Below are 57671 nucleotides of genomic sequence, written 5' to 3' on the forward strand. Positions count from 1 at the left end.
TGCTGTTTTCGGTGAAGCTGCAGTGGTTCTCCGCGGGCGGATTTCCGGGCTGGACCGAGGACAGCGGGGGCAGTCCGCTCGAGGCGCTGAAGGCGCTGCTGCTGCCGGCGATCTCGCTGGCCGTGGTGCAGGCGGCGATCCTGGCGCGCATTACCCGCTCTTCGGTGCTGGAGGTGCTGCGCGAGGACTTCGTGCGCACGGCCCGCGCCAAGGGCCTGTCGCGCCGCGCGGCGCTCTGGGGCCACGTGCTTCGCAACGCGATGATTCCGGTGGTGACGGTGATGGGCCTGCAGTTCGCCAACCTGCTGGCCGGCACCATCGTGGTGGAGAACGTGTTCTACCTGCCGGGCCTGGGGCGGCTGATCTTCCAGTCCATCGCCAACCGCGACCTGATCGTGGTGCGCAACTGCGTGATGCTGCTGGCGGCCATGGTGATCGTGGTGAACTTCGTGGTGGACCTGCTGTATGCCGCCATCGACCCGCGCGTGAAAGCGAGCGACCTGTGATGCCCCCGTCCCCCGCCACGCCCTCCCAGCCCGTCCCGGCAGTGGGGGCCGCGCAGTCCGGCCTGCGCCGCGCGCTGCGCCACCGCAGCTTCGCCATCGGCGCGGTGCTGTCGCTGCTGCTGGTGCTGGCGGCGCTGGTGTCCTTCGTGTGGACGCCCGGCTCGCCCTATGACATGGACATGGAGGCCAAGCTGCTGCCCCCCTCGGCCGCGCATTGGCTGGGCACCGATGCGTTCGGGCGCGACGTGGCCTCGCTGCTGCTGGTGGGCGCGCGCAATTCCATCCTGGTGGGGGTGATCGCGGTGGGCATCGGCCTGTCCATCGGCACGGCGCTCGGGCTGCTGGCGGCGGCGCGGCGCGGCTGGGTGGAGGAACTCATCATGCGGATGGCGGACTTCACCTTCGCGTTCCCGGCGATTCTCTCGGCCATCATGCTCACCGCCGTGTTCGGGGCGGGCGTGGTCAATTCGATCATCGCCATCGGCATCTTCAACATTCCGACCTTCGCCCGGGTCACGCGCGCCTCGGCCAATGCCGTGTGGTCGCGCGAATTCATCCTGGCGGCGCGCGCCTGCGGCAAGGGCCCGTGGCGCATCACGCGCGAGCACGTGCTGCCCAACATCGCGGCGGTGCTGATCGTGCAGGCCACGATCCAGTTCGCGCTAGCCATCCTGGCGGAAGCCGCGCTGTCGTACCTGGGCCTGGGCACGCAGCCGCCGCAGCCGTCCTGGGGCCGCATGCTGAGCGAGGCGCAGACGCTGATGTTCCAGGCGCCGCTGCTGGCCGTGTGGCCCGGCGTGGCGATCGCGCTGGCGGTGCTGGGGCTGAACCTGCTGGGCGACGGCCTGCGCGATTTGCTGGACCCGCGCCTGTCGCGCCAGCGCTGACGCCATGGATCCCCACGCCCCGCCCGCCATGCCGCTGCTCGAAGTCTCCGACCTGCACGTGCGGCTGTACACGCACCGCGGCCCGGCCGACGCCGTGCGGGGCGTGGGCTTCACGCTCGAACGCGGCGAAACGCTGGGCCTGATCGGCGAGTCGGGCTGCGGCAAGTCGCTCACCGCCATGGCGCTGATGGGCCTGCTGCCCGACCGCGCCACCACGCGCGGCAGCATCCGATTCGACGGCACCGAGCTGCTGGGCCAGGGCGAGGCGGCGCTGTGCCGCATCCGCGGGCGCCGGATCGGCATGGTCTTCCAGGAGCCCATGACGGCGCTCAACCCGGTGCACACCATCGGCCGGCAGGTGGCCGAGCCGCTTCGGCGGCACCTGGGCCTGCCGGCTGCCGCCGCGCGCGCGCAGGCCGTGGCGCTGCTGGACCGCGTGGGCATTCCGCAAGCAGCGCAGCGCTTCGATGCGTTCCCGCACCAGTTCTCGGGCGGGCAGCGCCAGCGCATCACCATCGCGATGGCGCTGGCCTGCGGGCCGGACCTGCTGATCGCCGACGAGCCCACCACCGCGCTGGACGTGACGGTGCAGCAGCAGATCCTGGGGCTGATCGGCGAACTGGTGGCCGAGCGCGGCATGGCGCTGATCCTGATCTCGCACGACCTGGGCGTGATCGCGCAGAACGTGGACCGCATGCTGGTGATGTACGGCGGCACGGTGGTCGAGCGCGGCCCCACGGCGGCGGTGTTCTCGGCCATGGCCCACCCCTACACGCGGGGGCTGTTCGCGGCCCGCCCGCGGCTCGATGGGGCCGCGTCGGGAAGGGACGCCCAAGGCGCGCGCGTGCGCCTGCCCACCATCGCCGGCACCGTGCCGGAACTGGTGGACCTGCCGCCGGGCTGCCCCTTCGCCGGCCGCTGCGGCTTCACGGTGACGGCGTGCTACCCGGCCCTGCCGCCCGCCGTGCCGCTGGGCGACGACCATTCGGCCCACTGCATTCGCCTGGATGCGGTGGCGGCGGCGGCGCAGGAGGGCCGGGCATGACGCTGGAATTCACTATCAAAAACATAGCAACCAAGGCAATCAGTACTAGGGCGCAGGACCGATTCGACTCCAAAGAGCCCCCGTTGCTGCAGGCCACCGGCCTGGTGCGCGAATACGCCCTGCCGCGCGAGCGCCTGTGGTCGCCGCCGCCCACGGTGCGGGCGCTGGACGGGGTGAGCCTGTCCATCGCCCCCGGCCGCAGCCTGGGCGTGGTGGGCGAATCCGGCTCGGGCAAATCGACGCTGGCGCGGCTGGTGATGGCGCTCGATGCCCCCACCGCCGGCAGCGTGCACCTGCTCGGCCGCGACCTGCACGCGCTGCCCGCGGCCGAGCTGCGGGCAGCGCGGCGCGACTTCCAGATGGTGTTCCAGGACCCCTACGGCTCGCTCGATCCGCGCCAGACGGTGGCGCGCATCGTGGCCGAGCCGCTGCAGGCGCTGCCCGCCACGCCGGGCCCGTCTGGCACGGCGAAGGTGCCGCGCGCCGAGCAGCGCGAGCGGGCGGGCGAGGCGCTGGCCCAGGTGGGCCTGCGCACGAGCGACCTGGACAAGTACCCGCACGAGTTCTCGGGCGGCCAGCGCCAGCGCATCGCCATCGCGCGCGCGATCGTCACGCGGCCGCGGCTGGTGGTGGCCGACGAGCCGGTGAGCGCGCTCGACGTCTCGGTGCAGGCGCAGGTGCTGAACCTGCTGCAGGACCTGCAGGAGCGCTTCGGCATCACCTACCTGCTCATCAGCCACGACCTGGCCGTGGTCCACCACCTGTGCGACGAGGTGGTGGTGCTCTACCAGGGCCGCATCGTGGAGCGCGGCACGCCCCAGGCGCTGTTCACCCAGGCCGAGCACCCCTACACCCGCGCGCTGGTGGCCGCCGTGCCATCGATCGAGCCAGGGCGGGCGCGTGCGCTGGCGGCGCGGCGCCCCCCGGCCGGGCCCGGGGTGTAGTAAAAAGCCTGTTGGCCGCCGAGGGCGCGCGCCGCTGGCCGATCCACCCCGCCGATCCGATGCCGCCGCCCGCCCCTCGCCTTCCGTCCTGCCCCTGGTCTGTTCCTATCCGGAGAATCCGCCCATGCTGAACCGCCGCACCGTCCTCGCCACCGGCGCCCTGGCCACCGTGCCGCTCGCCGCGCCTCTGCAGGCGCTGGCCCAGGGCAAGAAGGACGCCGTCACCCTCGCCATGACGCTGGAGCCCCCGGGGCTGGACCCGACGGCCGGCGCGGCCTCGTCCATCGGCGAGATCACGCTGTACAACGTGTTCGAGCCGCTCACCAAGATCAACGCGGACGGCAGCGTCTCGCCGCTGCTGGCCGAAAGCTGGGAGGTCTCGCCCGACCTCAAGACCTACACCTTCAAGCTGCGCGGGAACGTCAAGTTCCACAACGGCGCGCCGTTCAACGCGGCGGCCGTCAAGTTCTCGTTCGAGCGCGCGGCGGGCGACAAGAGCACCAACAAGGACAAGCGCACCTTCGTCAACCTCACCACGCAGGTGGTGGACGACCTCACGGTGGTGGTGATCAACAAGGACATCGATCCCGACCTGCTCTTCCTGCTGGGCCAGGCCACCGCCGTCATCGTGGAGCCGGGCAGCGCCGACACCAACGCCACCAAGCCCGTCGGCACGGGGCCGTACCGGCTCGAATCGTGGAGCAAGGGCGCCTCGGTCACGCTGGCGCGCTGGGACGGCTACCGGACGGCGAACGCGATGCACATCCGCCGCGCGACCTTCCGCTTCATCTCGGACCCGGCCGCGCAGGTGGCGGCCCTGATGGCGGGCGACGTGGACGCGTTCCCGCGCGTCACGCCGCGCAGCGTGGCGCAGTTCAAGGCCAACCCGCGCTTTCAGGTAATCGTGAGCGGCTCGCGCGCCAAGACCATCCTGGCCATCAACCAGCAGAAAAAGCCGCTGGACGACGTGCGGGTGCGCCGCGCCATCGCGGCTGCCATCGACCGCAAGGCGGTGATCCAGGGCGCCGGCGATGGCCTGGGCGTGCCCATCGGTAGCCACTACGTGCCGGGCGCCTTCGGCTACCTGGACACCACCGGCATCAACCCCTTCGACCCGGAAAAGGCGAAGAAGCTGCTGGCCGAGGCCGGCGTGAAGACGCCGCTGGAGCTGACCATGACGCTGCCGCCCACGCCCTACGCGCGCCAGGGCGGCGAGGTCATCGCGGCGCAGCTGGCCAAGGTGGGCATCGTCGCCAAGCTGCAGAACGTGGAGTGGGCGCAGTGGCTGAGCGGCACCTACGGCAACAAGAACTACGACCTCACCCTCATCTCGCACGTGGAGCCGTTCGACCTGGGCAACTTCGCCAAGGCCGACTACTACTGGGGCTACAACTCGCCCCAATTCAACGCGCTGTACGAGCAGATCAAGAACGCCGCCCGCCCCGCCGACCGGGCGCGCCTGCTGGGTGATGCGCAGCGCCTGCTGGCCGAGGATGCCGTGCATGCCTTCCTGTACCAGCCGCAATGGGTCACGGTGGCCAACAAGAACCTGCGCGGGCTGTGGAAGGACATGCCGATCTTCGTGAACGACCTGTCGGCGATGTCCTGGGCCTGAGCGTGAACGAGCCCGCCATGCACCATGCCGCGACCGAGTTGCACGACCTGCCCGCCCACGCCCTGATCGACGCCTACCGCAGCCGCCGCCTGTCCCCGGTGGAGGTCACGCAGTCGGTGCTGGACCACATCGCCCGGTGGGAGCCCCACCTGTGCGCCACCTACCTGCTGCGCCCCGAAGCGGCCCTGGCGCAGGCCCGCGCGAGCGAGGCCCGCTGGCTGCGCGGCGCCCCGCAGGGCCTGCTGGACGGCGTGCCCGCCACCATCAAGGAAAACATCGCCACCGCGGGCGACCCCACGCCGCTGGGCACGGCCGCCACGGTGCTGGTGCCCGCCCCGTCCGATGCCCCGCCCGCCGCGCGGATGCGCGAAGCCGGCGCGGTGATCGTGGCCAAGACCACCATGCCCGACTACGGCATGCTGTCGTCCGGGCTGTCGAGCTTCCATGCGCTGGCGCGCAACCCGTGGGACCGGTCCAAGGGCCCGGGCGGCTCCAGCGCGGGCGGGGGCGCGGCCGCAGCGGCGGGCTACGGGCCGCTGCACATCGGCACCGACATCGGCGGCTCGCTGCGCCTGCCGGCCAGCTGGTGCGGCATCTTCAGTTTGAAGCCCAGCCTGGGCCGCATTCCCATCGATCCGCCTTACACCGGCCGCGCCGCCGGCCCGATGACGCGCACCGTCGCCGACGCCGCGCTGATGATGCAGGTGCTGAGCCAGCCCGATGGGCGCGACAGCATGGGCCTGCCGTTCCAGCCCATCGCCTGGAGCGATGCCGCGCGCGGGCCCGAGCGGCTGCGCGGGCTGCGCCTGGGGCTGCTGCTGGATGCCGGCTGCGGCCTGCCGGTGGACCCCGAGGTGCGCGCCGCCATCGAGCAGGCCGCGCGCTGGTTCGAGGCGGCCGGTGCCCGCGTGGAGCCCATGGCGCCCTTCATGACGCCGGGCATGCTCGATGGCATGGACCATTTCTGGCGCATGCGCTCGTACACCGACCTGCAGACCCTGCCCGAAGACCGGCGCGCCCGCGTGCTGCCCTACATTCGCGCCTGGGCCGACAGCGCGGCCGGCCTGTCGGGCACGGCGGTGTTCCACGCCAGCCAGCAGTTCCACGCCACGCGCGTGGCCACGGTGCAGGCGTGCAGCGCGTTCGACTACGTGCTCTCGCCCGTCGCGCCCCTGCCCGCCTTCGCGGCCGAGCTGCCCTCGCCCACCGACGACCCGCTGCGCCCGCTGGAGCACATCGGCTTCACCGTGCCGTTCAACATGTCCGAGCAGCCCGCCGCCTCGGTGAACTGCGGGTACACGGCCGCGGGCCTGCCGATCGGCCTGCAGATCGCCGGGCCGCGCTTCGACGACCTGGGCGTGCTGCAGGTCGCCCATGCCTTCGAGCAGATCCGCGCGCCGCAGCGGCCCTGGCCGCAGCCACCCGGCGCGTGAAGGGCGCGCTCCGTGCGCCCGTGACCGCCCCCCGTTCCAACCCCTGCCCGTTTTCCTCTCCCTCGTTCCACCGACACCACGGCCTTATCTGCAATGGACACCTTTCTTCTGGCGATCCTCATCGCCACCGGCACCTACGCCCTCAATGCCCGGCAGCAACGCCGGCGCATCGGCCTGCTGGCACGCCACTTGGCCAACTACCAGATCGAAAAGCTCATGGAAAACCTCACCGAGGGCTACCTGCGCGCCCTGGGCGAGAGCGAGCCGCAGCGGCGCGACCAGATCTGGAGCCTGCTGACCACCACCGAATCGCAGCTGACCGAGCAGTTCAACCGCTTCACGGCCGAGTTCTCGCGCCTGGACCCGTCGCTGACCCGCGTGAGCCGCATCGCGATCGGCCTGCCGTTCGCCCACCAGCTGTTTCCATCGGCCGCCTTCGACATGCGCAAGGCCCTGCTGGTGCATGCCCAGGGCATCGACCGCGCGGTGCGCAACGAAGCCGGCCGCGATGAGCGCGACAAGGCCTTCACGCTGTCGGCCGAGCTGTTCCTGATGCAGCACACCTGCCACTGGTTCTGCAAATCGAAGACCGTCGCCTCGGCCCGCATGGTGGCGCGCCACCAGACGCCGTACGACCAGCTCGTGGCCTCGGTGTCGCCGGAGACGCGCAAGGCGTACCTGGCGCTGGTCAACGGCTGACCGCCCTCATCGTCCCCACCCAGCCCCCACCCCGCCATCGCCCATGCCGACCGCGCCCGCCGCACCGCCCCCTGCCGCCCTGGCGCCGCGCGCGGCCTGGGGCATGCTGCTGGCGCTGGTGTCGGGCTTCGCGCTGAGCCAGGCGTTTCGCACCATCACGGCGATCATCGCCACGGGGCTGCGGGCGGAGTTCGGGCTGTCGGCCGCGGCGCTGGGCGCCTTCGCCGGGGCCTTCGCGTTCGCCTTCGGCACCATGCAGCTCTTCATGGGCATCGGGATCGACCTGTACGGCGTGCGGCGCACGCTGCTGGCGGCGTTTCCGCTGGCCATCGCGGGCGCGCTGCTGTCGGCGCTGGCGCCGGGCTACGGACTGGTGCTGCTCGGGCAGGCGCTGATCGGCGTGGGTTGCGCGCCGGCCTTCCTGGTGTGCACCGTGTTCATCGCGCGGCATTTTCCGGCCCAGCGGTTCGCGGTGGTCTCGGGCGTCGCCATGGGCGTCGGCGGCCTGGGCATGCTGTTCACGGGCACGCCGCTGGCTTGGCTGGTGCAGCACGCGTCGTGGCGCTGGGGGTTCGGCGTGCTGGCGGGCCTGGCCGCGCTGGCGTGGCTGCTGATCTTCTGGAAGGTGCACGAGCCCGCGCGGCCGCACGCGGACGGTGCCCCGCGCGAATCGGTGGGCGCCGCCGTGCGCGGCTTCGCGGCGCTGTTCCTGCTGCCGCACACGGCGGGCATCGTGCTGCTGGCGCTCAACACCTATGCGTCGTTCCTGGCATTGCGCGGACTGTGGCTGGGGCCGCTGCTGATCGAGCGGCACGGCTTTTCGCTGGTGCAAAGCGGCAACGTGGCCGTGGTGGTGTCGCTGGTGTCGCTCTTCAGCCCCGCGCTGTTCGGGCGGCTGGACCCAGGCCCCGCGCGGCGCCGGCGCTGGATTGCCGGCTTCACCATCGCGCTGGCGGGGCTGTTCGTGGCCATCGGGTTGCTGCACCAGGCGTGGTTGGACGTGGGCGGCGCCATCGGCGTAGGGCTGCTGTCGGGCTACATGGTGCTGCAGTACGCCGACGTGCGCTCGGCCTACCCCGCCGCGATGACCGGCCGCGCCATGGCCGTGTTCACCATGGCGATGTTCCTCGGCGTGGCGCTGATGCAGTGGCTGACCGGCGTGGCGGCCGCGCTGGCCCTGGCGCAAGGGACCGATCCCTACATGGTGGTGATGCTCACCATCGCAGCGCTGTTGATGGCCGGCGTGCTGGCCTTCCTGCAGCTCCCCGCGCCTGAGCCCGTGCCTGAGCCCGTGCCGCGGAGCGGCGGCGATGGGACATACGAGCCGAATCGGCCTTCAGAGCAATAAACACTAGGGAGGATTGCTATTTATTCAATAGCAACCGACAAAGAGTTGACCCTGGAGCCGTCGCCCCGGCCCCGGCCCCGGCCCCGGCCCCGGCCACGGCACGGCACGGCACGGCACGGCAAAACCTACCGGATGCGCCATTCGCCGTCCACCAGCGCCCGGGCCCGCCGGTCGATGGAGTCATTCACTTTGGCCTCCGCCTTTTTAGACTCCCGCATGGCTTTCGCTTCGCGGATGATGCCCTTCTCCGCCTTATCGAACTGCGCCATGGCCAGTTTGGTCGCGGCTTCCTGCTTGGCTTTTACCTTCACGTCGTGCATGGAAATGTAGGCCCGCAGCGGCGCCCACATGTGCGTTAGACGAGGATCGAGCAGGTCTCTTTCGTGGAGAAGCTCTTCGCGCGACATGTTCAGACCGGGATTGCGAAGAGCGCCCTGCAGCATGTCAAGCGCCGCGAGCGGGTCTTGCGTGTGCATGATCTTGTGCTCCAGCATTTTGGAGAACCCGGTTTTGACGTCGCCCAACACGGCCGGGCCGTCATGCACCTGCGTCACGCCATCGACATCCACGGCCTTGAGGGTGTGTTCGCTCAAAAACTGGTCGAAGCTGCTTCGAAACCCGGCAGACGCGATGGCCTCGGCCACGATCTGATCCAGAAGGCCGCTGTCCTCCCGTGTCAGCGATCGGCCGAACATCACCGCGTCGTATGACAGCCCTGCCCTCCACTTGTCAAAGCGCGCGGTCAGGTCGGGGTCGATGCGCTTGAGCTCACGCCGGAGTTCAGCCCCGTGGTTCCGTGATGGCCCAGCCTGCCCGGTCGCGGGCGTCATCGGTGGCCGCGTCCTCGCGGCGGACGCCTGCGCCGCTTGCCGTGCGGCCTGGGGGTGGCGGATTTGCTGCAATTGGCCGCGCAAATGATTGGGCACCTTGATGACGCAGCTGGCGGGCAGCCGGGCCAGGGACTGGGGCAGGGTCTGCAGTTTTGTGTCCTCCAAGTCCAGGGACTGCAGGTTGGCAAGGTCTCCCACGCTGTCGGGCAAGCGCTCCAGCTTGGTGTTCCCTTTCAATACCAATGTCTGGAGCCCCTGCATGTCGCCGATGTTTTCCGGCAGTTCCCGGATGTACGACGAGTGCGACACGCTCAAGTGCGTCAAGTGGCGCAACTCGGTGATGCTGTCTGGCAGGCTCGAATATTCCCCGCACCCCAACTCGAGCGTGCGCAGGCTTTGCATGCGCCCCAAGTCCAAGGGAAGTTCTTTCAAGGAATTCCCGGTCAATTGCAGGGTGTGCAAGTTGGGGAGGGCCGTCAGCGACGCCGGAAGCCTCTCCATCTCTTGGTTGGTGGCCAGCTTCAGATGGCGCAACTGGCGAAGCTCACCCAGGCTTTCAGGCAGCGAGGTCAGCCCGGTGTTGGTCAACAACAGCTCTTGCAGGCCTTGCAACCGGCCGATCGCATCGGGCAACGTCTTGGCAGGAAGGCCCCATTCCACCACGAGCCTGGAGCTGTCTCCCGTGGCCACGCGGCGCATCGCGTCGGCCACCCGTCGCAAGACATCCTGCGACGTGTCTCTGTCTTCAATGTCGTCGTAGAAGTCAACGTACCTGTTCGATTGCTCTGCCAACGGCAGGCTGCGCTCGAGCCAGTCGTCGATATCGCGCACCACGCTGCTGGCCAGGGCAGCCGACGAGGTACCCGCCGCTGCGGCCGGATGCAGCGGCGAACGCGGCGGTGAACTGGAAGCACGCCCAACCACAGAGCTTCGGGGCGCCATGGTGTTTTCCGCCGGGGCATTTTCACGACGCCGCGCGGTCAGCGGGCTGCCAGAGCCTTCGGCTGCATGGGGGGAACCGCGTGGCGGCGTGTTCTCGGCAGGTGCACGTTCCGTTGGACCGGTTCGGGGACGGGAATGGAAAAGGCGATGGATGGTGTTGAACATGGAGGTGCGCCGAAGGCTTGGCGGCTTTGGAGTTCCAGCGCACCTCAGGCTACTTTCCGTCCAGCGCAATCGCTGCGCAAAACCCGAAAAGGTCGCAGCGCCGCGCGAACCGACTTCCCGCCGTGATGCCAACACGGGGCGTTGATGGCGCGCCGACGCCCTGTCGCCAGGATCGGCACACCGGAGGGAAGCCCGCATCCGCGCACCGCGTCAGGGGGGACTTCAAGCCCAATCGGCCTCCAGCGCAATCGGCACTAGGGCATACCGCTATTAATTCAATAGCAAACTACAACGAGCTGGCGCTGGAGCCATCGCCCCGGTAAAGCCAGGGGACGTCGAGCAGCCGCTCGCCCAGCAGCCGCAGCGAGGCATCGCGCACCCAGCGCACCGGGCCGGTGGCGTGGAAGATCCGCCCGTTGCGCGTGGAGCGGGCCTGCACCCGGGCGTTGCGCTGCCAGCGGTTCAAGGCGTAGCGGCGCAGGCGCAGGGGCACGTCGAGGTCGTGCATGGACAGGGCGCGCTGCAGTTCGGCGGCGTCCTCGATGGCCATGCCGGCGCCCTGCGCGAGGTAAGGCCGCATGGGGTGCGCGGCATCGCCCAGCAGGGCCACCCGGCCGCACGCCATGGCGTCGGCGCTGCGCACGGGCGGGCGGTCGCACAGCGGCCACAGGCGCCAGCCGCCACCGGCATCGGCCACCCCGCGCACCGCCTGCTGCAGCGCGGGGCAGGCGCCGCGCAATGCCGATTCCAGCCCGGCGGCGTTCACCGCATGGTCCCAGCTTTCCAGGTCGTCCGGTGCCGGTCCTTGCACGATCACCACCAGGTTCTGCAGCTCGCCCCGGCGCACCGGGTACTGCACGGCATGCAGGCGCGGGCCCAGCCAGGCGGTGACCTGGCGGGTGCGCAGCACGTCGGGCAACGCGTGCTGCGGCACCAGCGCGCGGTAGGCCAGGTGCCCTGTCACGCGCGGGCGCACGTCGCCCAGCAGCCCGGTGCGCGTGCGGCTCCACAGGCCATCGGCACCCACGAGCGCATCGCCCTCCACCTCCTTGCCACGGCTGGTGCGCACGGTGACGACGCCTTCGGCATCGGAGAAATGGTCGATCGCGTGGGCCAGCGAGATTTGCGTGTCGGTGTACTTGGTGACGGCGGCGAGCAGCAGCCCGTGCAGGTCGGCGCGGTGGATGGTGGCGTAGGCCGCGCCGTAGCGCGCCACCGCTGTCGGGCCGAGCGGCAGCACGGCCAGCTCGGCGCCGCTCAACGCGCTGCGCACCTGCAGACGATCGGGGAACGCGGCCACCGATTGCAGCCGGTGTTGCAGGCCCCAGGCCTGCAGCCGGCGCACGACGTTGGGGCCGAGCTGCACGCCCGCGCCCACTTCGCTGAACGCCTCGGCCCGCTCGTACAGGCGCACGTCCCACCCCGCCCGCGAAGCGCCCAGCGCCGCCGCGAGCCCGCCGATGCCGCCACCGGCGACCAACACCTGTTGTTTCTGCATGCGGGCGATTGTGCCCGCCGGCTGCGCGCGCCGGATGGATCAGATCAAGGAACGCTGTCCCATCCCCGGTCGCTCAAAGCGCGGGCCGCACCGCCCGCTCCAGCACCGTGGCCGGCGCCGGCCGCCCGAACAGGTAGCCCTGGAACGCATGGCAGCCATGGCGCTGCAGGAACTGCAGCTGGCCCGTGGTTTCAACGCCCTCCGCCACCACGTCCAGGTCCAGGCTTTGCGCCAGAGCGAGGATGGTGCGCACGATGGCGGCATCGTTGGGGTCGCTCAGCACATCGCGCACGAAGCCCTGGTCGATCTTGAGCTGGTCGATGGGCAGGCGCTTCAAGTAGCTGAGCGACGAGTAGCCCGTGCCGAAGTCGTCCAGCGAAAAGCCCACGCCATGCGCGCGCAGCTTTTCCATGCGGGCGATCACGTCCTCCACGTCGGTGAGCAGCAGGCTCTCCGTCAGCTCGATCTTGAACAGGCGCGGCTGCGCCCCGCTGTCGCGCAGGGCCTGCAGCACCTGATCGACGAAATCGGGCTGGCGGAACTGGCGCACGCTCACGTTCACCGACAGCACCAGGTGCGCCGTGGCCGCGCTGCGGGCCCAGGCCACGAGCTGCCGGCAGCCGCGCTCCAGCACCCACTGCCCCAGCGGCACGATGAGGCCGCTTTGCTCGGCCACCGGGATGAACTCGCCCGGCGACACGATGCCGCGGTGCGGGTGCTGCCAGCGCACCAGCGCCTCGGCGCCCAGCATCTGCCCGCGCCGGTCCACGATGGGCTGGTAGTGCAGCATCAGTTCGCCCGCCTGCAGCCCACGGCGCAATTCGGCCTCCAGCGCGGCCCGCGCGCTGACGGCGGTCTGCATGCCGGGATCGAAAAAGCGCACGGCGTTGCGGCCGGCGGCCTTGGCCTGGTACATGGCCATGTCGGCGTGCTTGAGCAGGTCGTCCACCGTGCCGGCCGATTCGCCGAAGAGCGTGAGCCCGATGCTGGGCGTGCTGTGGTGGCTGATGCCATCGAGCAGGTACGGCAATCCCAGCGCCGCGCCGATCTTGCGCGCCAGTTGCGAGGCATCGGCGCTGGCGGACCAGGCTTCGGCAGGCAGCCCTTCGGCCAGCACCACGAACTCGTCGCCGCCGAAGCGCGACACGGTGTCGCTCTGGCGCACGCAGCCCTGCAGGCGCTGGGCGACCTGCACGAGCAGGCGGTCGCCCATGTCGTGGCCCAGGGTGTCGTTCAGGTCTTTGAAGTTATCGAGGTCGATGAACAGCAGCACGCCGTGCCGCCCCGTGCGGCCGACGGACAGCGTGGCGCGGTACAGCCGGTCGATCAGCAGGCGCCGGTTGGGCAGGCCGGTGAGCACGTCGAAGAACGCCAGCCGCTCGATCTCGGCCTCGACCTGCTTGCGGTCGGTGATGCTGCGGCCGACACCCCGGTAGCCCTGGAACACGCCCGCTTCGTCGAACACCGGCACGCCGCTGATCGACACCCAGTAGGCCGTGCCGTCCGATGCCAGCCGGTGCAGCTCGAGCTCCCGGAAGGGCTCGCGCGCATCGAGCAGCCGGCGGTGGGCCACCCAGTCTTCCTCGGTCATGTTGAGGGCGCCGAGATCCCAGCGGGTGCGCCCCACGACTTCGCCGGGCTCCATGCCCACCGGATTGCGGCCACCGACGAAATGGATGAAACGGTAGGAGGTGTCCTGCTCCCAATACCAGTCGGAGGAAAGGTCGCTCAGGCTGCGGAAACGGGCTTCGCTCACCCGCAGCTCGGCCTGGGTGCGCACATGGTCGGTCACGTCGGTGAAGGTGCGCACCATGCCGCCGTCGGGCAGCAACGTGGTGTGCACCTCCAGCGTGCGGCCGCTGCGCGTGCGGCGCCAATAGACCGAGGGCGAAGGAAGACCCCCGCCGCTTTGCACATAGGCCCGCGCCTGCCGATCGACCAGTTCGGCGCTTTCGCCGAAATCGCCCCGCTCGTTCTGCAGCTGCTTGAGCTCCATCAGCGTGGGCCGGGCTTCGAACAAGGCGCGCGGCAACTCCAGCAGCTCCAGCACCCGGTCGTTGAAGACGGTGATGCGGCCGTCCGCGCCCACGGTGTAGAGGCCCTGGCTCATGCTGGCCAGCGTGGTCTGCAGCAAGGCGCGATGCGATTGCTGCTCGTCCGGCCAAGGCAGCGCGGGCGCGGCGGCGGGCGCCGGGCTGGTGGCGGCGTGCCCCAGCAGCGCCCCCAGCCGACGGGCCAGCTCCGGCAGATGGGCCGTGCCTTCGGTGCGCAGAACGTAGTCGCCCGGCCCCAGCCGCAGCGCACGCGCAGCCAGTGCCTCATGCGCCGGGTCCAGGCACAGCATCACGGGCTGGCACCGCACCTGGGCCAGCCAGTCCGGCAGCGCCGTCGCACGGCTGTCCAGGCACAGCACCAACGCCTGGCAAGTGCCCGGCGCGACAAAAGGCGCGACCAACGGCGGGGGCATTGCGGCCGCGCCCTGCGCGATGCGCCCCACGCCACCGCTGCCGTCATCGAACTCGGCGGGCAGCACCTCCCAATCGGCACGGTGGCCGGCCAGCCATTGCATGGCCTCCCAGGCCGGCGCTGCGCCGGTGCCGACCCACCCGATGCGGGGCCGCGCAGCGTTGGCTTGCAGCGGCAGCGTGAGAGGCATGGCCGCCAGCATCGGCGCATCGGCCGGATGCGCCGCCCTGGTGCCCTCCGCTTCCGGTGTGCCCGCAGTGTGGACTGCGGGGGGAGCGGCGGGCAAGGCGCTCATACCATTCCGGCTTCTGCTGCGGCAGGCAAGGTGCCCGGTAGCTGTTGGTCGCGTTCGAACTGGGCCATCGGGCTCGGACGGCCGAACAGGTAGCCCTGAAAGCCCTCGCAGCCATGCAGCTTGAGGAAGGACAACTGCCCCGTGGTTTCCACCCCTTCGGCGACCACCTGCAGGTCCAGGCTCTTGGCCAGCGCGAGGATGGTGCGCACGATGGCGGCGTCGTTGGGGTCGGTGAGCACGTCGCGCACGAAGCCCTGGTCGATCTTGACCTGGTCCAGCGGCAGGCGCTTCAAGTAGCTGAGCGACGAGTAGCCCGTGCCGAAGTCGTCGAGCGAAAAGCCCACGCCCTGCTTTTTCAGCTGGGCCATGCGCTGGATCGCGTCCTCGATGTCGCCCAGCAGCAGGCTTTCGGTCAGCTCCAGCTTGAGCCGCTGGGGGTTGGCGCCCGTGCGATGCAGAGTTTCCAGCACCTCGGCCGCGAAGGCCGGCTGCCGGAACTGCCGGGCACTCACGTTGACGGCGATGGTCAGCCGCGCGGTGTCGGGGTGTTCGGCCCAGCGCACCAGTTGCTCGCATGCCGATTCGAGCACGAAGCGCCCCAGCGGCAGGATCAGCCCGGTCTGCTCGGCCAGCGGAATGAAATCGCCCGGGCTGATCATGCCGCGCTCAGGGTGGCGCCAACGCACCAGGGCCTCGGCGCCGCACAGTTGCGCGCGGTGGTCCACGATGGGCTGGTAGTGCACGGTGAGTTCGTGGCGGGCCAGGCCCTGGCGCAGGTCGGCTTCCAGGTGCGAACGGGCATGCACCTGGGCCTGCATCTCGGGGTCGAAGAAGCGCTGCGTGTTGCGGCCTTCCGCCTTGGCCTGGTACATGGCCAGGTCGGCGCGCTTGAGCAGCTCGTCCACGCTGCGCGGCTGGTCGCCGAAGAGCGTGATGCCGATGCTGGGCGTGCTGTAGTGCTGCTGCGTGCCGAGCATGAAAGGCTGGTTGAGCTGCAGCAGCAATTTGTCGGCCACATGCTCGGCCTGGGTGGCCGCCTCGGTCAGGCCGGCGTCGAGGTTTTCCAGCATCACCACGAATTCGTCCCCGCCGAAGCGCGCCACCGTGTCGGTGGCCCGCACGCACGACACCAGGCGCGTGGCCACCTGCGCCAGCAACTGGTCGCCCATGTCGTGGCCGAGCGTGTCGTTCAGGTCCTTGAAGTTGTCCAGGTCGATGAACAGCAGCGCGCCCAGCTGGCCGTTGCGCTGACAGACGGCGCTGGCGCGCTGCAGGCGGTCCAGCAGCAAACGGCGGTTGGGCAGGCCGGTGAGCGCATCGAAGAAGGCCAGCAGCTCGATCTGCTGCTCGGCCTTCTTGCGGTCGGTGATGTCGCGGCACACGCCCAGCAGCCCGGTGACGTGGCCGTGCAGGTCGCGGATGGGGGTCTTGATGGTTTCGAAATAGCCCTCGTAGCCGTCTTCCCGGAACGTGAGGGTTTCCTCATACACCAGCGGCTGCCAGGCGGCCATGGCGCGCTGGTCGAGCTGGCGCACCCGCTGGGCCTCGACGGCGGGCATGAGATCGTCGTCCGACAGACCGATGATGTCGCGCTCGCGCCGCCCGATGAAACGCTCGAAAACGGGGTTGCACGACAGGTAGCAGCCATTCGCATCCTTGAGGAAAACCACGTCGGGGATCGCGCTCACCAGGCTGGCCAGGCGGGTGCGCTGCTGCGTGAGTTCCAGCGCCATGCGCTTTTGCTCGGTCAGGTCGAATGCGAACACCACCACGGCCACCGTGCGGCCATCGGCGGCGACTTCCGGCACCAGCGTGGTGTGCCAGAACTGGGCGCCGTGGGTTTTGGGAATGCGGTGCTCGAACACCACCGTCTCGCCCTGCAGCGCCCGGTCGAAATGCGGCTGGATCGGGGCCATCAGGTCGGCGGGCAGCACGTCCACGAGGAACTGGCCTTCGAGTTCCTCGACCGGACGGCGCAGCCAGTGCGCCTGCGAGGGATTCACGTACACGATGCGCAGATCGCGGTCCAGCCGCGAGACGCCGCCCGGCAGGTGGCTGAGCAGGCTCGCCAGCTGCACCTCGTGCGCGCGGCTCAGGTCCTGGGCCTCCCGCTGTTCGGTGACATCGGTCAGCACCCCATCCCAGATCACGCGGCCCTTGTCCAGCGGCCGGGGGGTGGAGCTCATCCGCATCCAGCGCAACTGGCCGTTGGCCACGCGCATGCGCGCCACCGAGTCGCCGACGCCCATGGTGCGGTAGGACGCCTCGTCCGAGGCGGCGCAGGCCAGGCGATCCTCGGGGTCCATCTGCTCGAAGAACAGGGTGGCATCGTTCACCACCGCCTGGGCCGAAATGCCGTTCAAGCGCTCGATCGCATCGCCCATGTGCACGAAATGCCACCGGCCGTCCGCTTCGCGCACGCGCTGGTACAGCACGCTGTCGGGCAGGTTGCGGCCCAGCAGCTGCAGGCGGCGTTCGCTTTCCAGCAGCCGGGCCTCGGCCTCCCGCGCCCGGGCGAACGGCATGCGGATGCCGGCGATGAACACCGCCTGGAACATCAGCGCATACCCCAGCACCCGCAGGGCGTGCGCGAACGTGTCGACGAAAACCGGGTGCAGCGAGTACAGCAGCATGGCGAATTCCGCCAGCGCCAGGGCCGCCGCTGCGCAGGCCATGATGCGTCGGCGTCCCCGGCCACGCTCCTTGCCGGCGCTGTCGTCCGCCCGGAGCATCAACCACGCGGCAATCGCCATGGCACCGCCGAGCAACGCGTCCGCCCCCATGGCAAAGCGCTCGCCATGCGCCAGGCCGAACTGCGCGGGCAATCCGCTGGAGGCGGACCATACGAGCACCAGCGACACGCCGGCCGAGGCCACGGCCCAGGCCCGGCCAGGCCCGTGGAACGACACCCGCAAGGCGAACAGCAGCAGGGTCAGGGCCTCGACCCCATGGGCCAGCAAGCCGAAATAGGAAGAGACGTTCGCCCGCGTGACGGACGCCATGCTTTCCATCTGGTGCAGCAGGACGGCGTGAAGGAAATTGCAGACTGCCGCGGTGGCTAGCCCGGCCACCAGCACGTTGGCGCGGCCCTGCTGCGTATCGTCGAGCATGTGCAGCGACACCACCACGGCCAGCAGGCCGATGAGTACCACCACCATGTCGAGAAAAGGCTCGAGGCCGTGCAGGCCCTGCAAGCCCGAACCCAGCAGTTGCACCACCGGCACCAGCAGCAATGCCAACACCGCCACCACCAGCATCAACGTGACCGCCGGCGCCTCCGACAGAAGCGTCCGCGCAATGGCTGCGGTGACCGAGCGGCGGGGAGGGGGCGTCATGGTGGCGGCAAGTTACCTGAACATATCGTCACAAGTGTATCGGGCCTGCCGCCCCATGGTGTGGCTCCTGTCGTTCAGGCAGTCAACAATTGCCGCAGCACATACGGAAGGATGCCCCCGGCGCGGTAGTAATCCACCTCGATCGGCGTGTCGATGCGCAGCGTGACGGTGACTTGCTGGCGCGATCCGTCGGCCCGGCGGATCGTCAGCACCGCATCGCTTTGCGGCGTGAGCTCCGAATCCGGCACCACATCGATCGTCTCGTTGCCGGTCAGGCCCAGCGACTCCCAGGAATCGCCCGCCTTGAACTGCAATGGCAGCACCCCCATGCCCACCAGGTTGGAACGGTGGATGCGTTCGAAGCTCTTGGCCACCACGGCCTTGATGCCCAGCAATTGCGTGCCCTTGGCCGCCCAGTCGCGGCTGGAGCCGGTGCCGTATTCCTCGCCCGCAAAGATCACGGTGGGGGTCTTCTCGGCGATATATTTCATGGCCGCGTCGAAGATGAACATCTTCGTGCCCTGAAGCTCTCCCTCGTTCTGGAACAGCGTGACGCCCCCCTCCTCGCGCGAGCCGTCCGCGGTGGGTGGAATCATCAGGTTCTTGATGCGCACGTTGGCGAAGGTGCCACGCATCATCACGTCATGGTTGCCACGGCGCGCGCCATAGCTGTTGAAGTCCTGCTTCATCACGCCGTTGTGCAGCAGCCATTGCCCCGCGGGCGAGGTTTCCTTGATGGAGCCGGCGGGCGAGATGTGGTCGGTGGTGATCGAGTCGCCGAACAGCGCCATGATGCGCGCGCCCACGACCGACTCCGACGCCTTCGACCCATCGGCGCCCACCGCCCGCTCCTGGGCCTCCAACGTGAACTTCGCGAAGAACGGCGGCTCGGCAATGTAGGTGCTGGCGGGCCAGTCATAGGTGTCGCCCTTCACGCCCTTGATGTTGTTCCACAGCGCGCCCGGATCGGTCTTGACCTTGCCGTAGTTGTCGCGGAAGGCCTTGCCGTTCATGGCGAAGCGCATCAGCGCGTGGATTTCGTCGCTGGTGGGCCAGATGTCGCCCAGGTACACGTCGCGCCCGCCCTTGCCTTTGCCCACGGGCTCGGTCATGAGGTCGCGCAGCACGGTGCCGGCGATGGCATACGCCACCACCAGCGGTGGGCTGGCCAGGAAGTTGGCCTTGATGTTGGGATGGATGCGCGCTTCGAAATTGCGGTTGCCCGACAGCACGGCGGCGCACACCAGGTCGTTGCTGGTGATCGCCTCGTTCAACTCGGGCGCCAGGTCGCCCGCATTGCCGATGCAGGTCGTGCAACCGTACCCCGCCAGCGCGAACCCGAGCTTTTCCAGGTACGGCATCAGCCCGGTTTCGGTGAGGTACTCGGTGACGATCCGCGAGCCCGGCGCGAGCGAGGTCTTGATGTGCGGCTGCACCTTCAAGCCGGCTTCCACCGCCTTCTTGGCCAGCAGGCCGGCCGCCAACAGAACGCTCGGGTTGGAGGTGTTGGTGCAACTGGTGATGGCGGCAATCAGCACATCGCCATTGCCGATGGTCGGGTCCGCCCCCTTGGCCGGCAGACGCACGGCGGCATCGGCGTGCGTGACCGCCAGCGGCGGCTTGTTGTGCTCCATCTCGACCAGGAAACGGGGGCCGCCGGCCGGCGCGGGCTTCTCCGCAGGCACGGCCTCGCTCACGCCCTCGTCGCCCCGGTGGATGTGGTGCCGCGTATGCAACAGCTCTGCAGGGCGGTTGAAACCGTTCTGTGCCGCAGGCTTGCTGAAGAGCGATACGAAGTCGCTGCTCACGTTGCCCAGCTCGATCCGGTCCTGGGGCCGCTTCGGCCCCGCCAGGCTGGGGGTCACATCGCCCAGGTGCAGGCGCACGATCTGGGAGTAATCGATCTCGCCCGCGCGGGGCACTCCGAACAGGCCTTGGGCACGGAAATACGCCTCGAACGATTCGATCTCGCTGTCCGTGCGGCCGGTGCCCTTGAAGTAATCGATCGTCTTTTCATCGACCGGGAAAAAACCCATCGTCGCGCCGTACTCGGGCGCCATGTTGCCGATGGTGGCGCGGTCGGGCAACGACAGCGTGCGCGTGCCCTCGCCGAAGAACTCCACGAACTTGCCCACCACCTTGTGCTGGCGCAGGATCTCGGTCACCGTCAGCACCAGATCGGTGGCGGTCACACCTTCACGCAACTGGCCGGTCAGCTCGAAGCCCACCACGTCCGGGGTCAGGAAATACACCGGCTGGCCCAGCATCGCCGCTTCGGCCTCGATGCCGCCCACGCCCCAGCCCACCACGCCGATGCCGTTGATCATGGTCGTGTGGCTGTCCGTCCCCACCAGCGTGTCGGGGTAGTACACGCCATCCGCCCTCTTGTGCACCCCACGCGCCAGGTATTCCAGATTGACCTGGTGGACGATGCCGAACCCGGGCGGCACCACGCCGAAGGTGTCGAATGCCTGCATGCCCCACTTCATGAATTCGTAACGCTCGCGGTTGCGCTGGAATTCCAGCTTCATGTTCAGGTCCAGCGCCTTTTTCGTGCCGTAGTGGTCCACCATGATGGAGTGGTCCACCACCAGGTCCACGGGCACCAGCGGCTCGATCTTCTTGGGCTTCTTGCCCAGGCGCTGGGCCACGCTGCGCATGGCGGCCAGATCGGCCAGCAAGGGCACGCCCGTGAAATCCTGCAGCACCACACGCGACACGACGAACGGAATCTCGTCCTTGCGATCGGCCACCGGCTGCCAGCGCGACAACTGCTCTACATGTTCCTCTGTGACTTTGCGGCCATCGCAGTTGCGCAGTACCGATTCCAGAACGATCCGAATCGAAACCGGTAGGCGCTGGATCGACGGGTATTGCTTGGCCAGTGCCGGGAGCGAATAGAACTTGCCGCTTTTACCGGATCGGGTCGTGAAATTCTTCAGGGTGGATGCGAAAGCGTGGCGGGAAACCGGGGGTGACATCGAGGCCATGTAGTGCTACTCCTGTGGGGACGAGAGCACCTATTCTGGCAGTCCCACATATCGATGCAATCGTGGGGTAATCGTCCGTGGAACGATTCAAGGACAAACGCCGAAATTTCAGAAGCAAAGAGCGGTCAGGAAGCCTGCTGTCCTACGCGATGGGAATGCAGACCTGGGTAGTGAACACCTCATATTGGTTACTGTACGGCATCCAAAAAATACCACTCTGTGGAATTTTGTATTTTATTTGGCCATTGCCATTGAAATTAATGCGAGGTATGGCTGGCCTTTACTTGGCTATCGAACTCTCAACCATTGGGATTCGTACGGTGAGTATTGGCCAAAGCCGTCCAAGCCATTGCCTCGGAGGCAAGAAAGCAGGCGCAGGAAAGCGGCATTCCCTCGGACCCGACCGACTCGGTGAGGTATTCAAAAGCCCATAGAAAAAACCCGCCGAAGCGGGCTCTTTCCATGGGCTTTTTGCCCTGCTGCGCCGATCCGCCACGCCGAAAATACCTGCGCGCGGCCTGGACCGGGCTTCAACTCAAATGGCGAATTGCTCGCGGTCCTGGTTCTGAATCCACTTGGGTGCCTTACCGCGGCCCGTCCAGGTCTGTCCGGTTGCAGGGTCACGGTATTTGGGAGCCACTTTGACCCCGGCACTGGCACTGCGGGCGCGGCCGGTGGGAAATACGTCCTGAGCGGTCAAACCATACTCCGCCACCAGATTGCGAACCTGATTGATGGCATCGGACAGTTCGCGGCGACGCGCTTCGCCGATTTGCTGCTCAAGTTCTTCACGCTGTTTCAGCAGGTCTTTGTAGCTAGTGCTCATGATGGTGTGCGGAGATTAATAACGAAGGCCGCATTATAGGTATCTTTCAATATCGTGCAGAGAAAGCACAGGTGATTCACCACTTTAATGAACTGCCGATTTCCTCCATTTCGGGGAACTCTGCCAGCTCAGCCATATCGAAGCGCGCTTCTCGATTTGCCTGGGCGGGGTCGCGCAACCCCTGCCATTACCGGCGCGGCCAGGCCAGCCGCGACAATGCAGGTTTACCAACTTCGGAACGGCAATGGCGCTCTACTGCATCGGGGATATTCAAGGCTGCGACACGGCATTGCAGCGCCTGCTGGATCACATCGGCTTCTCCCCCAGCCGCGACACGGTTTATCTTTTGGGCGACTTGGTGAACCGGGGGCCCGACTCCGCCGCCGTGCTGCGCCGCTGCATGCGGGAAGGAGACAGCCTGCGCAGCCTGCTGGGCAACCACGATCTGCATCTGCTGGCGGCGGCCCATGGTGCCCGCAAGCCCTCTCGCCGCGACACGCTGGAATCCGTGCTGCAGGCACCCGACCGGGACGCCTTGCTGGACTGGCTAAGGCACCAGCCGCTGGCCCGCCAGCACGTGCATGCCGCAGAGCCCCTGCTGATGGTGCACGCGGGGGTATTGCCGTCGTGGTCGGCCCAGGAGGTGCTGGCGCATGCCGATGAGGTGCATGCCGTGCTGCGCGGGGCAGACATGCCCGCATTTCTTCATGCCATGTACGGCAACACGCCTGACCGCTGGAGTCCCGTGCTGACCGGAAATACCCGCTTGCGCGTGATCGTCAATGCGCTGACCCGATTGCGCTTTTGCACGCCCGAGGGCGCCATGGATTTCGAGAGCAGCGAGAATGCCGGCGCAGCTCCAGCGGGCCTGGTCCCGTGGTTCGAGGCGCCCAATCGACAGACGCAGGACAGGCTGGTGGCATTCGGCCACTGGTCCACCCTGGGCTGGATGAACCGTTCCAACCTGCTGTCACTGGACACGGGTTGCGTCTGGGGCGGCTGCCTCAGCGCCGTCCGGTTCGGCAGCACGCTGGCAGACCGTGAACACTGCCATGTCGAGTGCGACGAAGCGCAAAAGCCCGGGGCATGAAAAGCGCAAGGGGCTTGGGACGCGACACGAAGTGCCCCGTCGAAGCGTTGCCACCCACGGTTTACAGCGAACGGCCTGCCGAAACAATGCCGTCACGTCTTACTCACAAATCCACTGACCGAAACTCCGGCCCGCGGGCCGGCATCGTGCTTTACTGCGAAGAGGTTTCGGCTTCGGTTTCGGGTTGCACGGCCTTGAACAGGGCAGCCACTTTGCGCTTGGGCTTGATATTGGCCGAAATGCCGCTGCGTGCAGGCTGGGCCTTGGCGGCAGACTCCCAATGGGGCGCGGCCTCGGCGGCAGGTGCCTCGTACGGCTTGTCGAAGAAAGGGTCGCGGGGCGCCGAAGGGGCACGGTAGCTGCTGCGCGCACTGCCGCCACGGGGATCGTGCGCCTCGCCGCCCCGTTCCCGCCGTCCGCCGCCGCCTTCGCGCTGGCCGTCCTCGCGCCATGCGCGCTGGCCATCGTTGATGCGACCGCGGGGGCGGTCTTCTTCGTATTCCAGGGCTTCGAGCTCGATCTTCTTCTTGATGAGCTTTTCGATGTCGGCAACCAGGCGCGTATCGCTGCTGGACACCAGAGTGACGGCCAGCCCCGAGGCCCCCGCACGGCCCGTACGGCCGATGCGGTGCACGTAATCCTCGGCATTGAACGGCACGTCGAAATTGAACACGGCCGGCACATCCTTGATGTCCAGCCCGCGGGCAGCGACATCGGTACACACCAGCAAATCGACTTCGCCTTGCTTGAAGGCATCGAGCGCCTTCAGCCGTTCATCCTGGCTCTTGTCGCCGTGCAGTGCGGTGGTCTTGAGACCTTCGCGCTCCAGGCTACGGGCCAGCCGGGCACAACCGAGCTTGCTGTTCACGAAGATGAAGGCCTGCTTCAGGCCCCGCGTCTTGAGGACATGGTGGATGGCGCGGCGCTTGTCGTCGTCGTTGGCGCTATAGAAACGCTGCTCCACGGTGGACGCCGTCTCGTTGGGGCGCGCCACTTCGATCGTGATCGGGTCTTGCAGGTAGCTGCCTGCCAGGCGCTTGATCTCGGGGGAGAACGTGGCGCTGAACAGCAGCGTGGTGCGCTGCTTGGGCAGATAGGACAGGATGCGCTGCAGATCAGGCAGGAAACCGATGTCCAGCATGCGGTCGGCCTCGTCGAGCACCACGTACTCGACCTGGTTCAGCACCGCATTCTTGGCTTCGATGTGATCGAGCAGCCGACCTGGGGTAGCCACGAGCACTTCGACGCCCCTTTTCAGCTCCAGCGTCTGCGGCTTCATGTCCATGCCGCCGAACACCACGGTACTGCGCAACTTGGTGTACTTGGCGTACATCGCGACCTGCTGCGCGACCTGGTCGGCCAGTTCGCGCGTGGGCAGCAGCACCAAGGCCCGCACGGGGTGGCGTGCCGGCGAGGTGGAGCTGTTTTCGTGCTTGAGCAGCCGCTGGAGCAACGGCAGCGAGAAGGCGGCCGTTTTGCCGGTGCCTGTCTGGGCTGCTCCCATCACGTCCTTGCCAGTCAGGACGACCGGGATGGCCTGTTCCTGAATGGGAGTCATCGACTCGTAGCCCATTTCGGCCACGGCGCGTGCCAGCGGTTCAGCCAGCGATAAATTGGAGAAAGAACTTGTCATTTAGCCCGCTATTGTCGCACCAGGGGCTGAATGGGGTGTTTTTTCGGGTAGGCATTCGTGTGCCAATGGCGCCACGCTATTCAATTCATAGCGTGATGCGCTGGCTGCACAAGCGCTAATGCCACATCACACCTTGAGGGGTGAATGCCGCAACTGCGGCATTCACACTACAAGCTGCGCGCCGAGAACGTGTCGCACGCCTTCACGGTGCCGTTTTCCAGGCCCGCGTGGAACCACCGCTGGCGCTGGGCGCTGGTGCCATGGGTGAAGCTGTCAGGCACGACGGCGCCGCCGCCGGCGCGCTGCAGGGCATCGTCGCCGATCTTGGCCGCGGCATTCATGGCCTCTTCCACATCGCCCTGCTCCAGGATCTGTCGGGCATTCTGGGCATGGTGGGCCCATACGCCAGCGAAGCAGTCGGCCTGCAGTTCCAGGCGCACGGAAAGCTGGTTGTACTGCACTTGGCTGACACGGCCGCGCATCTGGTCCACCTTCGCGCTGATGCCCAGAAGGTTCTGCACATGGTGGCCCACTTCATGGGCGATCACGTAGGCCTGGGCGAAATCCCCGGGCGCTCCCAGGCGGTTCTTCAAGGTTTCGTAGAACCCCAGGTCGATATACACCTTTCGGTCGCCAGGGCAGTAAAACGGACCCATCGCCGCCTGACCGGTGCCGCAGGCGGTGGGCGTCGAACCACGGAACAGGACGAGCTTCGGGTCCTGGTAGGCGTTTCCACCCTGGCTGAAAATGCCGGTCCATACGTCCTCGGTATCGGCCAGCACGGTGGCCACGAAGCGCGCCATCTTGTCGTCAGCCGGCGGACGGTGTGCCGGCGCCTGCTGAACCTGGGCGGGAGCGCCTGCGCCGCCGCTCAGCAGGCCCAGAATCGTCATGGGATTGATCCCGAAAATCCAGCCACCCAGCAACGCCACCACGATGGTGCCGATACCGATGCTGCGGCCGCCGAACACCGGCATGCCTCCACCGCCGCCGCCATCGCGCCGGTCCTCGACGTTGTCCGACTCGCGGTTGCCTTCCCATTTCATACGGTTCTCCTGCGCGGCCCTGCGGACGCAATGCGCCGGATATTACGCCCGCAGCGCGCGCCCGAAGGGCCGCCCGTCCCGGCCGGTTGCGAAGGCATCAAGGCTGCGGCTCGTTCAACGAAGGCGTGTCCACCGAGGCATAAGTGGCCGCTGATGGTGTCTGCAGGCCCCGGGCCGTCCAGTGGGCTTGCCGCTCGGAGGCCTGCTGCACCTGGCCCTGCACCACCCAGCCCAGTGCGACGAGTTGCGCCACGATCACAGCGCTCCCGATCATGAGGGGCCACGGGCGCAGCGTCGGGGCGGAAAACGCAGGGGGATGGAAATCGTCGTGCATGGAAGTCTCTTGTCGGGGTCGGAATGGGGTCGATGCGAGGCAGCGCCTTGGGGAGGGTCACCGTGTGCACCAGTGCACGCTGGCGGCCGTGGGCTCGGCGTCTTCGAAATATTCAGACAGTTCCTGCACCAAGGCTTGCAGTGCACAGCCCGGCAGGGCGCGCGCCCGCTCGATCTGCTGCAACGCGTAGGCGCGGTCGCCGAGCATCATGGCGGCGCTGATGCAGTGGCCGCGGGCCGCCATCTGGAGCAAGAAGGCATCGAGCGTTTCGGCGGGCCAGTAACAGCGGTGCATGCTGCCTGCGGAAGCCTCGTGCAGCGCATGCGAAAGGCCCGTGCGTTCGGCCTGGAAAGACGATACGGCGTATTGGGTGGCAGGCATGGTGGACTCCTCAGGCAGCGTTCTGCGTGGTATTTACAGCATTCAACCGAATGCAACACAGAAGTGCCTGAATCGTAAAAACCTGTTGCCACCCCGGTTCACGGTAAAAAAGCCGTGGCGCTGTAGGACTCCGCCGTCCAAACCGACGCGGATCAGGCCTTGGGCAAGGTCACGCCGATTTGCCCCTGGTATTTGCCGCCGCGGTCTTTGTAACTCACGTCACAAACCTCGTCGCTTTCAAAGAACAGCACCTGGGCGCATCCTTCGCCGGCATAGATGCGCGCCGGCAGTGGGGTCGTGTTGCTAAATTCCAAGGTCACATAGCCTTCCCACTCCGGCTCGAACGGCGTGACGTTCACGATGATCCCGCAGCGGGCATAGGTGCTCTTGCCCAGGCAGATGGTCAGCACGTTGCGGGGAATGCGAAAGTACTCCACCGTGCGCGCCAGGGCAAAACTGTTGGGCGGGATGATGCAGCTGTCGCCTTCGAAATCGACGAAGCTCTTTTCGTCGAAGTTCTTCGGGTCCACCACGGTGCTGTGGATGTTCGTGAATACCTTGAATTCCGGCGCGCAGCGGATGTCGTAGCCGTAGCTGCTGGTGCCGTAGCTGATGATCTTGCGGCCATCGGCCTCTCGGACCTGCCCCGGCTCGAAAGGCTGGATCATCCCCGTCTGCTCCGCCATGCGGCGAATCCACTTGTCGCTTTTGATGCTCATTGCTCTGCTCCTGCTGGGCCGCCATTGTAGAGAGGGTGCGTGCGGCCGGGCACTATATTTTTCATAGCTGCTCGCGCTTATCCATCATGCGCCGGAGGCCTTTTTGGCTTCGGAAACCACCGTGCGCTCGATGACCCGGTCGTCCCCCAACACGATCATGGCAAACAGCAGTTCGTCCAGATGCGCCGCCTGCGCGGTCTTGCGAGCCAGCAACGGCGTCGCACGCGGGTTCAGCACCACAAAATCCGCCTCGCAGCCCGGCTGCAGGTTGCCGACGACGCCCGCCAGGCCCAGCGCTTGTGCCGCGCCGGCCGTGTGCTGCCACCACAGCGCCTGCGGCGACAGCGACAGGCCGGGCTTGGTCTGGCCTTCCCGCCCCACGTAGTAGGCCGCGAGCATGGTGTGGAACGGGCTGAAGCTCGTGCCGCCCCCGACATCGCTCGCCAGGCCGTAACGAAAGCCGACCCGGTCGGCCCCGGCGTAGTCGAAAAAGCCGCTGCCCAGAAAAAGATTGCTGGTGGGGCTGACCGCCGCCACCGCGCCGGTGTCGCGCATGAGGGCGCGGTCGGCATCGTCGAAGTGGATGCAGTGGGCGTACACGGCCCGCTCGCGCATCAGCCCGAAATCGTCGTACACCGCCAGGTAGCTGCGGGCCGCGGGAAACAGCTCGCGGGCCCAGCGGATTTCGTCCAGGTTCTCGGCCACGTGCGACTGAATCCACACCTGCGGGTATTGCGCGGCCAACTCGCCCGCGCCGCGCAACTGGGCCTCGGTGCAACTGGGCGCGAACCGCGGCGTGATGGCATAGCCCAGCCGGTCCTGGCCGTGCCAGCGGCGGATCAGCGATTCGGTGTCGCACAGGGACTGCTCGGTCCGGTCGCGCACGCCATCGGGCGAATGGCGGTCCTGCAGCACCTTGCCGGCGATCAGGCGCAGCCCGCGCGCCCGGGCCTCGCCCATCAGCGCGTCCACCGATGCCGGGTGCGAAGTGGCGAACGCGAGCGCCGTGGTCACGCCGTTGCGCAGCAGTTCGTCCAGGAACACGGTGGCGACATCGGCGGCATAGGCCGGATCGGCAAAGCGCGATTCGTGGGGAAAGGTGTAGTTTTCCAGCCAGGGCAGCAGGCCGTCGGCGGGCGAGCCGATCACGTCGGTCTGCGGAAAATGCACATGCATGTCGATGAACCCCGGCGCGATGATGCGGCCGGGCCAGTGCAACACCGGCCACTGCGCGTATTCCGGCGCCAGGACGCTCCAGGCACCAGCGGCCTGCACGCGCTGGCGCCCCTGGGCATCGGGGCCGACGGCGAGCAGGCCGTCCTCTTCATACAGGGCCGAATGGTCGTCGGCGAAACGCAGCAGGCCGGAGCGATAGATTTGCATGGCGGCAGCTTAACGCGGGGCAAAGCGCCTTTGATGCGCCCCCATGCATGGGGCCCATACCGGCGGCGCTACACCGCCACCCGGTCCGCATGCGGCAAGGCCTCGCGCGCGCCCGCCGACGAAGGGTTGGGGAACCGGCCCAGTTGCCCCGCGATGTGCTGGGCATGGAGCAAAAGCCGCTCGATGGCGGACACGTAGAACAGCGCACCCTGTGTCAGCGCGCCGATGGCGAACAGGCCGGGCTGGCCCAGCACCTGAAGGCTCTGCGCATCGATCGCGATGCCGCCCAGTTCGTGCTGGCGAACCAAGCCGCGGTCGATCAGGCTCTCGATGAGCGGCGAATCGATGCGCGCGAGGTTGCCGGCCACGCCGGTCGCATCCAGAATGCCGTCGAGCGCCAGCGTTCCTCCGGCCAGTTCTACCTGGAATCCCGGCCGGCCCTCCGCCAGCCGGGTGGCCCGGTAGCCGGGATGCACGCTCAGCCGGCCCGCCTGGAGCAGCGCCTGGATCTTGCGCGCGTTGTCCAGCGGCATCGGGTGCCGATAGCTCATCCACAGGCCTTGGTACTTGCGGAAGAAGCGGCGCTTTTGGTCCGGGCGCAGCGCGGCCCAGCAGCGGTCGATGTCCTCCTTGGTAGCGTCCAGCTGCAGCTGCCAGTCCCGCACGGCGTGCGCCGCCTCGATCTCCCGGCCGATCCGAACCAGGGGGTCGCGGATCGTCATGAGGCCGGGGTATTCGTGTCCGCACGGATGGCTCTCGCGAAACCAGCGCAAAAAGCCGCGCAGCGTGTCGCCCGCATAGCGTTGCTCCGGGCGCACCGGGGCCGTGGTGGGCAGGGCGCCGCGCACCAGGGGCAGCTGGCCGGAATGGGAAAACATGTGGATGCGCTTCACACCGAGCCGGCCCAGCAGCAGCGCCATGTCGATGCCCGTGAGCTTGGTGCCCAGAATGCCGATGCTTGCGTTGTGCGGCAGTTCGGCCTTGATCGCTCCCAGGTCGTGATAAGGGTTGGCGTGGTAGTGCGCCACGCCCGGAAACGGCGACCGCTTTTTCAGATGCCCCAGTGCCAGCACGACCTGGTCCACATGCCAGGCATGCTGGGCCGTGGCCACGTGAAAGCCGCTGGCCCCGCGGTCGATGTCGGTCACCGCCTGCGCCACGCGCACCAGCTTCACGCCGCGCGCGGCGAACGCGCTCTCGGCCTGGGCGGCGACGTCCTGCAGGTAGGCCCCCATGAGCGAGCGCCGCACGTAGCCGCCCGGCACCTCGGCCTGCCCTGCGCACACCTGCTGCAGCCAGCGGTCGAACCCGTCCGACTGGCCGGCGCTTGCGCTCAGCAGGGACGAAGCCATGTTGAGGATGAACTCGCCGTCGTTGGTGTCCCGCCCATACGGCAGTCCCGGGCCGAACCCGCCGGACTCGTCGAACAGCAGCACCTCGGAAATCCCGGCCTGGCCGCCCATGCGGCTCAGCGCTTGCGTGACGAGGGTGCCGCTGCAGCCGCCCCCGATGATGGCAATCCTGGCCATGGTCATGTCTCCTTCGAGGGGGCAATGCGCCACCGCATCAAGCCGCTCCCCCGGCCAGGGCCAGGTCCGCTGCGCGATCCTGTGCGGTGGGACCGGCATGCGCATGCCCATGCGCGCCATGCCGTGCGAAATGCTGGCGCAGCAGCATGTCGGCGCGCAGCGATGCGGGAGCGGTCTGCAGCAGCGCCACCAGCTCGACCAGGGAGGCCGGGGCGCCTTCCAGGTAGCGGCGGATCGAGTGCCCGTCGTGCAGGCGCACGGGGTCTTCCCGCAGCACCACCCCCGCCAGCCGCAGCAGGAGCTTCTTTTGCTCGCCCTTGCGCAAAATCCAGTGGGCATTGCCGTAGCGGAACGCCTCGTCGTCGCGGTGCGGGATGAGCGGCGCCAGGCTCCAAAGCCCGCTGCCGCTGCCGCACAGGTAATCCGGCGTGGTCGTGCCGGCCACGCTGCGCACATCGTTGAGCGCCGTGACGTCCACGATGGGCGTGCCGAGGACGGACAGGTTCACGTCGCAGGCCGAGGCGAACGACAGGGCGACGGAGCGGTTGAAGATCTCCTCCTGCTCCTGCACCGAATAGCCCAGCCGCTGCAGGTCTGTCCGCGCGGCGTTGTCGATCTGCTGGATGGTCGCGATGCCGGAGCTGTGCGCCAGGAAATGCAGCCGTGCCAGGTCTTCGATGCCCTGGAAGGACAGCCGGCCCGCCGCCCGCCCGTCGCGGTTCATTGGCATGCCGGCCGCATCGCGCTCCACCAGCCCGCTCGCGTTCCAGGCCAGCGCACGCGGCTGCGCGACCAGCCGGGGCAGCACGACGCGCTCGTAGATGAGGCGGGACGAGTGGCTGACCACCTGCGCATGCGCCTTCGTGTTGAGCGTGAAGCGGTTGTGCAGCATGCTGGATTCGATCAGCACCGTGCCATCGGCATCGATGCCGGAATGCGCGATGCCGAGCACCTCGGCCGTGGCCTGCGTGCGCTCCAGGAACCGGGCGAACGTGGCGGTGAGACCGGTGGACAGCTTCAAGCCCTCCGGATAGTGGGTGGTGGGCGTGCTCGGAAGGACGATCCAGGCCCCGCGGGCGATGGCGCCTTGCACCGCCGCCACGTCCATGTCGGCAGGCACGTCCAGGCCGCCGCTGCGCGGGGCGTCCGGGTACACCCGGATACCGGCGTTCTTGGGCTCGGCCTCCGAGGCGGCCCGCAGGGCCACTGCCCGCTCGTGGATGGCCTCGAACAGCACGGCCATGGCAGCGCTGTAGCCCGGTTCGCCGCGAATGGCGGTGTGGGCGATGTCGGTGCGGCCCTCGGTGTAGCGACAGGGAATGGAGGTGAGGAATTCGAGGAACCGCAAATCCTGCCCCTTGAACTGCGCAGGGCGCACCTGATAGGCGTGCGGCGGCAGACCCGCCTCGGTGGCCATGGCCTGCAGTGCCGCATCCCACCGCCCGCCAGGGCGCTGCCGCTCGGCCAGCAACTCGCGCACGAAGTTCAGCGCCTGCAGCGGATAGACATGCCGGAACGCCGCGGCGCCTTCACGGGGATAGCGGTCCCGCTCTTCCACGAAAAAGCGAGCGTAAAGCCCATGGTCGCGCAGGGCCGCGAGTGCGAGATCGGCGGCGCCCTGTGCCTGCGGATCGGCCGGCAGAAGGGCCGCGGCGGCCTCCAGTGCGTCCAGGAACCGAGACTCCCGCGCGGCGTAGGCAGGCTTGAGCAGTGACAGCGCAGCCAGCACCGCCTCGGCCATCGCCCGGGGCCGGTCCAATGGCACCGTGGCCGCGAGCGGCTGCAGCCGTGCGATCGCGGCCTGAAGCACGGCGACGTCCGGGTGGGGCATGTCCAGCGCCACGCGCGTTTCCTCGGCGGTCAGCACGGTGGCGCCCAGGGCCTGCAGTTGCTCGCGCACATAGCGCACCTGTTCCGCCGTGGTGCCGCGGCGCCAGCCACCCGCCACCTCGGGATCGGGCACGTTCAGGGCATCCTCCAGGCCCACCCGCACGCCGTCGAGACCCAGGGCCACCGCCAGGCGCGGCAGCAGCACGATCATCGGGCCCGGCACGAGGGCGGACACCTTGGCGCCGGGGCATTCCGCGCGGATGCGCGCCACCACCGGCCGCAGCCGCGCCACCGCCTGGGCGAGGGCCTGCTCGAAGGCCTCGGCAGAGCCATCGGCCAGCAGGCGCAGGATGTCCTTGCGCTCCTGCACGGGGAGCAGGGAATCGTCCCGCACGCCGCCCTGGGGCAGGCGACGGTGCTGGTCCACTCCCACCACCAGCATGAACAGCAGGGGCGCGGCCACCGAACGCAGGCCGGCCTGGTAGGGGCCCAGCGCGCCATCGAGGATCGCGCCGTTGAACACCTCGACCTCGGGCCGCACGCCCCACTGCCGGCAGTGCGCGATCTGCGCCGCCAGGAAGGCCGGAGGATTCTCATAGCCGCCGCCCGCCTGGAAGATCACCGGCCCGGGGCTGAACGAGCCCATCTCCGGCGCCCGCTGCTGTGCGCCGTAGGCCCGCAGATGCACCCGGCGCACGGGGCTTTCGAAATCGGCAGCGCCGCCGCGCACGCTGGTGGACAGGTTGAGGATGGCGGAGGGCGCCACTTGGTGCAGGCGGGGCACGATCGCCGCGTATTGCGACTCGACGATATGGTTGGCCTGCCGCCCCAGGCGCACCGGCACGGCCACCCCGGGCACATGGACCGGCTGCTGGCCGCTGCAGTCACGCGTGTGAAGGTGCACGATGGCGGCCCCCTCGCGCACGGCCGCCACGCTGTGAGCGACGATGGCGTCGGGCGCGATGGGCAGGTGGGGCGATGCCGTTCTGCCGGGGTTCCAGTGGCCTGCGCCGGGGTCGGTCCAGCCACGCTCGCGCAAGGTGTCGAGCAACTGCGGCGCCTCGGCCCGCAGCGCCGCCACCAATGCGGGCGGCAGGTAGGTCTCGACCGTGTCAGCGTGCCACGCCAGGTCGCCTTGGCCCGCCACGACGCCCCAGCCCTGTGACGTGAGTGTCAGCACCAGTTCGCGTGCGGTCCTCGCCGATGCGATGCGGCGCAGGGCTGCGCCCGGCAGGTGCCGGCGGTCATCCGAATCGCCCAGTCGGCGCACCGGCTGCACGCCCTCGCCCGCCAGACCGTCCGGCAACGGGGCTTGCAGGCTGTCGCTCAGGCCCAGGCCACCGGCGGGAACGGCCTCCCAGCCATCGGCCGCCAGCCGGTCGGCCAGCCCCGCGCCCTGGGCGTCTGCGGCTTCGATCGCCCGTGCGGGCAGGAATTTCGGCTCATGGGCCAAGGCTTGCTGTGGAACGGCACCCACTGGCGCAGCCGTGATGAATATTCGCATCGACCTACCCCTTCATTTTTTCTTTGCATGCCGGGATCGCAACGGTGTGCGGCGGCCCATGGCATCGCGCGCCTAGGGAAGGTCTGCAAAACCTCCCCGCCTGATCCTCCCCCAGCGCCAAGCATTCAAGACAATGGCGCCATGGATCAATACACCCTGGGCCTGGACCCACTGCCCAAGAAGACCCGCAAGGAGATCTTCCTCGAAGAGATGAACCAGGTTGTGCCCTGGGCAACGCTGGTGGCCCTCATTGCTCCGTTCGCCCGGGGCGCGCACCAGGCCCTGGGTGGCCGCCCTCCATTCCCCATCGAAACCATGCTGCGCATCCACTGCCTGCAGCTGTGGTGGAACCTGAGCGATCCGGCCATGGAAGAAGAACTGCACGAGCGGCCCCTGTACCGCCGCTTCGCCGGCCTCGATGGTGCAGCGCGCATGCCCGATGAGACCACCATCTTGCGTTTCCGCCATCTGTTGGAGAAGCACCAACTGGCTCCGCAGGTGCTGGCTGCCATCAACACCGGTCTGGCCCAGCAGGGCCTGATGCTCAAGACAGGCACCATCGTGGACGCCACCATCATTGCAGCGCCCAGTTCGACCAAGAACAAAGAGGGTGAGCGAGACCCCGAGATGCATCAGACCAAGAAAGGCAACCAGTGGCACTTCGGCATGAAGGCGCACATTGGCGTGGATGCCGACTCGGGACTGGTGCACACCGTCATCGGCACAGCCGCCAACGTCAACGACGTGACGCAGGCAGCAGGCCTGCTGAATGGCAAAGAAAAGCATGCCTGGGGCGATGCAGGCTACCAGGGCGTGGACAAGCGCCAGGAGATGCAAGGGAGCAAAGCCAAGGCCAAGATCAAGTGGCACGTGGCCATGCGCCCGGGCAAACGCAAGGCACTTGATCCCGAGCGGGAACTTCACAAGCTGCTGGACAAAGCCGAGCGCCTGAAGGCCAGCGTGCGAGCCAAGGTCGAACACCCGTTCCGCGTGATCAAGCAGCAGTTCGGCTACGCCAAGGTGCGCTACCGAGGTCTGGAAAAGAACACGGCGCGCCTCATGATGCTGTTTGCGCTGGGCAATCTGTGGATGGCCAGGAAGCGGATCCTGGCGCTGCAGGGATAGGTGCGTCTGCGGGGTGCCGAGGTGGCGCCGCAAGGGCTGAAACGGGCCTGTAAACCGTGCCAATCGGGCCTAAGCAGCGGATTGCGCAGGAATCAGGCGGACCTTCCGTTCAACATCAGGCTGTGCCGGGCTGACGAATGGGGTTTTGCAGACCTTCCCTAGCTGGCACGTCGGTGGAATTACAGCAATGCCCGGGACGTGCGGAAACTATCCTTTCGGGTAGTTGCCAGACCGTTGCAGATGCCCCGTAAAGCGTTGAGAGGCCGGCGCTATGCCGATGCAGATGCCTGCGATGCCGCCTGCCGGGCGCAGGCCGTGCGCAGCGCCGCCACGAACAGCGATTGCTCTTCGTAGCGCGCGCCCTCGGTCCGCTGGAACAGCGTGATCGGCGGCAGCGTCCAGCCGAAGCGATGGGCGACGATGCCCACGCCCGCGATGCGGGCCAGTTCCTCGGCGATGTCGGCGGGCACGATGGACACCGCTTTTTCGTTGGCCGCGATCAGCTCGCCGATGAGCTTGGACGACAGGCTTTCGACGAACGGCGCGGGCGGCGCAACGCCGGCGCGCAGGAAGAAATCGGTGATCTGCTCGCGCATGGGTGTCTGGCGGGCGCCCAGAATCCACTCCAGCCGGGCCAGCTCCTGCCAGGCCAGGGGCTGGCGCCCCAGCCGGGCGGCGAGGCGGCGGTGGGTGATGAGGCGGGGCTCCTGGTGGTAGAGCACTTCGTGCTCCAGGCCCTGCATGTCGAGCACGGCCGACGCGCGGCCGATCACGCAGTCCAGTTCGTGCTGGCGCAGGCGCTCCAGCAGGCGGTCGCTGGTGCCTTCGTGGATGGTCACCGTGACCTGCAGGCCCTGCGGCCGCGTCTGGCCGATGGCGGCGGCCAGCAGCCGCCCGGACACGAAGGGGATCACGCCCACCTGCAGGTGCGCCGCGCGGCCCAGGCCCACGGCCTCGATGTCGCGCACCCAATGGCCCAGGTCTTCCAGCATCGCCCGGGCCCGGGCGATGACCAGCTCGCCCAGTGCCGTGGGCGCCATGCCGCGCGCGGAGCGGTGGAACAGCGCGCCGCCGAACATGGACTCCAGCTCGGCCAGCGCGTGCGTGACGGCGGGCTGGCTGGTCGCCATGCGGTGCGACACACGGGTCAGCGAGCCGTGCTCGGCAATCATGCGCAGCAGCACCAGGTGGCGCATCTTGAGCCGCGACGCGAGCCGGGCCTCCATGTCGGCAGGGGTCATCGAACGCTCCCATAGCCATATCCATTGGCTTATGGGGCAATACTAAATGAGAAAGATTGCCTCATGCGGCTCCCCCACAATCGCAGCCCATGCGGCGGTGGCCCTGCGGGGCCGGACGCCTTTCGATCAAAAAAATGGGGGGAGAAGCGCGCAATGGAAACGATCTACTGGGTGGTGGGCATCGGGGCCGTGGTGGCCGGGTTCGTGCAGGGGCTGTCGGGGTTCGCGTTCGGCATGGTGGCCATGTCGTTCTGGGCCTGGACGCTGGAGCCGCGCCTGGCGGCGGCGCTGGCCGTGTTCGGGGCGCTCACCGGGCAGATCGTCGCGGCGGTGTCGGTGCGCCGCGGCTTCGACGTGCGCACGCTGGCGCCGTTCGTGCTGGGCGGGCTGCTGGGCATCCCCCTGGGCGTGGCGCTGCTGCCGCGCCTGGACATGGTGTGGTTCAAGACGCTGCTGGGCGCCCTGCTGGTGCTGTGGTGCCCGACCATGCTGATGGCCAGGCGCCTGCCGCGCATCCGCTCGGGCGGCCGCGTGGCCGATGGCGTCGTGGGGCTGGCCGGCGGCGTGATGGGCGGCATCGGCGGATTCACCGGCACGCTGCCCACGCTGTGGTGCACCCTGCGCGGCTACGAGAAGGACCAGCAGCGCGCCGTGATCCAGAACTTCAACCTGTCGATGCTGCTGGTCACCATGGCCACGTACCTGGGCACCGGCATGGTCACGCGGGACATGCTGCCGTTCTTCGCCATCGTGGCGCCGGCGATGCTCGTGCCCACGCTGCTCGGCACGCGGCTGTACATCGGACTGAGCGACGTGGCCTTCCGGCAGATCGTGCTGGGCCTGCTCACCGCGTCGGGCGTGGCCCTTCTGGCCTCGTCGCTGCCACAGCTGGTGGCGCGCCACCTGTAGCGGCAAAAGCGAGAGGGCTTCGAAAGGCCCTCCTCCCCCGCCCGGATCAGCGCTGCACGCCCTCGACCAGCCAGTTCATCTGCAGGATCTGCACATCGCCAAGGGTCTGGCCCGCGGCGATGACCTCGCGGCCGGTGTTGTCGCGCACGGGGGTCGCCCCCGCGCGGAACGGGTGAAAGCGCCCCTTGGCAATGTCGTCCTGCCGCGCCAGCACCTCGGCCTTCACGGCAGGCGGCACCTTGCTGCCGAAGCCCTCCACTCGGATCATGCCCTCGCGCACGCCGCCCCAGAGGTTGCCGCTCTTCCACGTGCCCTGCGCCACGGCACGCACGCGGTCGGTGTAGTAGCCGCCCCACTGGTGCGTGACCGCGAGGATCTGCGCGTCCGGCCCCTTGCGGCGCATGTCGGAGTGGTAGCCGATCGCGAGCTTGCCGCGCTCCTGGGCCGCCGCCATCACCGCCGTGGAGCCGGTGTGGAAGGCCACCACGTCCGCGTTCTGGTTGAACAGCGCCATGGCCGCATCGCGCTCCTTGGGCGGGTCGAACCACACGTCCAGCCACACCAGCTTGACCGTCGCCTGGGGATTGACCGAGCGCAGGCCCAGCGTGAATGCATTGATGCCCTGCAGCACCTCGGGGATGGGAAAGCCGGCCACGTAGCCGGCCACGTTGGTGCGCGTCATGCGCCCGGCGGCGACCCCGGCCAGGTAGCGGCCCTCGTAGTAGCGGGCGTTGGCCGTGGCCACGTTCGGCGCGGTCTGGTAGCCGGTGATGGATTCGAACTTCACGCCGGGATAGTCCCGCGCCACCCGCAGCGTGGGCTCCATGTAGCCGAAGCTGGGCGTGAAGATGATCTGGTGGCCCGTGGCGGCCAGGTCGCGGATGACGCGCTCGGCGTCCGCGCCTTCGGCCACGTTCTCGACGAACGTGGTGCGCACGCGGTCGCCCAGGGCGGCCTCGACGGCCTTGCGGCCCTCGTCGTGCTGGCGCGTCCAGCCCGCTTCGGTGATGGGCGAGACATAGACGAAGCCGGCCTTCACCACGGCCGGCGGGGCGGCCTGGGCAGGCGGAGCGGCCAGGGAAACGGCGGGGGAAAGCCAACAGCAAGCGGCCACGAGCGTGGCAGCGAGGTTTTTGTACATGGTGGTCCTCTACATGGTCCCGGGGATGGAAACGCGAAAGGCGGCCGGGACAGCCGCCTTTCGGGGAGCGCGATTGTAGTCAGCCGGCCCGCTCCGCGTGCCGGCAGGGCCATGCAGGCGGGTGCCGCTGCGCGCCCATGGTCGGTGGCGTGCGTGGCTGCCTTTCATCGATTTGAATGAAAAGTGCCGCCAGAGCAATCAACACTATGGCACATAGCTATTCTTTTAATAGCAATCCATTCCACCGGCTTCACCCAAAGCCTGCCGCCAGCACCTCGCGCGCCTCGCGCACGAAGTCCGACTCCCCCGACCGGGGCGGCAACAGGTAGAAACCCGCCTGCGGCAAAGCCGGCAGGCCGTGGGGCGCCGGCAGCACCCGCACGCCAGGGCACAGCGCCGAGGCATTGAGACAGGCCACGCCCAGGCCCGCCGCCAGCGCCGACTGCAGCCCCGCCACGCCGGACGCCAGCAGCGCGATGCGGTACGGCACCCGGCGGCGCTCCAGCAGCGACACGGTGAACTGGTGCAGCGCGCAGCTGTCGGGCAGCGCGAGCAGGCGCAGCGGCTCGCCCCGCACGCGCGTGGCGCCGGGGGCGGCCATCCAGTGCAGGGCCTCCTGGCGCAGCAGCGACGCCTTCGCCGCGGGGGCCTTGGCGGCAGGCCGTGCACGGGCCGCGCCGGCCGTTGTGCGCGCGGCGGGCAAGGCCATGGTCAGCCCCACGTCGAATTCGCCGCCGGCATAGCCGGCTTCGACCTGCCCGCTTTTCTGCACCGTGACCTGCAGCCGCACCTGCGGGTACTGCGCCTCCACGCGCGCCAGCAGGCCCGCCAGATCGGCCGGGCGGAAGTAATCGGTGACCCCGAGCCGCAGCGTGCCCTGCAGCGCCACGCCGTGCAGATCGCGCCAGGCCGCTTCGCTGAGCGCGAGCAGCTGGCGCGCATGGCCCAGCAGCCGCTCACCCGCCGCGGTGGGCTGCACGCCAGCCTTGGAGCGCAGCAGCAGCGACTGGCCGGCCTGCTCTTCGAGCTTGCGCAATTGCTCGCTGACGGCGGACTGCGACAAAAACACCCGCGGCGCGCCGGCTGTGAGGCTGCCCGCGTCGATCACGGCGGCGAAGGTGCGGAGCTGGTCGAGGGGAAAGGCGTGCATGGTCCAGAAGATCCAATGGCAAAACCGATGGATGGTATCCATGAATCCCGCTTTTCAGGAAGGCGGATGCAGCGAAAAATCACGGCATCCCTTCAACGAGCACCCGCACCATGCCCCACATCGCCATCCACCTGTCCGGCCCCGCCGATGCCGCCCTGGCCCGCCGGGCGACCGCCGCCGTCGCCGAGATCACCCAGAACGTGCTGGGCAAGGCCCTGCCCGTGATCGCCACCACGGTGCAGTTCATCGCGGCCGACCAGTGGTTCATCGGCGGCGTCTCGCTGGCCGATTTGGGCCAGGCCGCCTTCCACCTGGACATCAGCATCACCGACGAGACCAACACCAAGGCCGAGAAGGCGCGCTACCTGCGCGAGATCCATGCCGCGTTCGCCGCGCTGGTGCCGAACCTGCACGAGGTGAGCTACATCCACCTGATCGATGCCCGCGCGGCCGCCTACGGCTACGGCGGACGCAGCCAGGAATGGCGGCACCAGCAGGCCGGCGTGTAGCGAGCGGCCCGGCGCAGGTCCTGTCACGCCCTGCGGCGCTGTCAACGCATCGGGATGACGAACACCCGGCGGCGCGCCTCGCAGCCCGGACCGTCGTAGGGCGTGCTGTCGCGCGCCCAGCCCGGCCCTGGCGACGCCTGGGCGCAGACGCGCTTGCCGTCCACCTTGCTGCGCCAGAAGTACCACGGCGCGGGCGCGGCCCAGGCGGTGCCGGCAAGGCACGCTGCCGCCATCAGCGATGCGGCGCAACGCAGGGCGAACGCGCCGGGCTGGCGGGGACGATGGAGCAGCAAGGGCATGGAATGAGGGGGCGATCGATGGGCGGGTGCCGGGCTGGAACGCTACAGGTGCATTGTGATGGCCTTGCGTGAAGCGCCGTCCCACACGTGCCAAAGGCCCCGCTCAACGGGCCACGCAAGGGGCCGGCTCAAGCCCAGGGCGCCGAGACGATCCACCCCTCCAGCGGGTCCAGCCCCGGCGGCAGGCCGTACAGCGCATCGCCCTGCCGGTGGCGCTGCTCCGCCCAGGCGGCCTGCACCAGGCACAGCACGGCGTCCAGGCGGTCGCCGCTGGCGTCGTCCACCAGCGCATCGCGCTGCGCGTGCGTGAGCTTGAGCCGCAGCCCCAGCCGGGTGGCGCCGTTCTCCAGCGCCGTGACCAGGTCCTTGCGGGCGATGAGGCGGTCGGGCGTCTGCTTGGCGCGGTCGTCGCTCTTGTAGCTGCGCCGGGCCAGGATCTCGCGCGCCAGCAGGCCGGGGTAGGCCTCCAGCGCCACGCGGGCCGGGTCGCCCGCATGCAGGCCGGGCAGGTGCACGCCGGCATCCAGCAGCAGCGGCACGCCCGCGTGCAGCATGTAGGCGACGGGCGGGTTGACCCACTTCATCGAAGGGCTGGAGCCTGCCGGCCCGTCGGCGGCCCGGTGGGCGAACTTGGCCCCCGCCGGGCGCGCATCGCAGAACGCCGCGAAGGTGTCGCGGATCTGCGCGCGGCTCAGGCCCCGATAGTGCTGCATGCTCGCGTGCCAGGTGAGCGGCCAGCCCAGGTGCGCCAGCAGCTCGCGCGGCAGCCCGAACGGCAGGTCGAAGCCGCCCACCCACGTGCGCGGCTCGGCCAGCCAGCGGCCGAAGCCCGCCAAAGTGTCGAAGGTTTCCAGCCCCGACAGCACCACGCGCGAGCCGGCCAGTTGCCCGCTGGCGACCACGATGGGTTTGCGCCGGCTGGGGCTGCTGGAGAAATCGCAGCCGATCAGCATCGGCAGCGGCGGCACAGCGCTGGCAACCGGCTCCATGCCCTACCCCAGCGCCAAGGCGGTGACGCCCGCCGCGATCAGCACCGCGCCGGCGATGCGTGCGGCCCGGTCGCCCTCGCCCAGCAGGTGGCCGCCGATGAGCGCGGCGAACAGCATCGACACCTCGCGCGCCGGCGCCACGTGCGACAGCGGGGCCTCCTGCATGGCGTACAGCACCAGCACATAGGCCACCGGGCTCACCGCCGCCACCAGCAGGGCGAAGCGCCACTGCATGCGCCAGAGCACGCGCGCGGCCGGCAGATCGCGCAGCACCACGGGCGCGAGCACCGCCACCCGCACGAAGTTGCCCATGTAATCCACGAGGATGGGCGACATGCGCAGCACCTTCACCGCGTAGCCGTCCACCACCGTGTAGCTGGCGATGAACGCGCCGGTGAGCACGCCGTAGCGGATGCCCGCATGCACCCGCTGCCGCGCGGCCGGGTCGTGCGCGGCGCGCAGGAGCGCGGGGCCGCCGGCGATGAGGAACACCCCGCCCACCACGCCCGCGATGCCCAGGCCCCCCAGCAGCGATATCTGCTCGCCCAGGAACGTGATCGCGACGAGCGATGACATCAACGGCCCCGAGCCGCGCGCGAGCGGATACACCACCGTGAGGTCGGCCTTCCGGTAGCCGCGCAGCAAGATCACGTAGTACGCCACGTGCAGCAGGCCGCTGGCCACGACGAAGCCCCATTCCCTGGCGCCCCATTCGGGCACGGCATCGCGCCCGAGCCACCAGCCCAGCGGCGCCCACCCCAGCATCATCAGCACCGAGGTGAAGAAGGCAAAGCGCGAATCGCCGCCCGCTTTCTTGGCCGCGATGTTCCAGCACGCATGGATGAGGCCGGCCAGCAGGATGAGCGCGAAGGCGTTGAAGGTCACGGCGCTGAAAAAGGGGAAAGGAAGCCTGAATGCAGAAGGCCGCAGCGCATGGCGCCTGCGGCCTCGGGGGACGGGTGGGTGACAGGGGGGAGGCAGGCCGCCTAGGCGCGGCCGATGATGGACGCCGTGGCCATCAGTTCTTCCAGCAGCGCGAACGACACGCGGCCCGACACCGAATACGGGTCCAGCTCGGGCTTTTCGGAGTATTTGAGCAAGATGGAATGGTTGATGCGGGTCAGGTTGACCTGGCCCATGGTCCAGCCGCCGAAGCGGCGTTCGTGGATCTCCTCGAAGTGCAGCAGTTCCACGTTCTTGTGCCGCGGGTCCTTCTGGATGTGGCCGTAGAGGTCGCTCACCGCGGAGCGGCCGCCCTCGATCGCCTGCAGGAACACGCCCCCGCCGTAGCAGAGCACGCCCGTGATGCCGCAGGTGGGGTTGTGCTGGCGCGACTGGGCGAGGATGGCTTCGATGGCGTCGGGCGAGGGGTCCACGGCGCGGCTGGCGTAAAGCAGTCGGACGAGCATGTCAGTTCCTTCCGGGAATGAGCGAGAGGAATTCGCGGCGCAGGGCCGGGTCCTTGAGGAAGACGCCGCGCATGACGGAGTTGAGCATCTTGCTGTCCATCTCGCGCACGCCGCGCCAGGACATGCAGAAGTGGCTGGCCTCCATCACGATGGCCAGGCCGTCGGGCTGGGTCTTTTCCATGATGAGGTCGGCCAGCTGCACCACGGCCTCTTCCTGGATCTGCGGGCGGCCCATGACCCAGTCCACCAGCCGTGCGTACTTCGACAGGCCGATGACGTTGGTGTGCTCGTTGGGCAGCACGCCGATCCAGATCTTGCCCATCACGGGGCAGAAGTGGTGGCTGCAGGCGCTGCGCACGGTGATCGGGCCGACGATCATCAGCTCGTTCAGGTGCTCGGCGTTGGGAAACTCGGTGATGGGCGGCTGCTGCGCGTAGCGGCCCTTGAAGACCTCGTTGAGGTACATCTTGGCCACGCGCCGCGCGGTGTTCTGGGTGTTGTGGTCGGTGGCCGTGTCGATGACCAGGCTGTCGAGCACGCCCTGCATCTTGGATTCGACCTCGTCGAGCAGCAACTCCAGTTCGCCGGGCTCGATGAACTCGGCGATGTTGTCGTTCGCATTGAAGCGCTTGCGTGCCGCGGCCAGCCGTTCGCGGATTTTGACGGAAACGGGCGTGCCCTCTTCGGGCGGCGCGTCGTTCGATTCGGCGGCGAGTTGTCTGAACATGGGCGGCATCGTACCAGCGAATGCCCGCCCCGGCTTGCCGAGTGTTTTTGGCCCCCAGCGCATATTCCTCTAGGGCGTTAAGCTATTAAAATAATAGCAAACAACCCAAGCCGAGCCGGCTCAGTAGCGGTTGCCGGTCACCCAGAGCGCGGCGCGCATGAGGGCGAATGCGATGCGGTCCAGCGCGCGCTGGCGCCAGGGGCGCTCGGCGTAGGCGCGCGGGTCCATGCGCTGGCCGGCGTGCTCCATGGCGTGCACCAGACGTTCGCGCAGGTCGGCGGCGAAGCCCGCGTCCTCGATCACCACGTTGGCCTCGCGCGCCAGCAGCAGCGACAGCGGATCGAGGTTGGACGAGCCCACGGTGGCCCAGGGGTGGTCGCCCAGCGCATCGACCACCGCCACCTTGGCGTGCAGGAAGCTGGGCGAATACTCGTGGATCTCCACGCCGGCCTTGAGCAGCGCGCCGTACACGGGACGGGCCGCGTGGTACTGCATGAAGTATTCGTAGCGCCCCTGCAGCAGCAGGCGCACGCGCACGCCGCGGCGCGCGGCCAGCACCAGCGCGCGGCGCAGCTTGCCGCCGGGCACGAAGTAGGCGTTGGCGATGATGATCTCGTGCCGCGCGTTGGCGATGGCGCGGCGGTAGGCGCGCTCGATGCGGCTGCGGTTGCGCAGGTTGTCGCGCAGCACCAGCGCGGCCCGCATGCCGGGGCCCGCATCCGCCGCGCGCTCCTGCTCCCGCCGGGCCTGTGCAGCCGCGCGCAGATCGCGCAGGGCATCGGCCAGGCGATGGCGGCGCGCGTCGCGCATGGCCTTGAGCCGCCACCACACGTGCTGCATGGCGTCGTCGGCCTGCGCCACCAGCCGGCCCTCGGCGCGCACCGCGAAATCGAAGCGCGGGGCTTCCAGCACGCCGTGGTTGGGGTCGTGCAGGTCGTCCAGCACGTTGATGCCGCCGCAAAACAGCACGCAGCCGTCCACGACGCACAGCTTGCGGTGCAGCCGGCGCCAGCGGTGCGGCAGCAAGAGGCCCAGCGTGCCGACCGGCGAATACACCTGCATCTGCACGCCCGCGGCCTGGAACCGATCGGGCCACGGGCCGGGCAGCGAGCCGGTGCCCACGCCGTCCACCACCAGGTGCACGCGCACGCCGCGTTCGGCGGCGCGCACCAGCGCCTGGGCAATGCCGGCGCCGGTGCCGGTGCAGTCGAAGATGTAGGTCTCGAACTGGATGTCGGACGTGGCGGCGTCCATGTCGGCCACGAGGGCCGCGAACAGTTCCTCGGACCCCTGCAGCAGGCGGACGCGGTGGTCCGCGCCCAGCGCGGCGGCATGCGACATGGCTTTAGCGCACCCCGCGGCTCACAGGCGGAACTCGGCGATGAGCGGCAGGTGGTCCGACATGCGCCACCAGATGCGCCCGCGCGGCACGTGCAGGCCGAGCGGCGTGAGCCCGCGCACGTACACGTGGTCGAGCTGCACCATGGGCAGGCGCGCCGGGTAGGTGAAGGTGCGGGGCGCCTCCTCGTACTCGTACAGCCCGCAGGCCGCCAGCGCGCGCTTGACCTGCAGGCCCCAGTCGTTGAAATCGCCGGCCACCACCAGCGGCTCGTGCGGCGGCACCTCGCGGGCGATGAAGCGCTGCAGCTGCGCCACCTGGCGCACGCGGCTGCCGGGGATCAGGCCCAGGTGCACCACGATGGCATGCACGCGGCGGCCGTGGATCTCGACCTCGACATGCAGCAGGCCGCGCTGCTCGAAGCGGTGGTCGGAGATGTCCTCGTGCCGGTGCCCGATCACCGGCCAGCGCGACAGCAGCGCATTGCCGTGCTCGCCGTGGCGGGTGACGGCGTTGGTGCGGTACACCGCCTCGTAGCCCTCGGGCGCCAGGAACTCGGCCTGGGGCATGTCGGGCCAGCGCTGGAAGTACTGCTGCTCGCGGCGGTGCATCTTGCGCACCTCCTGCAGGCAGACGATGTCGGCGTCGAGCTGCTCGACGGCATGGCCCAGGTTGTGGATCTCCAGGCGGCGGGCCGGGCCCAGGCCCTGTACCCCTTTGTGGATGTTGTAGGTGGCAACGCGCAGGATGTCGGAGGGGTCCATGGCGCGATTGTGTCGCAGGCGCGCGTCGTTCCGGTGTCAGCCTGCGGGAAGGGGCTTTTTTCCACCCTCGGGCCCGCGCCGCGCGCCCTACACTGTGTTCTTTGCTCACCGGAACGCGCGTCGCACCGCCATGGCCACCGCCAAAGAACCAGATCCTACGGAATCCCAGGCGCTGGTGATCGACAGCAACGCGACGTCGCGCAGCATCCTGGTGGCGCAACTGCGCGAATACGGCATCCACCGCGTGGTGCAGTGCAGCCGGGTGCAGGACGCGCGCAGCCGGCTGGAGCACACCGTGTTCGACTACGTGCTGTGCGAGCAGTATTTCGCCGAGTCCGGGCAGTCCGGCCAGACGCTGCTGGACGACCTGCGGCGCGCCCAGATGCTGCCGTTTTCCACCGTGTTCTTCATGGTCACCGCCGAGGCCTCCTACGCCGCGGTGGCCGAGGCGGCCGAGTCCGCGCTGGACGGCTACCTGCTCAAGCCCTTCACGCCCAGCGCGCTGTTCGAGCGGCTGGGCCTGGCCCGCCTGCGCAAGACGCACCTGCGCCCCATCTTCGACGCCATCGGGCGGGAGGACTTCGAGGCCGCCGCCCAGCTGTGCGTGGAGCGCTTCGAGGCGCGCAAGCCCTACTGGCTGTATGCCGCGCGCATCGGCACCGAGCTGCTGCTGCGCCTGGCGCGGCACGACGAGGCCCGCACCCTGTTCGAGGCGGTGATCGAGGCGCGCGCCCTGCCCTGGGCCAAACTGGGGGTGGCGCGGGCGCAGATCGAATCCGGCCAGGCGCCGCGGGCCATCACCACCTTGCAGGGGCTGATCGGGGAAGACGCCTCGTTCGCCGACGCGTATGACGTGCTGGGGCGCGCGCAGGTCGAGATGGGCCACTTCGAAGATGCCATGGCCACCTACCGCACGGCCAGCAGCCTCACGCCCGACTCGGTGGTGCGGCTGCAAAAGCTCGGCATGATGGCCCACTACATGGGCGACCGCGAGACCGCGGCCAAGGCCCTGTCGCGCGCGGCGGTGCTGGGCATCGACTCCAAGCTGTTCGACTACCAGTCGCTGGTGCTGCTGGCGTTTTCGCATTTCGCGGGCAACGACCGCAAGGGCCTGGAGCGCTGCATGGCCGACTTCGCGCGCATCCTGGAGCGCCACGGCGACAGCCGGCGCGTGCAGCGCTTCAGCGAAATCGTCGCCGTGCTGCAGCAGATACAGCAGCGCCAGTTCGCCCAGGCCGTGGCGGGGGTGCGCTCCATGGCGCGCGAGATCGGCATGGGCGACTTCGACTACGAGGCCGCCTGCAATCTGAGCAGCCTGCTGGCCGTGCTGGCGGCCACCTCCATCGACCTGCACGAAGGCCCCGCGTGGGTCACCGCCATCGGCATGCGCTACGCCAACACGCGCGGGCTGTGCGAGCTGATGGCCAATGCCTGCCAGGTCCACGACGAATATGCGGACATCGTGCGCGGCTGCCTGCCCCAGATCAACAAAACCGCCGAGAACGCGGTGGCGCTGAGCCTGTCGGGCGACCCTGGCGGCGCGGTGGCGCAATTGATCGATTCCGCCGGCACCACGCTCAACACCAAGCTGCTGGACATGGCGCAGCAGATGCTGGCCCGGCATGCGGGCCGCATCGAAGACGCAGCGGCGCGGCAGGAGGCCATCGACGCCCTGCGCGTGCGCTGCGGCACGACCACGCCGCGTGCCGTGCTGGGGCAGGCCACCGAAAGAAAACCAGGCGAGCTGGTGCTGCGCACATCCAGCGCCGCGAGCGCGCCACCGGGCCCCGGGCCATCGGCTGCGCCCACTTCTCCTGCTTCGCCATTCAGCGAACCGGCCGACCTCGCGGCGGTGCTGCGACTTCGGCCGATGTAGCGCCAGGCCAGCTCGCCGGCCCGGCGGGCGGCGTGAACCGCGGTAGCATCAGGCAGGCCTCGGCGTTGGAGGGCGAAAAGCAGGCCAGCGCCGCATCGCGCCACGGCAGCCACCGCCACGCCACATGCTCGCGCGGGCTCAGCACCACCGGCGTTCCCGCCGGCACGCACAGGCCGAACAGCCGCTCGCGGTTGCGCACCACGCCGGGCGCATAGCGGTGCAGCCACTGCGGCCAGATGTCATAGACGTTCTCCAGCGCCCAGTCGGCCAGCACGCAGCCGGGCGCGCGGGCATCGATGCCGGTTTCCTCGCGCACTTCGCGCGCTGCCGCGTCTTCGAACGGCTCCTCGGGCCAGTCCTTGCTGCCGGTGACCGATTGCCAGTGATCGCCACCGCCCGCGCGTTGGATCAGCAGCACATCGAGCGCCGGGGTGTGGATCACCACCAGCACGGACTCCGGGATCTTGAAGCCTTGCAATGGGCGTCACGCCGCCGCGGCGAGCAGCGCCTGCAGATCCTGCCGCGGCGCATCCCCCAGCGCCCCGGCCGCGCACTGCTGCAACCAGTGCGGCGAGATGCGGCAAAGCATGGCCCGTCCGGCCGGCTCGCCCACCGTGGCCACGGGCACCACGGCATCGACCAGCGGCGCCGCACCGGCGGCGGCCCCCACGCCCACCGGCTGCAGCGTGCGGCGGTCCAGTTCGAGGATGGCGCCGAGCGCATCCACGCGCAGCGCAAACTCCTGCATGCGGCCATCATCCAGCGCCGCGCGCACCACCACGATCTGCCGGTTCGGGTCGCCACCGCGCAGCGCCGGCGCGGGCGCCACGCCCTGCGGCCCGGCGATCACGCTGCGCAGGTCCACCACCGGGCACACGCGGTGCCCGATCTGCGCCAGGCCGAGGAACGGCGCGCGCAGGCCGCCCGCGTGCAGCACGGTCACATCGGGCGCGGCCTCGACCACCGAGGCGGCCTCCAGCCCGAACCACTGCGCGCCCATGCGGAACGAGGCCAGTTGCAGGCCCTGCGCCGCATCGGCGCGCGCACCGGGCACCGTGGCCAGGGCAGGCGCCAGCGCCGCAGCGGCATGGTGCTCGCACACATGGCGCAGCACGGTGCAGCCCAGGCCGTGGTCGTAGCCGTCCTGCGCGCGGAACTCGCGGTAGCCCTGGCCGCGCGCGAATCCCGTGGCGTACAGGTCGCGGCCGAGCACCGCCATGCGCGGCTCGGTGCGGCCGGCGGCCCATGCGGGCAGCGCCGCATGGGCCGCCTGGGCCGCATCGGCTGCGTTGTCCGTGGCGCAGACCACCGCGCGCTGCGCATCGACGAACGCCAGCACATCGCGCCCGCCAGCGCCCACCGCGCAGTCGGCGAGGATGGACGACAGCTGCTCGGCCGCATCCCAGACGATGGCGATGCCGCCCAGCAGCGGAGCCGGGGCGCTGCGGCCGTTGCCTTCACCGCTGCGTTCGCCCCGCTCGCCGCGCACCGCAGCGGCATAGACGAAGGTCGGGCCCTGGCCGTAGAACCGGCTCGGCCCGTAGCGGCTCACCGCATAGCCCTGGCTGCCCTGCAGGCGCAGGCAGCGCCCCACCCATTCCTCATCCAGTTGCACGCCCACCTGCTGCGCCTGGCCGGGCTGCGAGACGGCCACCACGCGGCCCTCGCGGTCGAACAGCACCAGGCAGGCGTACACGGTGTACAGGCGGTTGATCTCCTGCAGCACGGCAGTGGCTTTTTCGCAGCCCGGCGTGCCGGCCTCCAGCGTGCGCGCGAACTGCGGCGTCAGCGCCCACCAGCGGCAATCGTTGGCCCGCTCGTACAGGTTGCGGTCCAGGATCTGCATGGCCAGCGACGCACGGCCCTGGGCGTCGCTCAGCAGCGAACGCATGACCACGCCATACAAGTCCTGCAGGGCGCTCGCGAAGGCCAGGGCCGTCTTGCGGGCGGTGGCGCCGATCTCGGACAGCAAGGTCTTGGCGAACTGCAGCTCGCGCGGCGCGGCCGCATCGCCGCCGAGCTGGTGCAGGTCCAGCAGGCCGTTCCACACCGAGCGTTCGAGCGCCGACTGGATGGTGGCCGAGCGCCCCGGAATGTCTCGCAGCTCTTGCGACAGCACATCGGCGTGGCCTGCCAATTCGACGGGAAAGGCGTCTGCATCGCCCTGCTCGGCCTCGTCGAAGGCCACCTCCAGCGGCAGCAGCGCCACGCCGCGCCAGCCCGGCCCGGCATAGCCCTGGAACCCTTGCGTGTCCCGCACGGCCATCAGGTAACGCCGGCTCGCGTGGTGGATCGGCTGCACGCCCGCCGCCGCAGCCTGCGGCAGCCGCCAGCCGGCCGGCAGCTGCAGCGGGTCGCTGGACACCAGCACGCGGCCCTCGGCGTCCGTGAGCGCCAGCACCGCGTCGCCACCCTGCACCGAATCGAAGATGGCCGGCATTTCATCGGCCAGCTTGAACTGCAGGCACAGCACGCCCACGGCGTGGCCCTGGACCTCCACGCGGCGGGCATACATCAGGGTTTTGGCCTCCTGGCCACTGAAGCCGTGCACCGCGTAATGCTCGGCGTAGGCCGCATGGCTTTGCAGCACCGATTGCAGAAAGGCGCTGTCGGCCTGCCGGTGCCCGTGCGACGCGAGCGGCTCCACCGCATGCAGTTGGGCGCAGGGCCGGCCGGCGGTGTCGAACAGGAAGATGTTGCCGTACACCGTGTACTTGTCGGCGTACTCGCGCAGGCGCGGCTCGATGCCGGGGCGGGTGTCGGGATCGGGGTGGCCCAGAAATTCGGCCACGCCCACGTCGGTGGCGAAAAAGCCGATGTCGGCCGTGCGCTCGAAGAGGTTGCGCACCAGCACGTCGATGCACACCTGGGCGCGCGACACCAGATCATCGAGCCGGTTCTTGAGGGCCTCGCCGGCCAGGCCGCGCATCAGGTCGGCCGACAGGGCCGCAAAGTCCCGGCGGGCTTGCGCCAGATCGTGCCCCGAAGACGCCTTGGAGGACAGCAACGACAGGGATGACAGCAGGGACAGGTGGTCCCACGCGTTCTCGACCAGTCTCAACTCCTGGCGCTGATGCTGCGCCGCCGGCATATAGCGCAACCATTGCTCGGGGTTGGCCAGAAAGGGAGACGCGTGAGACACAGGGAATCCTTTTGCCTGGGCGATGGCCCAGATTGTGATGCATGTACGGCTGAGCCCGCATGCCGCATGCATGGGGGTTTGCCCTCTGCGGCCACAGGCAGGCCTGCGCGACAGGGCCGGAGATATCAGCACGATGCGTGCCACATGCCGGCAGCCCGGTCCTTGCCGTTGCATCACTCACCCCGGCGCCACGCCTGCGGTGGCGCGCCGCCCCGGGTGACTCAGCTTCCCGAAGGTTTGCGTGCCGTGGCCACGGGTGGCGGCATGTCCTTGGCCTGCAGCGCGCGCACCTGCGTGACGAGCTGGTTGTGCGCATCAAGGAAGGCTGCGGCGATCACCTTGCCTTCGTTGGTATTGCTCCACCCTGCGCCGGCCGCGCCGCCGAGCTTGCCGAACACCAGGCCGCCCACGCCCAGGTCGGTGGAGCGTGCCGCGCCCGTGGAGGCCGCCACCTGCTCGGTGGTTTCGTTGTCGGACAGCAGCAACGCGGTCTGCGCCTCCTTGAACTTGACTTGCTCGACCAGGCCGGCCAGGCCCGCGATGTCGCGCAGCACCGGAATCATGGCGATGACGCCGGACAGCCCCCGGCCCGCGTCCTGTTCGCTGAACGTCAGGCTGGGTGTGAGCGTGTACTGCGCCTCGTAGCCCCGGCCTTTTTGCACGGTGGAATTCTTGCGCAGCACGCCTGCGTCCTTCAACTCCTGCTCCTGCACGGTGCCGCGCAGGCCGGCCGCGCGGTCCACCACGCGAAAGCAGCCGCTTTGCTGTGCCAGCAGCTTGACCAGCGGCACGGGCGAGGCCGGCAACTGGTAGCCCGAACCCATGATGTAGCCGTTCGGGTTCTCAGCCAGCGCCAGCGTGGCCACGGGCGCATCGCAGCGCACCAGTTCGCGCGCGGCGTTGCGCGCCCCTTCCGGGCCGGCCGAGCCGGTCACGACCGACCCGCCCTGCCCCAGCTCGGTCTTCTTCTCGCCACAGCCGGCCAGCGCGGCCACCAGCGCCAGCGGAACCACGGCCAGCCAAATCACTTTGCGGTTTTGCATCCACGCGTCCTTGCATGAAAAAAGCGGCAGGAACATGGTGCTCCTGCCGCTTCGGGGGTCTATCGCTTCAACGGTCCCGAGGGAGCGGCGTGGCGCGGATCAGGCCGCCTTGGCCGCGTCGGGGTTGCGCAGGCGTATGTGCAGCTCGCGCAGCTGCTTTTCGTCCACGGGGCTCGGGGCCTGCGTCAGCAGGCACTGCGCGCGCTGGGTCTTGGGGAAGGCGATCACGTCGCGGATCGACTCGGCACCCGTCATCAGCGTGACGATGCGGTCCAGGCCGAAGGCCAGGCCGCCGTGCGGTGGCGCGCCGTATTGGAGGGCGTCCAGCAGGAAACCGAACTTCTGCTGCGCTTCCTCGGGCGTGATCTTGAGGGCGTCGAACACCTTCTGCTGCACGTCGGCGCGGTGGATACGGACGGAGCCGCCGCCCATTTCCCAGCCGTTGAGCACCATGTCGTAGCCCTTGGAGATGCACTTTTCGGGCGCAGTGACCATCCAGTCCTCATGGCCGTCCTTCGGCGCCGTGAAGGGGTGGTGCACGGCGGTGTAGCGCTGGGAGTCTTCGTCGAACTCGAACATCGGGAAGTCCACCACCCACAGCGGCGCCCAGCGGTCCTCGAACAGGCCGTTCTTCTTGCCAAACTCGCTGTGGCCGATCTTGATGCGCAGCGCGCCGATGGCGTCGTTGACGACCTTCTCCTTGTCGGCACCGAAGAACAGCAGGTCGCCGTCCTGCGCGCCGGTGCGCTTCAAGATCTCGGCGATGGCCGCGTCATGGATGTTCTTGACGATGGGCGACTGCAGGCCCGGCCACCGCGAGGGCCCTTGCAGGTCCGGCCCCTTGGCCAGCTCGTTGACCTTGATGTAGGCCAGGCCCTTGGCGCCGTAGATCTTCACGAACTCGGTGTAGCCGTCGATCTCGCCGCGCGAGAGGCCGCCGGTTTCGCGCGCGCCGCCGGGCACGCGCAGGGCCACCACGCGGCCGCCCTTCATGTTGGCGGCGCCCGAGAACACCTTGAAGTCCACGTCCTTCATGACCTCGGTCAGCTCGGTGAATTCGAGCTTCACGCGCAGGTCGGGCTTGTCGGAGCCGAAGCGGTAGGCGGCGTCCTGGTACGTCATGACCGGGAACTCGCCCAGGTCCACGCCCAGCGTGTTCTGGAACACCGTCTTGATCATGCCCTGGAACATGTCGCGGATGTCCTGCTCTTCCATGAACGACGTTTCGATATCGATCTGGGTGAACTCGGGCTGGCGGTCGGCGCGCAGGTCTTCGTCGCGAAAGCACTTGGTGATCTGGTAGTAGCGGTCGAAGCCGGCCACCATCAGCAGTTGCTTGAACAGCTGGGGCGACTGCGGCAGCGCGAAGAACTGGCCGTCGTGCACGCGGCTGGGCACCAGGTAGTCGCGCGCGCCTTCGGGCGTGCTCTTGGTGAGCATGGGGGTTTCGATATCGACGAAGCCGTTGGCGTCGAGGAACTTGCGCACTTCCATCGACACGCGGTAGCGCAGCATCAGGTTGTTCTGCATGTACGGGCGGCGCAGGTCCAGCACGCGGTGCGTGAGGCGCGTGGTTTCCGACAGGTTCTCTTCGTCGATCTGGAAGGGGGGCGTGACGGAGGGGTTGAGCACGTTGAGCTCATGGCACAGCACCTCGATCTTGCCGCTCTTGAGGCCTTCGTTGGTCGTGCCCTCGGGGCGGGCGCGCACCAGGCCCTTGACCTGCACGCAGAACTCGTTGCGCACGCCTTCGGCCGTCTTGAACATCTCGGCGCGGTCGGGATCGCACACCACCTGCACGTAGCCTTCGCGGTCGCGCAGGTCGATGAAGATCACGCCGCCATGGTCGCGGCGGCGGTTCACCCAGCCCGCGAGGGTGACGGTTTGGCCCAGGAGGGCTTCGGTGACGAGACCGCAGTAGTGGGAACGCATGGCCATTGGAGAGTCTTCCTGCGCCCTCGTGGAGCGCGACAAGGTTTCCGCACGCCCGCGGCACGCGGGCATGCGACGAGGTGTTATCGGGAATCGGGCGGCGTGAGGTCCGGGGGTGCGACCACCCCCATGGAGACGATGTACTTGAGGGCTGCATCGACGCTCATTTCGAGTTCGATGCAGTCGCTCTTGCGCAAGATCACGAAGTAGCCGCCCGTCGGGTTGGGGGTGGTGGGCACATAGACGCTCACGTATTCATCGCGCAGGTAGGCCGCCACCTCGCCGCTCGGCGTGCCGGTGATGAACGCCACCGTCCACACGCCTTCTCGCGGCCATTGCACCAGCACGGCGGTGCGAAAGGCGTTGCCGCCTTCGGAAAAGAGCGTGTCCGACACCTGCTTGACGCTGGAGTAGATCGACCGCACCACCGGGATGCGGCTCACCAGGGCATCGCCCCATTCCACCAGCTTGCGCCCGGCGAAATTGCTGGTGAGCGCGCCCACGGCCAGCAGGATGCCCAGCGTGAGCAGCACCCCGAAGCCGGGAATGTGAAAGCCCAGCAGCTTGTCGGGCTGCCAGGCGCCCGGCAGGATCTGCAGGGTCTGGTCGAGCGTGCTCACGATCCAGTTCAGCACCCAGGCCGTGATGACGCCGGGAACAATGACCAGGAGGCCCGTGAACAGCCATTTGCGCAAAGCGGACATCAGGGGCCGTTCAGTTCTTCTTGGTCTCGGAGCTGCTGGCGGCCGGCGCGGGGGCTGGCGCGGGAGCCGCCGCTTCCTTCTTGGGGGCACTGTCGCCACCGGAGGATGCGGCAGCGGGCGCTGCGCCATCGGAGGCCGCCGCTTCGGGCTTGGCGCTGGCGGCGCCGGTATTGCCGCCGCGGAAATCGGTCACGTACCAGCCGGAGCCCTTGAGCTGGAAACCGGCTGCGGTCACCTGCTTGGAGAAGGCCTCGGCCCCGCAGGCCGGGCACACCGTGAGCGGCGCGTCGGACATTTTTTGCAGCACATCCTTGGCGTGGCCGCAGGAACCGCATTTATAGGCATAGATAGGCATCTTGAGCGTGTGCGATGGAAAGTGCAAAACCTTCAATTATAGGCACCGCACCCAAGCCCCCTTTACGCCTGCTCCGCCCCCACGACCGGGTGGTGCGAAGCGCGCACGTTGCGCAGCGCCTGTGGCGCCAGCGAACCGATCAGCATGCCCGCCGTGGCGGCCAGCACGCCGGCCAATTGCGCCGGAAACACGGCGCCAGCCGGCGTCGCCAGGAACAGCAGCCAGGAGGACAGGCCGGCGGCGATGGCCAGGATGGCGCCCTGGGTCGTCGCGCGCTTCCAGTACAGGCCGAAGACCAGCGGCACGAAGGCACCCACCAGCGGCACCTGGTAGGCGCCCGACACCAGTTCGTAGATCGACGTGCCCTGCATGTGGATCGAATAGGCCAGCACCAGGGCGCTGAACACCAGCGTGCTGATGCGCATGGTGCGCAGGCGGTCGCGGTCGGTGCCGTTCGGGCGGAACTGGCGCCAGATGTTTTCGGTGAACGTGACACTGGGCGCCAGCAGCGTGGCAGAAGCCGTGGACTTGAGGGCCGACAGCAACGCACCAAAGAAGAACACCTGCATGATGAACGGCATCTTCTGCAGCACCAGGGTGGGGAGCACCTTCTGCGGATCGTCCTTGAGCAGGGCAGCCGTTTCGGTGGGCATGATGATCAGCGCGCTGGCCACCAGGAACATGGGCACGAAGGCGAACAGGATGTAGCAGATGCCGCCGATCACCGGGCCGCGCGTGGCCGCCTGGATGTTGTTGGCCGACATGACGCGCTGAAACACGTCCTGCTGCGGAATGGAGCCGAACATCATGGTGATGCCCGCCGCGATGAAGAACAGAATGTCGTGCAGCTTGGGCTCGGGCAGGAAGCGGAACAGGTCGCGGCTGCTGGCCAGCTCGATCACCTTGTCTGCCCCGCCTGCCATGTTGCCGGCGAAGACCGCGATGATCGTGAGCCCCACCACCAGGATGATCATCTGGATGAAGTCCGTCACCGCCACCGACCACATGCCGCCGAACAGCGTGTAGGCCAGGATGGAGACCACGCCGATGGTCATGCCCACCGGAATGCTGATGGCATCGCCGGACAGCAGGTTGAACACCAGGCCCAGCGCTGTCACCTGCGCCGACACCCAGCCCAGGTAGCTCAGCATGATGATGAGCGAGCACACGATCTCGACCGCGCGGCCATACCGCTCGCGGTAGTAGTCGCTGATGGTCAGCAGCGTCATGCGGTACAGCCGTGCGGCGAAGAACAGCCCCACGAGGATCAGGCAGAAGCCCGCGCCGAACGGGTCTTCCACCACGTTGCCCAGCCCGCCCTCGATGAACTTGGCCGGAATGCCCAGCACCGTCTCGGAGCCGAACCACGTGGCGAACGTGGTCGTCACGATCATGTACAGCGGCAGGTGCCGCCCGGCGATGGCGAAATCCGCCGAGTTCTTCACCCGCCGCGCTGCCAGCAGGCCGATGGCGATGGTGATCAGCAGATAGACAATGACCAGGGTCAACAGCACGGCATGCTCCTCGTATGTCGCGTAGGGAGGGGTAAGGGGAAAAGGGAGGGGTCGGAAAAAGGCTAGAAGAGCCGCACGCGGATCAGCAGCTGCATCGCCAGCAGCCCCAATACAAAACCCATGCCACCGTAGATCAGGCTCTGCAGCAGCCGGTTGGTGCGCTTTTGCGCAGCCAGCAATTCCAGCAGCTCGCGGCGGTTGTCGTGCGGACGCTCGCGCAGGTAGCCGTGCAGCAGGCGCGGCAGTTCGGGCAGCATCTTGGCAAAGCGGGGCGCCTCGGCCCGCAGCTCGCGCCACAGCCGCTGCGGGCCCATCTGGTCGAGCATCCATTTTTCGAGGAACGGCTTGGCGGTGCTCCACAGATCCAGGTCGGGGTCGAGCTGGCGGCCCAGGCCCTCGATGTTGAGCAGCGTCTTTTGCAGCAGCACCAGTTGCGGCTGGATCTCCACATGGAAGCGCCGCGAGGTCTGGAACAGCCGCATCAGCACCATGCCGAGCGAGATTTCCTTGAGCGGGCGGTCGAAGTACGGCTCGCACACGGTGCGGATGGCCGCCTCCAGCTCGTTCACGCGTGTGTGGGCCGGCACCCAGCCGCTTTCGATGTGCAGTTCGGCCACGCGCTTGTAGTCGCGGCGGAAGAACGCCGTGAAGTTCTGCGCGAGGTATTCCTTGTCGAACTCGGTCAGCGTGCCGACGATGCCGAAGTCCAGCGAGATGTAGCGCCCGAAGGTCTCGGGCTCCAGGCTCACCTGGATGTTGCCCGGGTGCATGTCGGCGTGAAAGAAGCCGTCGCGGAACACCTGCGTGAAGAAGATCGTGACCCCGTCGCGCGCCAGCTTGGGAATGTCCACGCCCGCGGCCCGAAGGCGCTCGATCTGGTTGATCGGCACGCCCTTCATGCGCTCCATCACCAGCACCTCGGCGTGGCAGAAGTCCCAGAGGATCTCGGGGATCAGCACGAGCTCGAGCCCCTGCATGTTGCGGCGCAGCTGCGCGGCATTGGCGGCCTCGCGCACCAGGTCCAGCTCGTCGTGCAGGTAGTTGTCGAACTCGGCCACCACCTGGCGGGGCTTGAGCCGCTTGCCGTCGGCCGACAGGCTCTCCACCCACCCGGCCATCAGGCGCATGAGGCCCAGGTCGTTCTCGATCACGGGCAGCATGCCCGGGCGCAGCACCTTGACGGCCACCTCGCGCTCCACGCCCTTGCGGTCGCGCACGACCGCGAAGTGCACCTGGGCGATGGACGCGCTGGCGATCGGCACCCGGTCGAAGGACACGAACACCTCGGCCAGCGGACGGCGGAAGGCGCGCTCGATGGTGGCCACCGCCACGTCGGGATCGAAGGGCGGCACGCGGTCCTGCAGGTGCGCCAGCTCGTCGGCGATGTCGGGCGGCATCAGGTCGCGCCGGGTGGACAGCACCTGGCCGAACTTCACGAAGATCGGGCCCAGCCGCTCCAGCGCCTCGCGCAGGCGCTGTCCGCGCGGGGCGTCCAGGTTGCGCCCGATCGACACGATGCGCGCCACCAGGCGCAGCCAGGGCTTCTGGAAGCTCGTCAGGACCAGCTCGTCCAGCCCGTAGCGCAGCACCACCCAGACGATGGTGATGCCGCGAAGGAAACGACTCATGGTGCGGGGCGGTCAGTACCGCCGGCGCCGCCGGCAGACGAAGCCCGGCGTGCGCCGACGAACTGGCGCAGCGCCTGCGCGGCGCGGCGGGCCGCCGAGCCGATGGCATGGGCCGGCGCATCGCCGATCACGCGGGCCAGGTCTTCCTCGACGTCCCAGCGCACGTGGTCCACCAGCCAGTTGATGTCGGCGGCCAGTTGCACGTCGCCTTCGATGCGGATGCCGGGCTTGTCACCGCGCAGCGCGGTCTGGGCCAGCGACAGGGGGGAGGCCTCGATCACCTCCAGGCGCAGGTCCGGCATCTGGCCCTCGGGCGCCAGGTCCAGCAGCCCGGCCGGGGTGATCTGCAGGGCCATGGAATAGGCCCGCCACTGCACGCGGGCCACGCGCCCCTTTTGGCGCACGAGGCGGTCCATGGCCTCGGGCTCCTGCATGAGCACATGGTTGAGGAACAGCACCAGGCGGTGCTGCACCTCGTGCACCAGCCACTGCGGTGGCTGCGGGCCTGCGGCGATGCGCTCGAAAAGCCCATCCAGGAATGAAAAAGGGGACTGTGTTGCCATAGTCCCCGATTATTCCCCGAACTGGGCGCGGCGCCGAAG

At 68.6% G+C, this 57671-nt stretch carries 46 protein-coding genes (1 of these 46 cut by a window edge); 13 read left to right on the forward strand and 33 right to left on the reverse strand.

Features of this window, described 5'->3' with window-relative positions:
* The 8 genes from M5C98_RS18180 to M5C98_RS18215 all read left to right on the forward strand — a co-directional run.
* Nucleotides 1-506, forward strand: partial view of an ABC transporter permease gene (locus M5C98_RS18180; RefSeq protein WP_272548856.1) — the 3' portion only. The gene continues 457 nt to the left of window position 1, outside the view; the window shows 506 of its 963 coding nt (coding positions 458-963); the start codon falls outside the window, past its left edge; its stop codon occupies nucleotides 504-506.
* A complete protein-coding gene (locus tag M5C98_RS18185) occupies nucleotides 506-1393 on the forward strand; it encodes an ABC transporter permease (protein ID WP_272548857.1) in 888 nt (295 codons plus the stop codon). The genes M5C98_RS18180 and M5C98_RS18185 overlap by 1 nt, the downstream gene beginning before the upstream one ends.
* A 28-nt stretch (nucleotides 1394-1421) precedes the next feature.
* Nucleotides 1422-2438: an ABC transporter ATP-binding protein gene (locus M5C98_RS18190; RefSeq protein WP_272553331.1), complete on the forward strand. Its 1017-nt coding sequence runs from the start codon at nucleotides 1422-1424 to the stop codon at nucleotides 2436-2438.
* The gene (locus M5C98_RS18195; RefSeq protein ID WP_272548858.1) at nucleotides 2435-3382 is read left to right on the forward strand and encodes an ATP-binding cassette domain-containing protein; all 948 of its coding nucleotides are present in this window, start codon (nucleotides 2435-2437) and stop codon (nucleotides 3380-3382) included. The genes M5C98_RS18190 and M5C98_RS18195 overlap by 4 nt, the downstream gene beginning before the upstream one ends.
* 124 nt (nucleotides 3383-3506) lie before the next feature.
* Complete coding sequence (locus M5C98_RS18200) at nucleotides 3507-4997, forward strand: ABC transporter substrate-binding protein (protein WP_272548859.1); 1491 nt, start codon at nucleotides 3507-3509, stop codon at nucleotides 4995-4997.
* A 17-nt stretch (nucleotides 4998-5014) separates the two neighbouring features.
* Nucleotides 5015-6430 (forward strand): amidase, encoded by a 1416-nt coding sequence (locus M5C98_RS18205; protein ID WP_272548860.1) that lies wholly within the window; start codon nucleotides 5015-5017, stop codon nucleotides 6428-6430.
* Between the two features lie 93 nt (nucleotides 6431-6523).
* On the forward strand, nucleotides 6524-7129 hold the full coding sequence (locus tag M5C98_RS18210; protein ID WP_272548861.1) for a hypothetical protein: 606 nt from the start codon (nucleotides 6524-6526) through the stop codon (nucleotides 7127-7129).
* 43 nt (nucleotides 7130-7172) lie between these two features.
* The gene (locus M5C98_RS18215; RefSeq protein ID WP_272548862.1) at nucleotides 7173-8477 is read left to right on the forward strand and encodes an MFS transporter; all 1305 of its coding nucleotides are present in this window, start codon (nucleotides 7173-7175) and stop codon (nucleotides 8475-8477) included.
* Nucleotides 8478-8602: 125 nt separating this feature from the next.
* Here M5C98_RS18215 and M5C98_RS18220 read toward each other — a convergent pair whose 3' ends face one another.
* The 6 genes from M5C98_RS18220 to M5C98_RS18245 all read right to left on the reverse strand — a co-directional run bounded on the left by M5C98_RS18220 (nucleotide 8603) and on the right by M5C98_RS18245 (nucleotide 21824).
* Complete coding sequence (locus M5C98_RS18220) at nucleotides 8603-10414, reverse strand: leucine-rich repeat domain-containing protein (protein WP_272548863.1); 1812 nt, start codon at nucleotides 10412-10414, stop codon at nucleotides 8603-8605.
* 286 nt (nucleotides 10415-10700) lie between these two features.
* Nucleotides 10701-11912 (reverse strand): FAD-dependent monooxygenase, encoded by a 1212-nt coding sequence (locus M5C98_RS18225; protein WP_272548864.1) that lies wholly within the window; start codon nucleotides 11910-11912, stop codon nucleotides 10701-10703.
* Between the two features lie 73 nt (nucleotides 11913-11985).
* Nucleotides 11986-14568 (reverse strand): putative bifunctional diguanylate cyclase/phosphodiesterase, encoded by a 2583-nt coding sequence (locus tag M5C98_RS18230; protein ID WP_442867294.1) that lies wholly within the window; start codon nucleotides 14566-14568, stop codon nucleotides 11986-11988.
* 101 nt (nucleotides 14569-14669) lie between these two features.
* Nucleotides 14670-18008, reverse strand: a complete 3339-nt coding sequence (locus tag M5C98_RS18235) for an EAL domain-containing protein (RefSeq protein WP_272548866.1) — start codon at nucleotides 18006-18008, stop codon at nucleotides 14670-14672.
* 74 nt (nucleotides 18009-18082) lie between these two features.
* Nucleotides 18083-20998 carry an aconitate hydratase gene (locus M5C98_RS18240; protein WP_272548867.1) on the reverse strand — a complete coding sequence of 972 codons (2916 nt, stop codon included), beginning with the start codon at nucleotides 20996-20998 and terminating at the stop codon, nucleotides 18083-18085.
* A gap of 535 nt (nucleotides 20999-21533) precedes the next feature.
* Nucleotides 21534-21824 (reverse strand): H-NS histone family protein, encoded by a 291-nt coding sequence (locus M5C98_RS18245; RefSeq protein WP_272548868.1) that lies wholly within the window; start codon nucleotides 21822-21824, stop codon nucleotides 21534-21536.
* Nucleotides 21825-22068: 244 nt separating this feature from the next.
* Here M5C98_RS18245 and M5C98_RS18250 point away from each other — a divergent pair, with 244 nt between their 5' ends.
* Nucleotides 22069-22914: a symmetrical bis(5'-nucleosyl)-tetraphosphatase gene (locus M5C98_RS18250; RefSeq protein ID WP_272548869.1), complete on the forward strand. Its 846-nt coding sequence runs from the start codon at nucleotides 22069-22071 to the stop codon at nucleotides 22912-22914.
* A gap of 151 nt (nucleotides 22915-23065) precedes the next feature.
* Here M5C98_RS18250 and M5C98_RS18255 read toward each other — a convergent pair whose 3' ends face one another.
* The 8 genes from M5C98_RS18255 to M5C98_RS18290 form a co-directional block, all read right to left on the reverse strand.
* Nucleotides 23066-24547, reverse strand: coding sequence for a DEAD/DEAH box helicase (locus M5C98_RS18255; RefSeq protein WP_272548870.1), 1482 nt, complete (start codon nucleotides 24545-24547; stop codon nucleotides 23066-23068).
* A gap of 167 nt (nucleotides 24548-24714) precedes the next feature.
* Nucleotides 24715-25593: a KPN_02809 family neutral zinc metallopeptidase gene (ypfJ, locus tag M5C98_RS18260; RefSeq protein ID WP_272548871.1), complete on the reverse strand. Its 879-nt coding sequence runs from the start codon at nucleotides 25591-25593 to the stop codon at nucleotides 24715-24717.
* A 97-nt stretch (nucleotides 25594-25690) separates the two neighbouring features.
* Nucleotides 25691-25927 (reverse strand): hypothetical protein, encoded by a 237-nt coding sequence (locus tag M5C98_RS18265; protein ID WP_272548872.1) that lies wholly within the window; start codon nucleotides 25925-25927, stop codon nucleotides 25691-25693.
* Between the two features lie 57 nt (nucleotides 25928-25984).
* Complete coding sequence (locus M5C98_RS18270) at nucleotides 25985-26308, reverse strand: hypothetical protein (protein WP_272548873.1); 324 nt, start codon at nucleotides 26306-26308, stop codon at nucleotides 25985-25987.
* A 152-nt stretch (nucleotides 26309-26460) separates the two neighbouring features.
* Complete coding sequence (dcd, locus tag M5C98_RS18275) at nucleotides 26461-27027, reverse strand: dCTP deaminase (RefSeq protein ID WP_272548874.1); 567 nt, start codon at nucleotides 27025-27027, stop codon at nucleotides 26461-26463.
* Between the two features lie 84 nt (nucleotides 27028-27111).
* Nucleotides 27112-28410, reverse strand: a complete 1299-nt coding sequence (gene guaD, locus M5C98_RS18280; protein ID WP_272548875.1) for a guanine deaminase — start codon at nucleotides 28408-28410, stop codon at nucleotides 27112-27114.
* A gap of 68 nt (nucleotides 28411-28478) precedes the next feature.
* The gene (locus tag M5C98_RS18285; protein ID WP_272548876.1) at nucleotides 28479-29939 is read right to left on the reverse strand and encodes an FAD/NAD(P)-binding protein; all 1461 of its coding nucleotides are present in this window, start codon (nucleotides 29937-29939) and stop codon (nucleotides 28479-28481) included.
* Between the two features lie 37 nt (nucleotides 29940-29976).
* Nucleotides 29977-33246, reverse strand: coding sequence for a 3-keto-5-aminohexanoate cleavage protein (locus M5C98_RS18290; RefSeq protein WP_272548877.1), 3270 nt, complete (start codon nucleotides 33244-33246; stop codon nucleotides 29977-29979).
* Nucleotides 33247-33414: 168 nt separating this feature from the next.
* On the opposite strand from M5C98_RS18290, the gene M5C98_RS18295 reads away from it, so the two are divergent.
* Nucleotides 33415-34398: an IS5 family transposase gene (locus M5C98_RS18295; RefSeq protein WP_272547916.1), complete on the forward strand. Its 984-nt coding sequence runs from the start codon at nucleotides 33415-33417 to the stop codon at nucleotides 34396-34398.
* A 269-nt stretch (nucleotides 34399-34667) separates the two neighbouring features.
* Here M5C98_RS18295 and M5C98_RS18300 read toward each other — a convergent pair whose 3' ends face one another.
* Entirely contained in the window at nucleotides 34668-35639 is a 972-nt protein-coding gene (locus M5C98_RS18300; protein ID WP_272548878.1) for a LysR substrate-binding domain-containing protein, read from the reverse strand.
* A 153-nt stretch (nucleotides 35640-35792) separates the two neighbouring features.
* Here M5C98_RS18300 and M5C98_RS18305 point away from each other — a divergent pair, with 153 nt between their 5' ends.
* Nucleotides 35793-36548 (forward strand): sulfite exporter TauE/SafE family protein, encoded by a 756-nt coding sequence (locus M5C98_RS18305; protein ID WP_272548879.1) that lies wholly within the window; start codon nucleotides 35793-35795, stop codon nucleotides 36546-36548.
* 46 nt (nucleotides 36549-36594) lie between these two features.
* On the opposite strand, the gene M5C98_RS18310 is transcribed toward M5C98_RS18305, so the two are convergent.
* Together M5C98_RS18310 and M5C98_RS18315 are read right to left on the reverse strand one after the other, a co-directional pair.
* Nucleotides 36595-37689 carry a BMP family ABC transporter substrate-binding protein gene (locus M5C98_RS18310; protein ID WP_272548880.1) on the reverse strand — a complete coding sequence of 365 codons (1095 nt, stop codon included), beginning with the start codon at nucleotides 37687-37689 and terminating at the stop codon, nucleotides 36595-36597.
* Nucleotides 37690-37939: 250 nt separating this feature from the next.
* Nucleotides 37940-38839, reverse strand: coding sequence for a LysR substrate-binding domain-containing protein (locus M5C98_RS18315; protein WP_272548881.1), 900 nt, complete (start codon nucleotides 38837-38839; stop codon nucleotides 37940-37942).
* A 110-nt stretch (nucleotides 38840-38949) separates the two neighbouring features.
* Here M5C98_RS18315 and M5C98_RS18320 point away from each other — a divergent pair, with 110 nt between their 5' ends.
* Nucleotides 38950-39348, forward strand: a complete 399-nt coding sequence (locus M5C98_RS18320; RefSeq protein ID WP_272548882.1) for a 4-oxalocrotonate tautomerase — start codon at nucleotides 38950-38952, stop codon at nucleotides 39346-39348.
* A gap of 41 nt (nucleotides 39349-39389) precedes the next feature.
* Here the strand turns inward: M5C98_RS18320 and M5C98_RS18325 are convergent, their stop codons facing one another.
* The 7 genes from M5C98_RS18325 to M5C98_RS18355 form a co-directional block, all read right to left on the reverse strand.
* Nucleotides 39390-39581: a hypothetical protein gene (locus M5C98_RS18325; protein WP_272553332.1), complete on the reverse strand. Its 192-nt coding sequence runs from the start codon at nucleotides 39579-39581 to the stop codon at nucleotides 39390-39392.
* Nucleotides 39582-39775: 194 nt separating this feature from the next.
* The gene (locus tag M5C98_RS18330; RefSeq protein ID WP_272548883.1) at nucleotides 39776-40636 is read right to left on the reverse strand and encodes a DUF429 domain-containing protein; all 861 of its coding nucleotides are present in this window, start codon (nucleotides 40634-40636) and stop codon (nucleotides 39776-39778) included.
* Nucleotides 40637-40639: 3 nt separating this feature from the next.
* Nucleotides 40640-41521 carry a DMT family transporter gene (locus tag M5C98_RS18335; RefSeq protein WP_272548884.1) on the reverse strand — a complete coding sequence of 294 codons (882 nt, stop codon included), beginning with the start codon at nucleotides 41519-41521 and terminating at the stop codon, nucleotides 40640-40642.
* Between the two features lie 101 nt (nucleotides 41522-41622).
* Entirely contained in the window at nucleotides 41623-42045 is a 423-nt protein-coding gene (locus M5C98_RS18340; RefSeq protein WP_272548885.1) for a BLUF domain-containing protein, read from the reverse strand.
* 1 nt (nucleotide 42046) lies between these two features.
* Nucleotides 42047-42772 carry a GTP cyclohydrolase I gene (gene folE / locus M5C98_RS18345; RefSeq protein WP_272548886.1) on the reverse strand — a complete coding sequence of 242 codons (726 nt, stop codon included), beginning with the start codon at nucleotides 42770-42772 and terminating at the stop codon, nucleotides 42047-42049.
* Nucleotides 42773-42892: 120 nt separating this feature from the next.
* Nucleotides 42893-44113: a cardiolipin synthase ClsB gene (gene clsB / locus M5C98_RS18350; protein ID WP_272548887.1), complete on the reverse strand. Its 1221-nt coding sequence runs from the start codon at nucleotides 44111-44113 to the stop codon at nucleotides 42893-42895.
* 21 nt (nucleotides 44114-44134) lie between these two features.
* Complete coding sequence (locus M5C98_RS18355; protein ID WP_272548888.1) at nucleotides 44135-44875, reverse strand: endonuclease/exonuclease/phosphatase family protein; 741 nt, start codon at nucleotides 44873-44875, stop codon at nucleotides 44135-44137.
* Nucleotides 44876-45005: 130 nt separating this feature from the next.
* On the opposite strand from M5C98_RS18355, the gene M5C98_RS18360 reads away from it, so the two are divergent.
* On the forward strand, nucleotides 45006-46751 hold the full coding sequence (locus M5C98_RS18360; RefSeq protein ID WP_272548889.1) for a response regulator: 1746 nt from the start codon (nucleotides 45006-45008) through the stop codon (nucleotides 46749-46751).
* Here M5C98_RS18360 and nudB read toward each other — a convergent pair.
* The 9 genes from nudB to M5C98_RS18405 form a co-directional block, all read right to left on the reverse strand.
* The gene (gene nudB, locus M5C98_RS18365; protein ID WP_272548890.1) at nucleotides 46702-47229 is read right to left on the reverse strand and encodes a dihydroneopterin triphosphate diphosphatase; all 528 of its coding nucleotides are present in this window, start codon (nucleotides 47227-47229) and stop codon (nucleotides 46702-46704) included. The genes M5C98_RS18360 and nudB overlap by 50 nt on opposite strands.
* A 6-nt stretch (nucleotides 47230-47235) precedes the next feature.
* The gene (locus M5C98_RS18370) at nucleotides 47236-49893 is read right to left on the reverse strand and encodes a chemotaxis protein CheW (protein WP_272548891.1); all 2658 of its coding nucleotides are present in this window, start codon (nucleotides 49891-49893) and stop codon (nucleotides 47236-47238) included.
* Nucleotides 49894-50114: 221 nt separating this feature from the next.
* Nucleotides 50115-50936, reverse strand: coding sequence for a CsgG/HfaB family protein (locus tag M5C98_RS18375; RefSeq protein WP_272548892.1), 822 nt, complete (start codon nucleotides 50934-50936; stop codon nucleotides 50115-50117).
* A gap of 99 nt (nucleotides 50937-51035) precedes the next feature.
* Nucleotides 51036-52874 carry an aspartate--tRNA ligase gene (aspS, locus tag M5C98_RS18380; protein WP_272548893.1) on the reverse strand — a complete coding sequence of 613 codons (1839 nt, stop codon included), beginning with the start codon at nucleotides 52872-52874 and terminating at the stop codon, nucleotides 51036-51038.
* A 77-nt stretch (nucleotides 52875-52951) separates the two neighbouring features.
* Nucleotides 52952-53572: a DUF502 domain-containing protein gene (locus tag M5C98_RS18385; RefSeq protein ID WP_272548894.1), complete on the reverse strand. Its 621-nt coding sequence runs from the start codon at nucleotides 53570-53572 to the stop codon at nucleotides 52952-52954.
* A gap of 10 nt (nucleotides 53573-53582) precedes the next feature.
* Nucleotides 53583-53927 (reverse strand): FmdB family zinc ribbon protein, encoded by a 345-nt coding sequence (locus M5C98_RS18390; protein WP_272548895.1) that lies wholly within the window; start codon nucleotides 53925-53927, stop codon nucleotides 53583-53585.
* Between the two features lie 62 nt (nucleotides 53928-53989).
* Nucleotides 53990-55441, reverse strand: coding sequence for a sodium:solute symporter family protein (locus tag M5C98_RS18395; RefSeq protein ID WP_272548896.1), 1452 nt, complete (start codon nucleotides 55439-55441; stop codon nucleotides 53990-53992).
* Nucleotides 55442-55503: 62 nt separating this feature from the next.
* On the reverse strand, nucleotides 55504-57069 hold the full coding sequence (ubiB, locus tag M5C98_RS18400; protein ID WP_272548897.1) for a ubiquinone biosynthesis regulatory protein kinase UbiB: 1566 nt from the start codon (nucleotides 57067-57069) through the stop codon (nucleotides 55504-55506).
* A complete protein-coding gene (locus M5C98_RS18405; protein WP_272548898.1) occupies nucleotides 57066-57632 on the reverse strand; it encodes a hypothetical protein in 567 nt (188 codons plus the stop codon). The genes ubiB and M5C98_RS18405 overlap by 4 nt, the downstream gene beginning before the upstream one ends.
* Nucleotides 57633-57671: the final 39 nt, after the last annotated feature.

Origin of the sequence: Acidovorax sp. NCPPB 3576, from assembly GCF_028473605.1 — a bacterium.
In the GTDB taxonomy this organism is placed as follows: Bacteria; Pseudomonadota; Gammaproteobacteria; order Burkholderiales; family Burkholderiaceae_C; genus Paracidovorax.

Coding starts and splice junctions, on each gene's coding strand:
- M5C98_RS18185 (WP_272548857.1), top strand. CDS start 506: ATGCCCCCGTCCCCCGCCACGCCCTCCCAGCCCGTCCCGGCAGTGGGG.
- M5C98_RS18190 (WP_272553331.1), top strand. CDS start 1,422: ATGCCGCTGCTCGAAGTCTCCGACCTGCACGTGCGGCTGTACACGCAC.
- M5C98_RS18195 (WP_272548858.1), top strand. CDS start 2,435: ATGACGCTGGAATTCACTATCAAAAACATAGCAACCAAGGCAATCAGT.
- M5C98_RS18200 (WP_272548859.1), top strand. CDS start 3,507: ATGCTGAACCGCCGCACCGTCCTCGCCACCGGCGCCCTGGCCACCGTG.
- M5C98_RS18205 (WP_272548860.1), top strand. CDS start 5,015: ATGCACCATGCCGCGACCGAGTTGCACGACCTGCCCGCCCACGCCCTG.
- M5C98_RS18210 (WP_272548861.1), top strand. CDS start 6,524: ATGGACACCTTTCTTCTGGCGATCCTCATCGCCACCGGCACCTACGCC.
- M5C98_RS18215 (WP_272548862.1), top strand. CDS start 7,173: ATGCCGACCGCGCCCGCCGCACCGCCCCCTGCCGCCCTGGCGCCGCGC.
- M5C98_RS18220 (WP_272548863.1), bottom strand. CDS start 10,414: ATGTTCAACACCATCCATCGCCTTTTCCATTCCCGTCCCCGAACCGGT.
- M5C98_RS18225 (WP_272548864.1), bottom strand. CDS start 11,912: ATGCAGAAACAACAGGTGTTGGTCGCCGGTGGCGGCATCGGCGGGCTC.
- M5C98_RS18230 (WP_442867294.1), bottom strand. CDS start 14,568: ATGCCTCTCACGCTGCCGCTGCAAGCCAACGCTGCGCGGCCCCGCATC.
- M5C98_RS18235 (WP_272548866.1), bottom strand. CDS start 18,008: ATGACGCCCCCTCCCCGCCGCTCGGTCACCGCAGCCATTGCGCGGACG.
- M5C98_RS18240 (WP_272548867.1), bottom strand. CDS start 20,998: ATGGCCTCGATGTCACCCCCGGTTTCCCGCCACGCTTTCGCATCCACC.
- M5C98_RS18245 (WP_272548868.1), bottom strand. CDS start 21,824: ATGAGCACTAGCTACAAAGACCTGCTGAAACAGCGTGAAGAACTTGAG.
- M5C98_RS18250 (WP_272548869.1), top strand. CDS start 22,069: ATGGCGCTCTACTGCATCGGGGATATTCAAGGCTGCGACACGGCATTG.
- M5C98_RS18255 (WP_272548870.1), bottom strand. CDS start 24,547: ATGACAAGTTCTTTCTCCAATTTATCGCTGGCTGAACCGCTGGCACGC.
- ypfJ (WP_272548871.1), bottom strand. CDS start 25,593: ATGAAATGGGAAGGCAACCGCGAGTCGGACAACGTCGAGGACCGGCGC.
- M5C98_RS18265 (WP_272548872.1), bottom strand. CDS start 25,927: ATGCACGACGATTTCCATCCCCCTGCGTTTTCCGCCCCGACGCTGCGC.
- M5C98_RS18270 (WP_272548873.1), bottom strand. CDS start 26,308: ATGCCTGCCACCCAATACGCCGTATCGTCTTTCCAGGCCGAACGCACG.
- dcd (WP_272548874.1), bottom strand. CDS start 27,027: ATGAGCATCAAAAGCGACAAGTGGATTCGCCGCATGGCGGAGCAGACG.
- guaD (WP_272548875.1), bottom strand. CDS start 28,410: ATGCAAATCTATCGCTCCGGCCTGCTGCGTTTCGCCGACGACCATTCG.
- M5C98_RS18285 (WP_272548876.1), bottom strand. CDS start 29,939: ATGGCCAGGATTGCCATCATCGGGGGCGGCTGCAGCGGCACCCTCGTC.
- M5C98_RS18295 (WP_272547916.1), top strand. CDS start 33,415: ATGGATCAATACACCCTGGGCCTGGACCCACTGCCCAAGAAGACCCGC.
- M5C98_RS18300 (WP_272548878.1), bottom strand. CDS start 35,639: ATGACCCCTGCCGACATGGAGGCCCGGCTCGCGTCGCGGCTCAAGATG.
- M5C98_RS18305 (WP_272548879.1), top strand. CDS start 35,793: ATGGAAACGATCTACTGGGTGGTGGGCATCGGGGCCGTGGTGGCCGGG.
- M5C98_RS18310 (WP_272548880.1), bottom strand. CDS start 37,689: ATGTACAAAAACCTCGCTGCCACGCTCGTGGCCGCTTGCTGTTGGCTT.
- M5C98_RS18315 (WP_272548881.1), bottom strand. CDS start 38,839: ATGCACGCCTTTCCCCTCGACCAGCTCCGCACCTTCGCCGCCGTGATC.
- M5C98_RS18320 (WP_272548882.1), top strand. CDS start 38,950: ATGCCCCACATCGCCATCCACCTGTCCGGCCCCGCCGATGCCGCCCTG.
- M5C98_RS18325 (WP_272553332.1), bottom strand. CDS start 39,581: ATGGCGGCAGCGTGCCTTGCCGGCACCGCCTGGGCCGCGCCCGCGCCG.
- M5C98_RS18330 (WP_272548883.1), bottom strand. CDS start 40,636: ATGGAGCCGGTTGCCAGCGCTGTGCCGCCGCTGCCGATGCTGATCGGC.
- M5C98_RS18340 (WP_272548885.1), bottom strand. CDS start 42,045: ATGCTCGTCCGACTGCTTTACGCCAGCCGCGCCGTGGACCCCTCGCCC.
- folE (WP_272548886.1), bottom strand. CDS start 42,772: ATGTTCAGACAACTCGCCGCCGAATCGAACGACGCGCCGCCCGAAGAG.
- clsB (WP_272548887.1), bottom strand. CDS start 44,113: ATGTCGCATGCCGCCGCGCTGGGCGCGGACCACCGCGTCCGCCTGCTG.
- M5C98_RS18355 (WP_272548888.1), bottom strand. CDS start 44,875: ATGGACCCCTCCGACATCCTGCGCGTTGCCACCTACAACATCCACAAA.
- M5C98_RS18360 (WP_272548889.1), top strand. CDS start 45,006: ATGGCCACCGCCAAAGAACCAGATCCTACGGAATCCCAGGCGCTGGTG.
- M5C98_RS18375 (WP_272548892.1), bottom strand. CDS start 50,936: ATGCAAAACCGCAAAGTGATTTGGCTGGCCGTGGTTCCGCTGGCGCTG.
- aspS (WP_272548893.1), bottom strand. CDS start 52,874: ATGGCCATGCGTTCCCACTACTGCGGTCTCGTCACCGAAGCCCTCCTG.
- M5C98_RS18385 (WP_272548894.1), bottom strand. CDS start 53,572: ATGTCCGCTTTGCGCAAATGGCTGTTCACGGGCCTCCTGGTCATTGTT.
- M5C98_RS18390 (WP_272548895.1), bottom strand. CDS start 53,927: ATGCCTATCTATGCCTATAAATGCGGTTCCTGCGGCCACGCCAAGGAT.
- ubiB (WP_272548897.1), bottom strand. CDS start 57,069: ATGAGTCGTTTCCTTCGCGGCATCACCATCGTCTGGGTGGTGCTGCGC.
- M5C98_RS18405 (WP_272548898.1), bottom strand. CDS start 57,632: ATGGCAACACAGTCCCCTTTTTCATTCCTGGATGGGCTTTTCGAGCGC.